The 57,671-nt window shown below is 43.4% G+C and carries 52 protein-coding genes; 15 read left to right on the forward strand and 37 right to left on the reverse strand.

The genetic code is table 11. The annotated features are described in order from the left end of the window. A partial coding sequence (locus AACT23_RS17300; RefSeq protein WP_303396284.1) for a transketolase-like TK C-terminal-containing protein occupies positions 1-354 on the forward strand: 354 nt, incomplete at its 5' end. A 113-nt stretch (positions 355-467) separates the two neighbouring features. On the opposite strand, the gene AACT23_RS17305 is transcribed toward AACT23_RS17300, so the two are convergent. Further along, the gene (locus AACT23_RS17305) at positions 468-1,085 is read right to left on the reverse strand and encodes an OmpA family protein (protein ID WP_013867846.1); all 618 of its coding nucleotides are present in this window, start codon (positions 1,083-1,085) and stop codon (positions 468-470) included. Positions 1,086-1,239: 154 nt separating this feature from the next. Between AACT23_RS17305 and AACT23_RS17310 the strand changes: the two genes are divergently transcribed. Both AACT23_RS17310 and AACT23_RS17315 read left to right on the forward strand, forming a co-directional pair. Beyond that, a complete protein-coding gene (locus AACT23_RS17310) occupies positions 1,240-1,866 on the forward strand; it encodes a thiol:disulfide interchange protein DsbA/DsbL (protein WP_094130126.1) in 627 nt (208 codons plus the stop codon). Between the two features lie 19 nt (positions 1,867-1,885). Further along, positions 1,886-2,359, forward strand: a complete 474-nt coding sequence (locus AACT23_RS17315) for an FKBP-type peptidyl-prolyl cis-trans isomerase (protein ID WP_017046439.1) — start codon at positions 1,886-1,888, stop codon at positions 2,357-2,359. Positions 2,360-2,386: 27 nt separating this feature from the next. Here AACT23_RS17315 and AACT23_RS17320 read toward each other — a convergent pair whose 3' ends face one another. After that, a complete protein-coding gene (locus tag AACT23_RS17320; protein WP_017046438.1) occupies positions 2,387-2,992 on the reverse strand; it encodes a beta-phosphoglucomutase family hydrolase in 606 nt (201 codons plus the stop codon). A gap of 194 nt (positions 2,993-3,186) precedes the next feature. On the opposite strand from AACT23_RS17320, the gene AACT23_RS17325 reads away from it, so the two are divergent. After that, positions 3,187-4,959: a methyl-accepting chemotaxis protein gene (locus tag AACT23_RS17325; protein ID WP_176428697.1), complete on the forward strand. Its 1,773-nt coding sequence runs from the start codon at positions 3,187-3,189 to the stop codon at positions 4,957-4,959. A 96-nt stretch (positions 4,960-5,055) separates the two neighbouring features. Here AACT23_RS17325 and AACT23_RS17330 read toward each other — a convergent pair whose 3' ends face one another. After that, positions 5,056-5,625, reverse strand: a complete 570-nt coding sequence (locus tag AACT23_RS17330; protein WP_013867851.1) for a YceI family protein — start codon at positions 5,623-5,625, stop codon at positions 5,056-5,058. Continuing rightward, positions 5,622-6,161 carry a cytochrome b gene (locus AACT23_RS17335; protein WP_013867852.1) on the reverse strand — a complete coding sequence of 180 codons (540 nt, stop codon included), beginning with the start codon at positions 6,159-6,161 and terminating at the stop codon, positions 5,622-5,624. The genes AACT23_RS17330 and AACT23_RS17335 overlap by 4 nt, the downstream gene beginning before the upstream one ends. 341 nt (positions 6,162-6,502) lie before the next feature. Between AACT23_RS17335 and AACT23_RS17340 the strand changes: the two genes are divergently transcribed. Next, positions 6,503-7,138 (forward strand): hypothetical protein, encoded by a 636-nt coding sequence (locus AACT23_RS17340; RefSeq protein ID WP_026027861.1) that lies wholly within the window; start codon positions 6,503-6,505, stop codon positions 7,136-7,138. Between the two features lie 281 nt (positions 7,139-7,419). Next, positions 7,420-8,211 carry an EAL domain-containing protein gene (locus tag AACT23_RS17345; protein WP_013867855.1) on the forward strand — a complete coding sequence of 264 codons (792 nt, stop codon included), beginning with the start codon at positions 7,420-7,422 and terminating at the stop codon, positions 8,209-8,211. Between the two features lie 116 nt (positions 8,212-8,327). Here AACT23_RS17345 and AACT23_RS17350 read toward each other — a convergent pair whose 3' ends face one another. From AACT23_RS17350 to AACT23_RS17420, 15 genes are all read right to left on the reverse strand, one after another. Continuing rightward, positions 8,328-9,920, reverse strand: coding sequence for an ABC transporter ATP-binding protein (locus AACT23_RS17350; protein ID WP_094130131.1), 1,593 nt, complete (start codon positions 9,918-9,920; stop codon positions 8,328-8,330). Continuing rightward, positions 9,917-10,960: an ABC transporter permease gene (locus tag AACT23_RS17355; RefSeq protein WP_017046433.1), complete on the reverse strand. Its 1,044-nt coding sequence runs from the start codon at positions 10,958-10,960 to the stop codon at positions 9,917-9,919. The genes AACT23_RS17350 and AACT23_RS17355 overlap by 4 nt, the downstream gene beginning before the upstream one ends. Then, the gene (locus AACT23_RS17360; protein WP_013867858.1) at positions 10,957-12,042 is read right to left on the reverse strand and encodes a microcin C ABC transporter permease YejB; all 1,086 of its coding nucleotides are present in this window, start codon (positions 12,040-12,042) and stop codon (positions 10,957-10,959) included. The genes AACT23_RS17355 and AACT23_RS17360 overlap by 4 nt, the downstream gene beginning before the upstream one ends. A 9-nt stretch (positions 12,043-12,051) precedes the next feature. After that, complete coding sequence (locus AACT23_RS17365) at positions 12,052-13,869, reverse strand: extracellular solute-binding protein (RefSeq protein WP_255211897.1); 1,818 nt, start codon at positions 13,867-13,869, stop codon at positions 12,052-12,054. A gap of 251 nt (positions 13,870-14,120) precedes the next feature. After that, positions 14,121-15,068: an exopolyphosphatase gene (locus AACT23_RS17370; RefSeq protein ID WP_038148427.1), complete on the reverse strand. Its 948-nt coding sequence runs from the start codon at positions 15,066-15,068 to the stop codon at positions 14,121-14,123. A 315-nt stretch (positions 15,069-15,383) separates the two neighbouring features. Then, a complete protein-coding gene (locus tag AACT23_RS17375) occupies positions 15,384-16,007 on the reverse strand; it encodes an ATP-dependent zinc protease family protein (protein ID WP_094130137.1) in 624 nt (207 codons plus the stop codon). Positions 16,008-16,035: 28 nt separating this feature from the next. After that, on the reverse strand, positions 16,036-17,217 hold the full coding sequence (locus AACT23_RS17380) for an amino acid aminotransferase (protein WP_094130140.1): 1,182 nt from the start codon (positions 17,215-17,217) through the stop codon (positions 16,036-16,038). 62 nt (positions 17,218-17,279) lie between these two features. After that, on the reverse strand, positions 17,280-17,747 hold the full coding sequence (nrdG, locus tag AACT23_RS17385) for an anaerobic ribonucleoside-triphosphate reductase-activating protein (RefSeq protein WP_017047206.1): 468 nt from the start codon (positions 17,745-17,747) through the stop codon (positions 17,280-17,282). A gap of 23 nt (positions 17,748-17,770) precedes the next feature. Further along, positions 17,771-19,891 (reverse strand): anaerobic ribonucleoside-triphosphate reductase, encoded by a 2,121-nt coding sequence (gene nrdD, locus AACT23_RS17390; protein ID WP_026028505.1) that lies wholly within the window; start codon positions 19,889-19,891, stop codon positions 17,771-17,773. 544 nt (positions 19,892-20,435) lie between these two features. After that, complete coding sequence (locus AACT23_RS17395; RefSeq protein WP_094130143.1) at positions 20,436-21,866, reverse strand: transporter substrate-binding domain-containing diguanylate cyclase; 1,431 nt, start codon at positions 21,864-21,866, stop codon at positions 20,436-20,438. A gap of 190 nt (positions 21,867-22,056) precedes the next feature. After that, positions 22,057-25,203: an efflux RND transporter permease subunit gene (locus AACT23_RS17400; RefSeq protein ID WP_094130146.1), complete on the reverse strand. Its 3,147-nt coding sequence runs from the start codon at positions 25,201-25,203 to the stop codon at positions 22,057-22,059. Between the two features lies 1 nt (position 25,204). After that, positions 25,205-26,224 carry an efflux RND transporter periplasmic adaptor subunit gene (locus AACT23_RS17405; RefSeq protein ID WP_445286085.1) on the reverse strand — a complete coding sequence of 340 codons (1,020 nt, stop codon included), beginning with the start codon at positions 26,222-26,224 and terminating at the stop codon, positions 25,205-25,207. A gap of 56 nt (positions 26,225-26,280) precedes the next feature. After that, positions 26,281-26,739 (reverse strand): YeeE/YedE family protein, encoded by a 459-nt coding sequence (locus tag AACT23_RS17410; protein ID WP_047689716.1) that lies wholly within the window; start codon positions 26,737-26,739, stop codon positions 26,281-26,283. 10 nt (positions 26,740-26,749) lie between these two features. Further along, positions 26,750-27,169, reverse strand: coding sequence for a YeeE/YedE family protein (locus AACT23_RS17415; protein ID WP_094130151.1), 420 nt, complete (start codon positions 27,167-27,169; stop codon positions 26,750-26,752). 30 nt (positions 27,170-27,199) lie between these two features. After that, positions 27,200-27,529 carry an ArsR/SmtB family transcription factor gene (locus AACT23_RS17420; protein ID WP_013867870.1) on the reverse strand — a complete coding sequence of 110 codons (330 nt, stop codon included), beginning with the start codon at positions 27,527-27,529 and terminating at the stop codon, positions 27,200-27,202. A 132-nt stretch (positions 27,530-27,661) separates the two neighbouring features. Here AACT23_RS17420 and AACT23_RS17425 point away from each other — a divergent pair, with 132 nt between their 5' ends. Further along, positions 27,662-27,847, forward strand: coding sequence for a YgaP family membrane protein (locus AACT23_RS17425; RefSeq protein ID WP_094130154.1), 186 nt, complete (start codon positions 27,662-27,664; stop codon positions 27,845-27,847). 52 nt (positions 27,848-27,899) lie between these two features. Further along, the gene (locus AACT23_RS17430; RefSeq protein WP_019280889.1) at positions 27,900-29,603 is read left to right on the forward strand and encodes an FAD-dependent oxidoreductase; all 1,704 of its coding nucleotides are present in this window, start codon (positions 27,900-27,902) and stop codon (positions 29,601-29,603) included. Between the two features lie 41 nt (positions 29,604-29,644). On the opposite strand, the gene AACT23_RS17435 is transcribed toward AACT23_RS17430, so the two are convergent. The 9 genes from AACT23_RS17435 to AACT23_RS17475 form a co-directional block, all read right to left on the reverse strand. Further along, positions 29,645-31,000: an HD domain-containing phosphohydrolase gene (locus AACT23_RS17435; RefSeq protein WP_013867873.1), complete on the reverse strand. Its 1,356-nt coding sequence runs from the start codon at positions 30,998-31,000 to the stop codon at positions 29,645-29,647. Beyond that, positions 30,976-32,634 (reverse strand): EAL domain-containing protein, encoded by a 1,659-nt coding sequence (locus AACT23_RS17440; protein WP_013867874.1) that lies wholly within the window; start codon positions 32,632-32,634, stop codon positions 30,976-30,978. The genes AACT23_RS17435 and AACT23_RS17440 overlap by 25 nt, the downstream gene beginning before the upstream one ends. A 4-nt stretch (positions 32,635-32,638) precedes the next feature. Then, positions 32,639-33,970 (reverse strand): sensor histidine kinase, encoded by a 1,332-nt coding sequence (locus tag AACT23_RS17445; protein ID WP_094130157.1) that lies wholly within the window; start codon positions 33,968-33,970, stop codon positions 32,639-32,641. A 26-nt stretch (positions 33,971-33,996) separates the two neighbouring features. Then, positions 33,997-35,304 carry a sensor histidine kinase gene (locus AACT23_RS17450; RefSeq protein ID WP_017047214.1) on the reverse strand — a complete coding sequence of 436 codons (1,308 nt, stop codon included), beginning with the start codon at positions 35,302-35,304 and terminating at the stop codon, positions 33,997-33,999. 9 nt (positions 35,305-35,313) lie between these two features. Next, positions 35,314-35,895 carry a chemotaxis protein CheC gene (locus AACT23_RS17455; protein WP_013867877.1) on the reverse strand — a complete coding sequence of 194 codons (582 nt, stop codon included), beginning with the start codon at positions 35,893-35,895 and terminating at the stop codon, positions 35,314-35,316. After that, positions 35,892-36,257 (reverse strand): response regulator, encoded by a 366-nt coding sequence (locus AACT23_RS17460; protein WP_013867878.1) that lies wholly within the window; start codon positions 36,255-36,257, stop codon positions 35,892-35,894. Before AACT23_RS17460 ends, AACT23_RS17455 begins: the two co-directional genes overlap by 4 nt. A gap of 36 nt (positions 36,258-36,293) precedes the next feature. Beyond that, positions 36,294-37,469: an HDOD domain-containing protein gene (locus AACT23_RS17465; protein ID WP_094130160.1), complete on the reverse strand. Its 1,176-nt coding sequence runs from the start codon at positions 37,467-37,469 to the stop codon at positions 36,294-36,296. Positions 37,470-37,473: 4 nt separating this feature from the next. Continuing rightward, positions 37,474-37,779 (reverse strand): Hpt domain-containing protein, encoded by a 306-nt coding sequence (locus AACT23_RS17470; protein WP_017048759.1) that lies wholly within the window; start codon positions 37,777-37,779, stop codon positions 37,474-37,476. 164 nt (positions 37,780-37,943) lie between these two features. After that, positions 37,944-38,918, reverse strand: coding sequence for a diguanylate cyclase domain-containing protein (locus tag AACT23_RS17475; RefSeq protein ID WP_094130163.1), 975 nt, complete (start codon positions 38,916-38,918; stop codon positions 37,944-37,946). Positions 38,919-39,056: 138 nt separating this feature from the next. On the opposite strand from AACT23_RS17475, the gene AACT23_RS17480 reads away from it, so the two are divergent. Then, positions 39,057-39,494 (forward strand): DUF3069 domain-containing protein, encoded by a 438-nt coding sequence (locus AACT23_RS17480; protein ID WP_017046416.1) that lies wholly within the window; start codon positions 39,057-39,059, stop codon positions 39,492-39,494. A gap of 117 nt (positions 39,495-39,611) precedes the next feature. On the opposite strand, the gene modC is transcribed toward AACT23_RS17480, so the two are convergent. The 4 genes from modC to AACT23_RS17500 are packed head-to-tail and all read right to left on the reverse strand — an operon-like array spanning position 39,612 to position 43,647. Then, complete coding sequence (modC, locus tag AACT23_RS17485; RefSeq protein WP_176428704.1) at positions 39,612-40,718, reverse strand: molybdenum ABC transporter ATP-binding protein ModC; 1,107 nt, start codon at positions 40,716-40,718, stop codon at positions 39,612-39,614. Then, positions 40,718-41,407: a molybdate ABC transporter permease subunit gene (modB, locus tag AACT23_RS17490; RefSeq protein WP_017046414.1), complete on the reverse strand. Its 690-nt coding sequence runs from the start codon at positions 41,405-41,407 to the stop codon at positions 40,718-40,720. The genes modC and modB overlap by 1 nt, the downstream gene beginning before the upstream one ends. Next, positions 41,397-42,170, reverse strand: a complete 774-nt coding sequence (modA, locus tag AACT23_RS17495) for a molybdate ABC transporter substrate-binding protein (protein ID WP_017048761.1) — start codon at positions 42,168-42,170, stop codon at positions 41,397-41,399. Before modA ends, modB begins: the two co-directional genes overlap by 11 nt. Before the next feature lies 1 nt (position 42,171). Continuing rightward, a complete protein-coding gene (locus tag AACT23_RS17500) occupies positions 42,172-43,647 on the reverse strand; it encodes a cobyric acid synthase (protein WP_094130171.1) in 1,476 nt (491 codons plus the stop codon). A gap of 157 nt (positions 43,648-43,804) precedes the next feature. On the opposite strand from AACT23_RS17500, the gene AACT23_RS17505 reads away from it, so the two are divergent. From AACT23_RS17505 to glgC, 4 genes are all read left to right on the forward strand, one after another. Continuing rightward, the gene (locus tag AACT23_RS17505; RefSeq protein ID WP_026029118.1) at positions 43,805-44,176 is read left to right on the forward strand and encodes a YgiW/YdeI family stress tolerance OB fold protein; all 372 of its coding nucleotides are present in this window, start codon (positions 43,805-43,807) and stop codon (positions 44,174-44,176) included. A 136-nt stretch (positions 44,177-44,312) separates the two neighbouring features. Continuing rightward, the gene (locus tag AACT23_RS17510) at positions 44,313-44,837 is read left to right on the forward strand and encodes a hypothetical protein (protein WP_017046411.1); all 525 of its coding nucleotides are present in this window, start codon (positions 44,313-44,315) and stop codon (positions 44,835-44,837) included. Positions 44,838-45,020: 183 nt separating this feature from the next. Then, positions 45,021-46,931 carry a sensor domain-containing diguanylate cyclase gene (locus AACT23_RS17515; protein ID WP_094130174.1) on the forward strand — a complete coding sequence of 637 codons (1,911 nt, stop codon included), beginning with the start codon at positions 45,021-45,023 and terminating at the stop codon, positions 46,929-46,931. Positions 46,932-47,099: 168 nt separating this feature from the next. Next, entirely contained in the window at positions 47,100-48,314 is a 1,215-nt protein-coding gene (gene glgC / locus AACT23_RS17520; protein WP_017047223.1) for a glucose-1-phosphate adenylyltransferase, read from the forward strand. A 112-nt stretch (positions 48,315-48,426) separates the two neighbouring features. Here the strand turns inward: glgC and AACT23_RS17525 are convergent, their stop codons facing one another. Together AACT23_RS17525 and AACT23_RS17530 are read right to left on the reverse strand one after the other, a co-directional pair. Next, complete coding sequence (locus AACT23_RS17525; RefSeq protein WP_094130177.1) at positions 48,427-51,582, reverse strand: chitinase C-terminal domain-containing protein; 3,156 nt, start codon at positions 51,580-51,582, stop codon at positions 48,427-48,429. 356 nt (positions 51,583-51,938) lie between these two features. Continuing rightward, positions 51,939-52,820 (reverse strand): AraC family transcriptional regulator, encoded by an 882-nt coding sequence (locus AACT23_RS17530; protein ID WP_017047225.1) that lies wholly within the window; start codon positions 52,818-52,820, stop codon positions 51,939-51,941. A gap of 165 nt (positions 52,821-52,985) precedes the next feature. On the opposite strand from AACT23_RS17530, the gene AACT23_RS17535 reads away from it, so the two are divergent. Then, a complete protein-coding gene (locus AACT23_RS17535) occupies positions 52,986-54,134 on the forward strand; it encodes an iron-containing alcohol dehydrogenase (RefSeq protein WP_029189759.1) in 1,149 nt (382 codons plus the stop codon). Positions 54,135-54,479: 345 nt separating this feature from the next. Here AACT23_RS17535 and AACT23_RS17540 read toward each other — a convergent pair whose 3' ends face one another. The 3 genes from AACT23_RS17540 to AACT23_RS17550 are packed head-to-tail and all read right to left on the reverse strand — an operon-like array spanning position 54,480 to position 57,104. Beyond that, positions 54,480-55,406 (reverse strand): hypothetical protein, encoded by a 927-nt coding sequence (locus AACT23_RS17540; RefSeq protein ID WP_094130181.1) that lies wholly within the window; start codon positions 55,404-55,406, stop codon positions 54,480-54,482. Then, positions 55,406-56,560 carry a phage tail-collar fiber domain-containing protein gene (locus AACT23_RS17545; RefSeq protein WP_176428699.1) on the reverse strand — a complete coding sequence of 385 codons (1,155 nt, stop codon included), beginning with the start codon at positions 56,558-56,560 and terminating at the stop codon, positions 55,406-55,408. The genes AACT23_RS17540 and AACT23_RS17545 overlap by 1 nt, the downstream gene beginning before the upstream one ends. Position 56,561: 1 nt before the next feature. Next, a complete protein-coding gene (locus AACT23_RS17550) occupies positions 56,562-57,104 on the reverse strand; it encodes a phage tail protein I (protein WP_255211898.1) in 543 nt (180 codons plus the stop codon). A gap of 124 nt (positions 57,105-57,228) precedes the next feature. Between AACT23_RS17550 and AACT23_RS17555 the strand changes: the two genes are divergently transcribed. After that, positions 57,229-57,657: a hypothetical protein gene (locus AACT23_RS17555; protein WP_255211899.1), complete on the forward strand. Its 429-nt coding sequence runs from the start codon at positions 57,229-57,231 to the stop codon at positions 57,655-57,657. The last annotated feature ends 14 nt before the right edge of the window (positions 57,658-57,671 follow it).

Genomic DNA, 57,671 nt, shown 5'->3' on the forward strand with positions numbered 1-57,671 from the left:
GGTCAGCCTGAGCTTATCCTGATTGCCACTGGCTCTGAAGTTGAACTGGCGGTAAAAGCCGCAGAGCAACTTACAGCAGAAGGTAAGAAAGTGCGCGTAGTTTCGATGCCATCGACCGATGCGTTTGATAAACAAGACGCAGCCTACCGCGAAGCCGTACTACCAGCCGCCGTGACTAAGCGTATTGCAATTGAAGCAGGCATTGCCGACTTCTGGTACAAGTACGTTGGTTTTGGCGGCAAGATCATTGGTATGACCACTTTCGGTGAGTCAGCACCAGCGGATCAACTGTTCAAAATGTTCGGCTTTACAACTGAAAACGTGGTGAAACAAGCACAAGAGTTGCTTGCTTAAGTCTTCTTATTTTTAATGCAAAAGCCCAGCGATTCATCCGCTGGGCTTTTTTGATCTTGTCGCGTGTGAAAAGAGATACATCACTTAAAAGGCACGCCACCAAAAGGCATAACTTAATTATTGGAAACAATAAATAACACTTCCACACGACGGTTACATGCTTTACCTGCATTGGTTTTATTCGTACAAGCCGGAACGTATTCACCATATCCACGGGTAAAAATAGAGTCCATCGCCACATTACTTTTCACTAAAGTGTTCTTTACCGCTTTCGCTCGACGTTCAGACAAACCATCATTAAAAGTTGGCGCTCCACTACTGTCCGTATGGCCATCAATCACAATATCAATACCGGGTTCTGAGGCTAAATAACGTCCCATCATAGTAAGCCAATCACCAGAGCCAGAGGAGACGGTGGACGAGCCCGTTTCAAATTTCACCGTATCTTTCAATTTAACCATAATGTGGTTACCTGGGAGAACCTCGTAATCAACGCCATTCTTCAATAAAAAACTTTGCAAAGAATCATAGCTACTCACGCGCTGCTGTCCCATCGGGCCTTGAACACCTGTTGAAGCAATCTTCGGCGCATAGCCCCATTCGGGATAGAGCACGTCAAAATCACCTTTTGGCGCTGCATCCAATAGATTGTCGCTAAACATCCGATCTGCGGTGGCTAATGTTCCACACCCCGTTAACAACATCAATAACGGTAAGGCTAAATACTTCATTCAAGCATCACTCCATTCTCTTACTACCTAAACTGTATCGGCCAAGACTGTAAAACTTTATATATATTTGGTAGCAATTTCGTGGTTGTTTCTGTTTTCCTTGTCACGGTAAGCCGTTAGAATTCAAGTATTCTTTTTTAACTCAATACTCGTTATGAAAAAAAACACACGCTATTGGTTGACTCTCATCACAACACTACTGATTCTAGCAGGCTGCGGTGACAACACTACGCCACAAAAAGGGAAACAATATGATGAGCTTCCCGTAAGTCTTGCAACATACCGCCTGCCAGCCGTCACGGAAGTGTTTTCGCTGACTTGCGGACACTGTCGTTCAATGGAAAAGGTCATCCCAGAGCTAGAGAAAATAACAGGCGAAAAATTTGGTAAACTGCATGTCACCTTTAACGAAGGCGCACAGATTGGAGCCATGATTTACTATTCAGCCGTGATGCAACTGGGAGCAATTCCCGATCATGCCATGATGGAACAGCTATTTTCGGTCGTGCAAATGGATGAAGAAGTAACGTTAAGTGAGCGTAAAGAAGCGATTGATTTGGCCTTCAGCCAGCGAGGGCTAATCAGCCCGTATTCGTTAGATGATGAGCAGCAAAAACAGTTATTCCAAGAGATTCAGCTCGCTGATGATATTTCAGTAAAAGGCCAAATCAATGCCGTTCCAACCTTTATTGTGAAAGGCAAATATTTAGTCATCACCTCCGGTCATAAAGATGTAGCAGATATCGCGAATACCATCTCATATTTATTGACTCACCCCTAATCCACAAGGCTTTAAAAATATGTCTAAATTTGTATTTCCAATTATTATTTTTTTACTGGCTGGCTTTTTTATCTATCGTACGTGGAATAACCACAAAATTGCCGATGAAAATTTTGCTAAAGGCCAAGCGTTTTTGGCTGAAAATACTCAGCAAGATGGCGTGATAACAACCGAAAGTGGCCTACAATATCTCGTACTCCAACAAGGTACTGGCACCGTTCATCCGAAAGCCAACAGTCGTGTAAAAGTGCATTACCACGGTACTTTACTTGACGGTTCGGTGTTTGATAGCTCGGTTGAACGTAACGACCCGATTGTGTTTGGTTTGAAGCAGGTGATTCAAGGCTGGCAGGAAGGCCTACAACTGATGGTGGAAGGACAAAAAATGCGCCTGTTCATACCCAGTAATTTAGGTTATGGCAAAAGTGGCAGCGGCCCTATCCCACCGGCATCCGTACTAATTTTTGATGTGGAATTAATTGAAATCCAGTAAAGCGGTGTTGAGCCGCATTACGCGGCTCTATTCTTGAGAAGGGACTGGATAAAACACCAGTTTTCCTTCCTCTACCATCACACAATCCATTCCTCCAGCGTGAGCGGCTTGTTTACCCAAATGAGTATCTTCAAACACCACACAATGCTTAGGTTCGAGATCTAATAAAAAGGCTGCACGCAAAAATGTATCTGGATTCGGTTTATGGTTTTCAACATCAGACGCCGTTACTACAGCATCAAAGCGATTTAATAGCCCAGACTTTTTAAGCAATGCGAGTGCACTTTGCCTTTGGCTTCCAGTCCCAATCGCAAGCTTCTTTTTACCATAAAACTGCTCAACAACTTCATGGGTACAAGAAATTACCTCGCCACTATTTTCGATAGAAGAAAATGCCGCCATTTTAAATTGAGCGACCAGCTCTGGCACCAATTTGAGATCGTGCAGCTTATTGATTTGTGAAACGATTTTAGCACTAGGCATGCCACCTAAACTGTGCAACCACTGTTCTGAGAATGGGAAGCGAAAATGTTGCGCTGTTTTTGACCAAGCCTCTAAATGCGCTGGCATGGTGTCAAGCAACGTACCATCCATATCAAAAATAAGCCCTTGGTAATTTTCTAATTCAATCATGTTTACAGAGTGCCTCTAACAAATTCTATGGGAATCAACAAAATAAAAGTTCCAATATTGTGTCACGATAATGAATGTAATTTATATTTTTGCGTTCATTGATATACGCTTCATTTAATCCTAACATTCTAATTAAACATACTAATAATTACATTTTCATCAATTATTGTCATTTTACTTAGGTGTATAATCTCATGAGTATCAAACAAAAATTATATTCACTGGGTGCTATTGCGGTTATCGGGGTTCTGGTAATGTTAGCCACTACCACACATTTTTCCCAAACCACCGAAACGCTCAATCAAGCCATTAACTTAGTCGATAAACTTGAAATTAGACTGCTCAATTTGCGGCGCAATGAGAAAGATTTTCTTCTGCGAAGCGACGTGAAATACCTTGAAACCTTTAAAAAAAACAGCACTCTTTTTTTAGATCTGGAACAGCAACTTTCCCTCATCCTGTTAGATCGAGATCTCCCCTCTAGTAGCCAACTCCGACAAAATCTTTTGGCTTATAAACAAGGTTTTGAAAAATTGGTGCAGGCTTATAGCCTATACGGATTAAATGAAAGATCCGGCCTTTTAGCCACTTATTTACAAGCATTGGAGACCATAAAAGCTAATGCTGATGATGCATTACTTTTAGAGCTGATGGCGTTTGATCAAAGCGTGCAGGTTGGAGAGCTGCAAAACAGCGCAGTGACTAACCGTTTTCCGGCATTAGCACAGGCCGCCCAACAGCTTGTCGATCAGAAAAAAGTGATTGGTTTGAAATATAATCAAGGGCTACTTGGTGAAGTACGTAACCTTTCTCATAATGTTGAACAACAGTTTGTCACCTTTTCTGAAGTGTTAAATAAAGAGATTACAAGTATTGAGCAAGAAATTAACTATGTGAAGCAAGGGCTCAGTGCGTTAGTGATCGTGCTAATCCTTGGATTTATTCTCCAAATAGCGCGCTCCATTAACGTGCAAGTGAGTAAGTTGTTGTCAGTGATGCAAATGATTTCAAACAGCAACAACATCAGTTTGCGTGTTGAACTGACTGGCCGCAACGAGTTGGTATCGATCGCAACTTATTTTAATACCTTACTCGATAAGTTCGAAACTCTTATCGCTGGCTCTCAAACAAAGTCTCACCAGCTATCGAACAGTACATCAAGTATGCATAACGAATTAGAAGATGTGATTGAACAGTTTCACGTTCAGGCTGACCACACCACGACAATGGCAACGGCCGTTCAAGAAATGGTGTCCACCATCAGCGAAATTTCAGAAAGTACCAGTGTAGCGGTAGAAGGTGTACACAAAGCCGCGCACAATGCTCAGCAAGGGCGTTTGGTGGTGGAATCAACGGTAAAAAATGTCGATGAACTCTCACGAACATTGGAAAAAAGTCAAATCTCCATCGCCTCATTGAACAAGCATGTCGAACAAATTGGCGGTGCTGTTAACATCATTCAAGGTATCGCAGAGCAGACCAATTTACTGGCATTAAATGCCGCGATTGAAGCCGCTCGCGCCGGAGAACAAGGCAGAGGCTTTGCTGTGGTCGCCGATGAAGTCCGCGCACTTGCCAGCCGCACGCATCAGTCAACGGAAGAGATCACCAATGTCGTTTCTGCAATTCAAAGCCAAATGAGCACCGTTGTCACTGATATTGCGCAATGCAACACTCAAGGCCATGCGACGCTAACGGCTTCAGGAGAACTGGATAATAGTTTACGTCAGATTCTCTCTGACATGGAAATGATACAAAGTAACTCTGAGCGAATCGCCTCTGCAATTGAAGAACAAGGCATTGTGATGAACCAAGTCAGTGAATCGATCACCGAACTTAACTCTATCTCTGATAATAATATGCACTCAGCCAAACAGTGTTTGATTGAAGTCGATATCGTTTCCAAACAAGCAAACGACATGGACAACGCGGTCGCCGAATTCCAGACTCAGAAATCCGTCAGTTAGCCAATGTATAGAGATAAAATATAGCGAGAGTTAGTGAAAAGGGTCTAGAGTTAGACCCTTTTATTCATGTTTGCTTAAAGCATAACAAGATGTGGATTACTTTTGTATTCCTTCAACATAGAGTTCCATATCGACATAGCTTGAAGCGCCCATTACTGCAATATTGAAATCCGCGAGTTCGATACGTGTTGTCCCCGAAAAACCAGCGCGTTGGCCACCCCATGGGTCTTTACCTGCACCAATAAATTCTGCATCAATAGTAATGGGTTTGGTTTGACCATGCAGAGTAAGATCACCGAGCACTTCTAGTTTACCATTCCCTTTATCAACCACTTGAGTACTGGTAAACGTGGCTTGTGAATATTTTGATGCATCAATGAAATCAGCACTACGAATATGTTTATCACGTTCAGCATGGTTACTATCCAGGCTGCGAGTATCCACATTAACTTTCACTTTTGAGCTTGCAAGGTCGTTAGGATCGTAGGAAAACTCACCATCAAACTTGTTAAAGCGGCCCTTGGTAAAGCTATAACCAAGATGGCTGACTTTAAAGTTAATTGAAGCATGCGCACCTTTGGTATCTATAACATAGTCAGCAGCGTTTGCACCTAGCGGCATGAGTGTTGCGAAAGCCAATCCAGTAGCAAGTAACGTTTTCTTCATTTAGAAGCTCCTATCATTTTTCGTAGCGTATCGTCTTTATCAATAAAATGGTGCTTGAGTGCGGCAACAGCGTGCACGCCTGCTAAAATAATCAGCGTCCAAGCTGCGTAAAAGTGAACCGTACCAGAGAGATCGGCTTGTCCTTCAAACAACAAGCCCATACTTGGTACAGTAAACCAATTGAAAACATCAATCCCTCGGCCATCTTCTGTTGAGATCAAATAGCCTGATACAAACAGCGTCATCAATAATAAATACATTAATCCGTGCGCCGCTTTAGCCGCAATGCGCTCATAGTGGCCGCCACCAATGGCAGGAGAGACACTCACCAACTTCCATAGTATGCGGAACAGGGTGACCGCGAGCAGCAACAAACCGACAGATTTATGCCAATGTGGCGCGGTGTTATACCATTGACTGTAATAGGTTAACTCAACCATCCAGATCCCAACACCAAACATACCAATGATAACGAGTGCGGATAACCAATGGATAAGACGCGTGACTAAGTTGTAATTTTTAACTTCAGTTGTCATAAATTTTCTAAACCAGCAAGTGAAACAGCAACAAAGTGAATTGAATCTATATTCTAGCCTAAATTATTAACACAGTATTTACCATACTTTACATTGTGGACATACTTTAGTACTGATTGAGTTATTCGAAAAAACTGAAGGAACTTATTGTGGATATAGATAACCACGACTTAGGCTCAAACACCTTGAAACAACGGTAGCTTCAAATCATAAGGGTATAACACCTGTAGAATGCTCGTATTAGAAGAATAGTGTGAAAGATCAAGAACTCGCCATTTGCTGCTCGTGCTTGTTGATAACTGTGGTAATCTTGCTTGGCTTTATTAAAGGAGAACAACGAGTTGCTATTGGATATACTCACGCAAAGCGTCAACGAATTTCAAGCTGACTGTCTAAAACTTTGTGAAAAGCACTACCCCACCATACACAACCAAGGAATGAGTGAACATCACTTAGGACTGGCTTTTGCTCGCAGGTTGGCTCGTACACTCAGTGAATTTGGGCACCCATGCCACTATTCTGTTATTGAATCAATCCCTCAGCGAGACATGCCACACCATTACCGAGTGAGCAGTGATGCCGGAACGGTATGGATCCTGACTCACCATATGGTCAGTGCAGGTAAAACCTGTCGAGAAAAGTTGATGCAAGACATTGCGCAGTGGAAATATGAGTACGCTTACGCGATTCAACCGAATGATTTACTGTTATTACTGACCGATCACTGGATCAGTCGTAGCCAAAAAAGTCGCGAGTTACTTCATTGGTGGACAGGGCAATTACCCGATGAAATAGATCAATACCTCGCACAAGGTATCACGCTGTATGAAAGTGACTCATTGCTAACTCAATCTTTAGAGAACCGTTTTCAAATTAGCCCTTGTTATATTAAATTTAGCCATCCTTTAAAACGCTCTAAAAACCAGCAACTAGTCCGAAAATACGTTCAATTATATGCCGTATTACAATGGGCGTAACGTAAACAAACCGCCCTCATTTTCTTCCAAGTTCTAGATTTTACCTTATTACCCTCTTCATTGGGCTGTCTTCTGATTTAGCACACACTCAATCAATTGAGCCTGCCGCATCACATTCACTAAATAATTCAATATTTGTGACGCTGTTTTGACAACCCACAAATTTTCATCTTAGCCAAAGGTACAATTGACAAAGGTCAAGGTGAGTCAATAATATGGCATGGCATATTGGCGCTCGGATGCTTCAAGCAAAAATTAATGATTAGGATGTCGAAAATTGTATGCTTTTAACTAACAAAACTCAGTTTTCAAAATGCATGTCTCTGGATTCCGATGGCCAGTTTATTGCTCATTACCAGCATCTTGTGCTGCGAAGCGTTTTCCAGCCGATATTCTCGCGGGATAACCGTATTGTGGGCGTTGAAGCCCTAGTGAGAATAACCGCCAATGGCAGCACGACCATTCGCCCCGATTGTTTTTTCCATTCCGACACTATTAATCCCATCGACAAACTTAACGTAGAAAGACTCAGCCGAGTTATCCACATCCGAAACTATGCCCTTTCCGAATATCGTCAATGCCAATTATTTCTAAACTTATTGCCTGTCGCGGGCGAATTGTTTGCCATCAGCGACATCAACAAAGCATTGCTATGCGATCGCCTCAAAGAACTGCATATAGAACATAATCAACTGGTCATGGAATTGATTGAAATCGATTCAGAAAATGAAAGCAAGCTGCAATGCGCAACGCAAAGTCTGGCTGCAAATGGTTTTAAAATTGCCATTGATGATTTTGGTACTCAAGCCTCAACACCACAACGGGTTAATTTGGTGACGCCTGATATCATCAAATTTGATCGAAGCTTATTACTCAAATATATGCAAGGTGATTGTGACCCACTTATGGATGGCATTACCCTTGCGAAACAGAATGGTTCCAATACCGTTGTAGAAGGCATCGAAACCCAAGCGCAACTCGAAGCAATGCAAAAACTCGATATTGATATGTTTCAAGGCTATTTTTTAGCCATGCCGGAAGCGATAGTACCAGCCATTAAGATGGCCATTTAATAACGATATTCTTTACATGCGCGTAGCGCCCCAACTTTACCGCTACTTTCAATATTCACTCACTGTTTTCCTAGCGACAACATCACGTTATTTAACTGTATGACATAGCGTGATGTTTAATAAGAAAAGGAAATAAGCTCTTGGGTATAAGGGTGCTGAGGATTGAGAAACAGCTGTTGCGTTTCCCCTTGCTCAACGACTTCACCCTGTTTCATCACCATAGTGTAGTGGCATAATGATTTCACCACATGTAAATCATGGCTAATGAACAAGTACGTTAATCCATATTTTTGTTGCAGCGATTTAAGCAAATCCAACACTTGCGCTTGAATCGTACGATCTAAAGAAGAAGTTGGTTCATCAAGTAAAATGAACTCAGGTTTAAGCACCAATGCCCGAGCAATCGCGATACGTTGTCGTTGCCCACCTGAAAACTCATTGGGATAACGGTAGCGAGTGGCTGGGTCGAGTTCAACTTCTCGCATCACATCACAAATCATTCGTTCAACAGTTTGTCGATCATAACGGCTATGAACCTCTAACCCTTCACCAATAATCTGCGCCACCGACATTCTCGGATTCAGTGCTGAAAATGGATCTTGAAAAACGACTTGCATCTTGCTGCGATAAGGTAACATAGCTTTCCTATCTAACCCTTGCAGCTCATTATTGTCGTAACAAATCGAGCCTTCCGAATGGACTAATTTTAGTATCGCCATACCAGTGGTCGATTTACCCGAACCGCTCTCGCCAACAATTCCTAATGAATGTCCTCTTTTAAGCTTAAACTGCATGTCGGTGACAGCTTTAATATGCGAGACCGTGCGCTTGAATAAGCCGCCAGTGATGGGAAACCAGACTTTGAGATGCTGAAGCTGCACTAGAATTGGGTTGTCAGGGTTTACGTCAACGGGCAAACCTCGAGGATCGGATTCAATCAATTTTTTGGTATAAGAGTGAGAGGGTGATGAGAACAGCGTTTTGGCATCATTCACCTCGATCACTTGCCCATTTTGCATCACTGCAACGCGATCAGCGATACGCTTAACAATACTGAGATCATGAGTAATGAACAACATGGCCATACCCAGTTCTTGTTGCAGGTTTTTAAGTAGATCTAATATTTGCGCCTGAACAGAAACATCAAGCGCAGTGGTCGGCTCATCAGCAATCAGTAATTCAGGCTCATTGATCAAAGCCATCGCAATCATGACTCGCTGGCGTTCTCCCCCAGAAAGTTCATGTGGATAAGCATTGATCTTAATTTCTGGCGATCGAATACCCACTTTTTCTAACCATGCAATGGCCAACTGACGTGCTTTGCTGCCTCTTAGTCCTCGATGAATCTCCACAACTTCGATCAACTGTTTACCAACTTTGTGCAGAGGGTTGAGTGAGACCATTGGCTCTTGGAAAATCATACCAATCCGCCCGCCTCGTATACATCTTAATTGCCTCTCGCTACAGTTCAACGTGTTGATACCATCAAAAAAGATCTCCCCTTGCAAATAGTGGGCAGCACTTTTCGGTAACAACTTCAAAATTGCATTCGCCGTCACTGATTTACCAGAACCACTTTCCCCCACCAGCGCTAAGGTTTCTCCTGCGGAGAGAGAAAGTGACACTGCTTTAATCACAGCTTCAACATTGTCTTTTTGACCAAACCCGACCGAAAGATTTTGGATAGAGAGTACGGTTTTACTCATCATCTTCTCCCTGTCGAATGCGGGTCAAAGGCATCGCGTACTGCTTCGCCGATAAAGACCAATAATGTCAGCATTAACGAGAGCACCACAAATGCTGAAATACCTAACCATGGAGCTTGTAAATTGGCTTTCCCTTGCGCCAATAATTCGCCCAAAGAGGGCGAGCCGACTGGCAAGCCAAAACCGAGAAAATCTAAGGATGTTAAAGTCGTAACTGAGCCTGAAAGAATAAAGGGCATCATGGTTAAAGAAGCCACCATCGCGTTAGGTAGCATGTGGCGAAGCATAATGCGGCGATCACTCACACCCATCGCTTGCGCAGCCCGCACATAATCAAAATTACGACAGCGTAAAAACTCCGCTCTCACCACGCCCACTAAACTCATCCAACTAAAAAGCACCATAATACCAAGCAACCACCAAAAATTCGGTTCGACGAAACTCGATAAAATGATCAGCAGAAAAAGCGTTGGCATCCCTGACCAAACTTCAATAAAACGTTGCCCAAGTAAATCAAGCCAACCGCCATAATAACCTTGAGTGGCACCAACGATAACGCCTATCACTGACGAGACGAGTGTTAATACAAAGCCAAACAAAACCGAAATACGAAACCCGTAAATAATACGAGCCAGCACATCGCGCCCTTTATCATCAGTACCAAGCCAGTTCACTGAATCTGGCGCTGACGGCACTGCATTATTGATATTAAAGTTGATGGTGTCGTAACTAAATGGGATCAATGGCCAAACAATAAAGCCTTTTTGTTCAATCAGATCGATGACGTAAGGATCGGTATAATCCGCTTCGGTTTCAAACTCACCACCAAAACGAGTTTCTGCATATTGTTGAAAGGTCGGGAAAAACCACTGCTGATCGTACTCAACCAAAAGGGGTTTATCATTTGCAATCAGCTCAGCAAATAGGCTCACCACAAATAAAAGCGTAAACAACCATAGTGAATAAAAACCGCGCCGATTGGACTTAAAACCGTGCCAGCGCAATACGTTTAATGGGTTGGACAGCCTTTTTTTTACCATCATGAACGAGCCTCAAAGTCGATTCGAGGATCAACCCAAATATAGGTCAAATCGGAAATGATGCTGAGGACTAATCCAAGTAACGTCATGATGTATAAAGAACTAAACACTACAGGATAATCCCGTTGAATGGTCGATTCAAAACCAAGTAGCCCTATACCTTCCAGTGAAAACATCACTTCAATCAGCATCGAACCGGTGAAAAATATGCTGATAAAAGCACTCGGAAAACCGGCAATAATAATCAGCATCGCATTACGAAAAACGTGCTGATAAAGAATACGTCCTTCATCCAGTCCTTTTGCTCGAGCCGTCACCACATACTGTTTGTTGATCTCATCAAGAAATGAGTTTTTCGTTAGCATACTCAAAGTGGCAAACCCACCGATCACCATTGCAAAGATGGGCAAAGCCAAATGCCAAAAATAGTCGCCAATTTGTTGATACCAAGTCAGATCAGCAAAATTATTTGATACTAAACCACGCAGTGGGAACCAGCTGAAATAATTTCCACTGGCAAAAATAATGATCAAAATAATCGCAAACAAGAAGCCCGGAATAGCGTAACCGATGATAACCACTGCGCTTGACCATACATCAAACCTTGAGCCATGGTGAATGGCTTTTAAAATTCCGAGAGGAATGGAGATAAGGTAGATGATCAGCGTACTCCACAGCCCTAAAGAGATCGAAACGGGTAAACGCTCAGTGATCAAATCAATAACATTGCCTCCTTTGAATAAGCTGTCACCAAAATTAAAGGTTGCGTAATTTTTTAGCATTTCAAAATAACGGACATGAAGAGGCTTATCGAAACCAAACTGTTTTTTTATCGCTTCGACTACCTCGGGGTCTAAACCTCGGGAACCTTTATATCCTCCAGTGTTAGCCGACAGCGACATATCCACCTCTTGGCCGCCTCCAGTAAATCGCTCCATAATTCCGTCACCATGCCCTTCCATTTGTGCAATCGCTTGCTCAACTGGGCCTCCGGGGGCAATTTGGATGATAAAAAAATTAATGGTAATAATCGCCCACAGCGTGGGCACAACGAGCAGCAATCGGCGGAAAATATAAGCAGTCATTGCATCCTCTTAACGGCGTTTTTCTGGTAGCAATTGCGCTTTCTGCTCCGAAACCCACCAAGTATCAAGACCAATATCATATTTTGGCATCACACTAGGGCGCTCGAATTTGTCCCAAGTTGCGATACGATATTGGCTCAGATACCACTGTGGGATCAGATAAAAATTCCATTGTAGAACGCGATCTAATGCTCGGCCTAAAGGCAATAATTTTTCTGGATGCTCTTGATTGGCGGCAATTCGTTCAGTGAGGAAGTCGACAACAGGGTCTGACACTCCAGCACGATTGTACGTGGAATCGATGTAGTTTGAATTCCAGATAATCAACAAGTTAGGACTTGGGTAAGGATTAGCGGCATAGGCCGACGAAAGCATGTCAAAATCTCTATCGCGCAAACGCTTAAGATATTGTGTGGTATCCACTGAGCGAATCTTCATCTCGATACCAAGCTGTTTTAGATTTTTTTGCAAAGGAATAGCAATACGTTCCGTGGTCGGACTGTAGATCAATAACTCAAACTCAAACGCTTTACCCGTTTCTTTATGGGTCATCACTTTATCTTTCAGCTCCCACCCCGCCTCTTTGAGCAATTGAAAAGCGACTCGTAGTTGTTGACGAATACGACCAGACCCATCCGTCACTGGTGGTTGGTATTCTTGGGTAAAAACACGTTCTGGGATCTTATCTTTTAGTGGTGTAAGAATAGTGAGTTCATCAGTAGAGAGAAGACCTTTCGCTTCATACTCTGTGTTTTGAAAATAGCTACGCGTTCGTGAGTATTGATCGTAGAACATATTTTTGTTCATCCATTCAAAATCCATCGCATAAGTCAAAGCCTCGCGCACTTTCGGATCACTAAACACTTCTCGTTGAATATTAAATACAAAACCTTGGGTTGACGCTGGGCTATTATGCGCGATCGCTTCTTTCTTGATGAATCCTTTATCAAAGTTCAATCCAGTGTATGAGCTGGCCCAAAACTTCGCCGAACTCTCTTGGCGAATATCAAATTCCCCAGCTTTAAATGCCTCAAGCATTACGGTATCGTCGCGGTAATAGTCGTATTGGATCTGCTTGAAATTATGTCGCCCAATGCTGACTGGTAAGTTGGCAGCCCAATAATCTTCCTGCAACTCATAAGTAACACTCTGCCCAGTTTGATAACGTACGACTTTATAAGGACCGCTGCCGACTGGCGGTTCATTTAATGGTTCTGCTAAGTTTTTATCCTGCCAATAGTGCTTAGGCAACACTTGAGTTGATTGAGCCAAACTAAAAAGCTTTTCTCTATTAGGTTCTGACATCTCAATACGAACCGTTAAAGGATGGATCGCCGTTACCGATTTAACCGCTTTGTAAAACAGTCGATATTGAGGCACCCCTTCTGTCATGAACTTGTTGAACGTAAACTCAACATCTTGCGCGGTGATCGGTTTACCGTCTTGAAAACGTGCGTTCGGGTTGATATCTAGTTCTAGCCACGAATAGTCATCAGAATAACGAACTTTAGAAGCAATCAATGGATAATAGGTATCAATTTCGTCGCTGGGCGCAAACATCAGTGAATCATAAAGCTCACCACTGCCTGCCGCCGGAGCGCCTCGGGAAGCAAAGCGGTTAAAATTGTCGTAAGTACCTACCTCGCCATAAGTTACTTTTCCGTACTTAGGTGCGCTTGGATTAACATAATCGAAATGAGAAAAATTGGCGGGATATTTGGCTTGCCCAACGCCGGATAATGTTGTGGTTTCTACAACATCCGCAGTCGCCAAAGCACTCATCAGCAGCACAGTCACACCTAACAGCGTAGGCTTAATTTTTCTCATACTAGAATCCTTCCATTGATAACTTCGCGACATTCCATCAGTGTAAACTATTAATAATTCAGTCACTTGGGTAAGTATAGAGAAAAATAAGATTTACGAAACCCCAAGCTGCAATTATAACGAAACAACTTGGCATTGCTGGTAGGTGATGAGCCGCAATAAGAATTGGTAACTTTGTGGTTTTAGGAACGAAACGTATAGAAAACGCCGCGATGAGATAAAAAGCCCTGCCATGCAGGGCTTCACCGGCTTTAACCATCTGTGGTAATTTGGCTGATCAGCTCTTTTTCTACCTGCTCGGCCATTTCAAGAGCAATTTGGCACGTTCCAGCCGCTTGATGGCCTCCACCACCATATTTGAGCATTAATCCGCCCACATTGGTTTTAGAGCCACGATCAAAAATAGATTTCCCCGTAGCAAACACGATATTTTGCTTCTGAAAGCCCCACATTTTGTGAATCGAGATATTACACTGGGGAAATAAGGCATAAATGATAAACCGATTCCCCGCGTAAATAATTTCTTCGCCCGTCAAATCAAGAATGACAAGGTTTTTATAGACTTTGGCACAACGTTGAATCTGCTGTTTAGATAGAATTTCATGCTCACGGTACAAAGTAACGCGCTCTTGAACGTCCGGCAGAGCAAGAATCTCGGCAATGGAGTGGTTCGCACAGTAGTCGATAAGATCCATCATTAACTGATAATTGGAGATACGAAATTCATGGAAGCGCCCTAAACCTGTTCTTGCATCCATCAGGAAATTCAGTAAATTCCATCCCGCAGAATCAAGCACTTCATCCCGAGTAAACTGCGCGGAGTCACCTTTGTCGACAGCAATCAGCATCTCTTGCCACTGAGAGGGAAACGTATCTAGTCCGCCATAATATTGCCATACTACATGCGCGGCAGACGGCGCGTTTGGATCAATAATATGATTCGGCCTTTCACCTTGATTGCGAATAGTTTCCGATAAGTGATGATCAAAAATTAAGTGAGCATTAGCGACGTAAGGCAGGTTAGTGACAATGTCACGCTCAGTTGTCGTCACCTTCCCATCTTGCATATCCTTTGGGTGAACAAACACGATCTCGTCAATTAGGTTGAGTTTTTTGAGCAACACGGCACAAACCAGCCCATCAAAATCGCTGCGTGTCACTAATCTAAATTTACTTTCAGCTTGTTGATGCTCAGACATAGACAATTTCCTTATTAGCAGTCATATCACTGCTCGGCGTGGGTTTAAGCAGTGTTTTGTATATCAGATCCTGAGTTAACACCTTTTCGGTTTACCAATGCAGGTGGTATGTTTTCATTTTAGACGCCATCGTCTTTTTAACAAACTTAACACAATGGTTTTTAAACATTATTCAACACAGCGCATCATTTTATTGAGCAAATATCGAATAAAGTAATGAGGAATAAAGACTGCTGTTACAACTAGGGAATTGGAGGTAAGAAAAAGCCAGCAACAAGTGCTGGCTGTTAGGTTGAGCTAAGAAGTGAGGTATCTCTATTTACGTTTATCCTGCACGTACTTTCGGCTCACATCAACAAGCGCTACATCTTTAAAGAAACTACGACCAAGTAACAGTGGATAAGTCAGATGTGTACGATCGGCAAGCGTAAATTCGGTTCTCTCTTTGAGATCACCAATTTCAATCCAAGCGACAACGACCGCACGTCTTTGTGTACCCTCTGCACTGGATTGCCGAATTCTGACCCAGCGTTCAACAGGTAAACTTATCTCATCACTTTTGATGTCATCGTGTTCAATCCTGAACTTGACCCAATCATTTCCATCGCGTTCAAAAGCAACAACATCCACGGCACTAATTGAAGAGGTGGCCGCCCCGGTATCGATACGCGCTTTGAAGCTTTCGTTCAAACTCGGCACATAAACCCACTCTTTTTCGCCCAAAATAAGCTTACCATCAGAGGTTTTTTTGGCCTTCACCACAACCACTGGCTCTTTCGAGGGTTTTTCAACCGGTTTTTGTGCCTCAGTATTTTGTTGTTTTGGCTCTTCAACTTTTGGCTTTTGCTCTGGTTGTGTTGAGGTTTGGTTTAGCGTACTGCATGCCATCAAACCAGTACTCAACATTAAAAGAGCAATAAGTTTCAAGTGTTGTTTCATTGACCCACCTAATCAAACTGATAAATATTTAAGAGACATTCACTATGGCTTGAGCAACATACGGAATATGTTGTTCTGATAAGCCTGCAATGTTAATTCGGCCATCACCTACCCCATAGATTCCATATTGATCACGTAGCTGAGCCATCTGTTCTGGAGTAAAGCCTAGCACAGTAAACATCCCTTTGTGACTTTCGATAAAATCGAATTGTGAAGTATTGTGCTGATTTCTCAAATGATTACACAAGGTTTGACGCAGGTTTAACAAACGCTGTTGCATTTCACTTAACTCTTGCTTCCAAATCGCGGTTAATGCTTGATTTTGTAAAATAGTTTTCACCAGTGCAGCACCATGATCGGGCGGCATAGTGTAGGTCGAACGGGCTAACGTTAGTAATTTACCTTTTGCATTCGCTACATCTTGTGCGTTTTTACCGACAACAATCGCGGCGCCAGTTCGTTCTCGGTAGAGACCAAAGTTCTTTGAACAAGAGGTGGTGATCAACATCTCTTCGACGTTGTTTGCCATAAAACGCAGCCCTTTCACATCCTCTTCAAGACCTTCACCAAACCCTTGGTAGGCAACATCAACAAAAGGGATGAAGCCATTTTTCTGCGCAAGACTGGTGATCGCTTGCCATGCGGCGAAATCAATATCCGCGCCGGTTGGGTTATGGCAGCAACCATGGATAAGCACCACATCTTTTGGCCCTGCTTGCGATAAATCATCAAGCATCCGTGCAATATCGACTTGCTTAGTCTCGCGACAGAAGTAAGAATAATATTTCACTTTTAAACCCGCAGCTTCCATCACAGGTTTATGATTGACGTAACTTGGGTCCGTAATCCACACCGTCGTTTCTGGTTGTGCTACGTGCATTAAGTCACCGAGCATACGCAGCGCACCACTTGCTCCGGGCGTTTGAATCGCAGCCACACGATCAAGCACTGAAGTGCCAGACAATAATAAGTTCACCATGCTTTGGTTAAACTCTTCACACCCAGCAAGCCCAACATACGATTTAGTGGTTTGTGTGGCAATCACGTGCTCTTGCGCTTTGGCAATGGCGCGCATAATCGGCGTCTCTCCTTGGCTATTACGATAAACGCCAATGCCTAGGTCAACTTTTTCGCTGCGAGGATCGTTGCGGTATGCAACCGATAATGAAAGTATTGGATCGAGTGTTGGTGTTGGTAAATGTGAAAACATGAAGGTCACAACCCTTTGAAATTCAAGTAATGACCTTCAAGTTAGCACTAGATACATAATTTTTACAGTTTAAATTGATGGATTATTTGATTGGCACTGCCTCGCCATTCTAAGCTTGGATCGGCTTTATCCTGTTCAAATTTTCCATCAATCAAGACATCAACATATTCAATGACTTGTCTTTGAGCATCACTGAGTTCGTTTAGGGTATATCCCGTCCATAACCAGATATCTTTCCCCACACATTCAGTCTTTACTCGTTTAACCAACTGCAAAATAGAAGCAAGGTTTTGCGGGTGTAAGGGATCGCCACCCGACAAGGATAATCCTCGGCGCTTGATGCGCGTGTCGTTCAAATCGGTGATGATCTGCTGCTCTAGTTGCTCATTGTAAGTGTGGCCAGAATGCAGCGACCAAGTCCCTTTGTTGTAACATCCTTTGCACTGATGTTCACAGCCGGAGACGAACAGCGTACAACGCGTCCCCGGGCCATTCACAACATCAATCGGATGATATTGGTGATAATTCATGCCAACAGGTTACTCACTATCACTTACAAGTGTTTAACGCGACGTTTAACTTCTTCTTGTTTACCGAAGTTAAACGGACGAGCATCTGGGCTACCAAGGTAGCCACACACGCGGCGGGTTACGGAGACTTTGGATGAGTCGTGATTACCACATTTAGGACAGGTAAACCCTTTACTCGTACACTCAAATTCGCCAGTAAAACCGCATTCATAGCACTCATCAATTGGCGTATTGGTCCCATAATAAGGAACACGGCTGTAACTGTAATCCCAAACGTTTTCAAGCGCTTCTATGTTTTTCTGCATATTCGGAAACTCTCCATAACAGATAAAGCCACCACTTGAAACCTCTGGGTATGGCATCTCAAAATCAATTTTATCGTATGGATTAACTTTCTTTTGCACATCCAAATGGAAGCTATTAGTGTAATAACCTTTATCCGTTACGCCTTCAATCACACCAAATTCTTTGGTGTCGATACGGCAGAAACGGCTGCAGAGGTTCTCACTTGGCGTACCGTACAAACTGAACGCGTAACCGGTTTCTTCCGCCCATTGGTTAACGGCCCCTTTCAGGTATTTAATGATATCTAACGCGCGATCTCGCAGTTCGCTATCATCATAAACATGTGTATCACTGCCATAGAGCGCGGTAATGGTTTCATGCACACCGATATAGCCCAAAGAGATAGATGCTCGGCCATTTTTGAATATATCGGCAATAGAATCATCGGCTTTTAAACGAACACCACATGCCCCTTCCATATACAAAATAGGTGCGACGCGTGCTTTGACTTTTTCAAGGCGGCTGATGCGAGTTTCTAAAGCACGGCGAGCCAGTTTTAATTTTTTATCGAGTAATGTGTAGAACTGTTCAATATTTCGGCCCGCTTTCAGCGCGATACGAGGTAAATTGAGACTGACTACCCCCAAATTATTCCGCCCTTCGTGAATCAGCTCACCACCTTCTTCATATGTATTTAAGAAGCTGCGGCAACCCATTGGGGTTTTGAATGAACCCGTCACTTCAACTACTTTGTCGTAGTTGAGAATATCCGGGTACATGCGTTTGGTCGCACACTCTAATGCGAGTTGTTTAATGTCATAATTTGGATCTTCCGCTTTATGATTTAAGCCATCTTTGATGGCAAATACCAATTTAGGGAATACAGCCGTTTTACGATTTTTGCCTAAGCCAGCAATGCGATTTTTCAAAATTGACTGTTGAATCAATTTAGAGGCCCAACTGGTCCCTAGACCAAAGCCGAAAGTGACAAACGGAGTTTGCCCATTCGCGGTATGCAAAGTGTTGACTTCATATTCAAGTGACTGGAATGCGTCGTAGCACTCTTTTTCTGTACGAGACATAGCAAAGGCTTCGGGATGATGAATATCCCACTCTTTTGCTATTTCTAGATGCTTGTCGTAACTGGCTGTCACATAAGGTTCAAGCACTTCATCGATACGATTGATGGTGGTGCCGCCGTAAATATGGCTCGCAACCTGAGCGATAATTTGCGCGGTCACTGCAGTGGCGGTTGAAATTGATTTTGGCGTATCAATTTCCGCATTACCCATTTTAAAGCCATGAGTGAGCATGCCTTTTAAATCAATCAGCATGCAGTTAAACATTGGGAAAAAGGGAGCGTAATCCAAGTCATGATAGTGGATATCACCCTCTTCATGCGCTTGCACAATATCACGCGGTAAAATGCGGGTTTTAGCGTAGTGTTTCGCCACAATACCAGCCAGTAAGTCACGCTGCGTTGGGATCACTTTGCCGTCTTTATTCGCATTTTCATTGAGCAGATCAGCATTACTTTCTTCGATAAGGCCTTCAATCTCTTGCGTCAAGGCACTTTGCTTTTCACGCGCGATATCACGATCGTGTCGGTACTCGATGTATGAACGAGCTAATGCTTTATAGGGCCCTTGCATTAGCTCGTTCTCTACTAAGGTTTGAATCTCGGCGATATGGACTTCATCGTAATCTTTGAGCTTCAGTTCTACCGCCAACGCCACATTGAGTGCGTAAATAGCGATCTCTTTATCAATATGTTCAGCTGCACTTTCCACGGCAGATTGAATGCGATCACGGTTGAACGGGGCTCTCGATCCGTCACGTTTGATTACGATAGGTTTCACCATTTCTCCTTACCCCTAGCATACTCACAGAGTTATCCACAAATACACTATATAGAGCAGTTTATTATCCGACTGACACAATATATTGTGGTGCATTTAACGAAAACTCCCAACTCAGGGTATTGATTTGGATCAATAAAAACCGAGCATTGAACAAGATCAATGCGATCTTGGAGTAGCAGATCTCACTTAGAAAAGAAACGATGAAAATTGCAAATTTTTGATTTTTCCTCTTGAAATTTCACCGAACCTGATAGGCTAAGCCTTCGGATTCGATCAGTGAGGTATTGCGATGTTAAAATCAAAATGTGTATGTCGATTAGCGGCAGCAATACTCTTTATTCCCTCTTTCGCGACTAGGGCACAAAGTCTCACATTAGCGACATGGAATGTCGAATTCCAGCACACTATTTCATGATTAATCGAGGTCATTTCGTTGCCAAAAAACATCATCCATACTTTTCTTGGAATGGCTTTTCTTGAAATACTGCCCTCGGGCGAGCCAAGTGATAATAGATGGCCGAAATGAAGTTAATTGGAATGATCAATCCGCACATTGATCAACTTTAACAACTACAGCACGATTTTTACCCGCCGACTTGGCTTGGTACATTAAACTGTCCGCAACAGTAAGTGAGACTTTATCAGGAACAAGATCGTAATAGGCGCCACCCAAACTGATACTGAGCGTGATGGTATCATTGGCTACTCGCATTGGATTTTCATAGACAGATTGACAGATATATTGAGCTTTCAATTTGACCTCTTCAAAGGTATAGAGAGTAAGAATAATGGCGAACTCTTCTCCACCTAAACGAGCAATAAAGTCATTATTGGATAACTTTCTCTGTACATGTCTAACCACATGAATAATGGCTTGATCACCCACTTCATGACCAAACTGATCATTGATTAGCTTAAAGTTATCAATGTCAAACACCAATAAGGTGAAGGAGACGGGAGTTCCTTGCAATTCTGCTATCTTTGATTGGAAGTGTCGGCGATTACTGATTTTTGTTAGCTCATCAGTTTGCGCCAATTTCTCTAGCAAGTGATTTGCTCTCTCTAAATCGATGGTTTTATGTATGACTGCGCGTCTTAACATCAAGATGTAAATACAGAGAACCATCAGAGCTACGCTAATGATGATCGGGATAAAATATTTTGGGTAAACCGTCTCCATGTAGATCCAGCGACTAAATAACTGCATTTTAGAGGCATCAGATACCTTATCTGTCGCATTTGCGAGCTTCTGCCAAAGAACGTCATTGCCCTCTTTCACCCCAAAGCGCAACGGCTCAGAATAGAGAAACTTAACTGGCACATATTTTTTCGGGCTATTTTCTGTAAACATAAAGAGATTAGCGACTTGATAATCGCTAATAAACCCTTCTAATTTTGCACTGGAAGCGGCATACAACATATCTTCATTCGTGGCAAAGTAGACCAAGTTTAATTTAGGTAAATATTGAGCTGCGTAATACGCCTCATAGCCACCCAATACAACGCCAACCTTAATATCGATTTCACCTGAAAATATTTTGTCAAAATCCGTACCGAGTAAGTGTTGATCTAAGAATACGTGCGTCTCGATCGCCATAATTTCAGGTCCAAAATCGAGGAACAGATCTCGCTCAGGTGATTGAATTAGACCCGCATGAACGTCGGCTTGCCCATGTTTAACCAGCTCTAGTGATTCGTTCCAGCTTACTAGTTTAAATTCAACATCGAACCCGCTTTGCTCAGCAACGACTTTCCAATAATCGACTAAGATCCCGGCAGGCTCTCCTTGCTTATTAATATACGAATACGGTTTCCACTTGGCTGAGCTTGTAATAAGCAGAGGTTGAGAAAGATCATGCTCGCTGGAGAGCGGTTCACCGACTTCTGCCGTAGAAGCGATGACTGGAAGCTGCAGCGCCAATACAGCCATCACTCGAGAAAATATCATCAATAACGCAGATTTCAGTTTCATGTTTTCCTAACTGGGGAGTTTAGTTGACTCAAACACGATTAAGCTTGCACCGCTTTTCTTGTTATGAAACACCTTTAGTTATAATCATAGCGAATTTATCCGTAATCTACCTATTTAAAACTGCATTTTTAATATCCATTGCCTGCTGACATTTTATAGTTAGAGCAAGGGAATAGTTAGAACAGAAAGATCAATGACGCATAACCGTATAATACAAAACAGGAATAACTAATAAAGTTAAGACGGTAGAAACAAAGATGCCGAAAATCAGGCTAATGGCTAAGCCATTAAAAATGGGATCATCTAAAATAAATACCGCCCCGATCATGGCCGCTAAAGCGGTAAGCATGATGGGTTTAGCACGAACAGCCGCAGACTGAATAACCGCTTCGGAAAATGCCACACCTTCTTCAACCTGCTGATTAATGAAATCAACCAGCAAGATGGAGTTACGCACAATAATCCCCGCGAGTGCTATCATCCCAATCATCGACGTGGCGGTGAACTGAGCACCAAGTAACGCATGTCCGGGCATGACGCCAATAATCGTCAGTGGAATTGGAGCCATAATGATCAATGGAACAAGGTAGGACTTAAACTGCGCGACAACCAGTAAGTAAATAAGGATCATCCCAACCGCGTAGGCAATGCCCATGTCGCGGAATGTTTCATAAGTGATCGTCCATTCACCATCCCAGAAGATTTCGACACCATTTAACCCTGTAGGTTGGTGGATATAATACTGTTCCACAGGTAGACCAAGTGCATTGATGTTGAACACCATTTCAAACATACCGTATAAGGGGCTGTCTATTTCACCCGTCATATCCGCCACCACCATCACCATTGGTAACAGGTTTTTATGCACAATGTAGTCATCCATTTGAGTTTGGCGAATAGTGACTAAATCAGACAATGGATATGCACTGCCCGCAGTGCTCGCTACTTTCATGTTCAACACTTGATCTAATCGGACTTTGGCATTTTCACTAGCTTGCACTTGAATGGGGATTGGGTACTTGCTGTGTTCACTGTGTAAATAGGTGATCGGCTTTCCACCGACGGCCGTCGCCAAAGCATCGACTATCGAAGCATAAGGTACTTGATAGTGTGACGCTTTGCTGCGATCAATCACTACTTGCCATTTTTGATGCACTTCCGGTAGATACATATCGATATCGACAATATCCGCTGTTTCGTGGAAGATCCCGCGTAGCATCCTTGCCGCTTGTGCCCGAATGTCATGTGTCGGACCATAAACTTCCGCTAAAATAGGTGACCAAACGGGTGGCCCCGGTGGAACTTCAACGACTTTGACTTTACCGCCAAATCGGCTGGCAACCTCATTAAGCTTGGGGCGTACTTCACTTGCAATCGTATGACTATCTTTATCGCGCTCTTTTCGCCCTAACAGGTTCACCTGAATATCACCTTGGTTGGCTTGATTGCGCATAAAATAATGACGCACAAGGCCATTGAAGTTGATCGGTGCGGCTGTACCTGCGTAAATCTGATACCCACTGACTTCAGGCACGCTATTTAACACCGCGCCAAGTTCAAATAAAACGCGTTGCGTTTTCTCAAGCGACGCCCCTTCAGGCATATCCAATACCACTTGAAACTCTGATTTATTATCGAAAGGCAGCATTTTTAAAACCACGGCCTTCGTGATTGGCAATAATAGGGAGCCAGCAATAAGCGCAAATACCGCAAGCATCAAGAAAAGCCGGTTACGTCTTTGTGCAGCCGAGACTACGAAAGGATTCATGATTCGGTGAAAGATGCCTTGAGTTGATTGAGATTGTGCTTGATGCGATGAAGGCTTAAGAAACTTGGCCGCTAACCAAGGTGAAAAGACAAATGCAACCGCCAATGAAATCAGCATTCCCATCGAAGCATTGATGGGAATTGGGCTCATATACGGGCCCATAAGCCCAGAGACAAAGGCCATTGGCAACAGTGCGGCAATCACGGTTAAGGTGGCAAGGATTGTGGGTCCACCCACTTCATCAACCGCCGTAGGAATGAGATCCGCCAGTTTGCGCTTACCTAACGCCATATGACGGTGGATATTTTCCACAACAACAATGGCATCGTCCACTAAAATGCCAATAGAGAAAATTAACGCAAAAAGCGAGACCCGGTTGAGTGTAAAACCCCATGCCCATGATGCAAACAGTGTCATCATCAAGGTGACAACAATAGCCATACCGACCACGATAGCCTCGCGCCATCCCATCGCAATAACCACCAAAATAACGACTGCAGTGGTTGCAAAAATCAATTTACCGATCAATGTATTGCTTTTATCGGCGGCGGTTTTCCCGTAGTCACGCGTGATTTCAACACTGATTCCGTGTGGAATTAACTGATTTTCAAGTTCTGCAACTCGAGCTTCAACCATCTCAGCCACACGAACGGCGTTTTCGCCTCCTTTTTTAGCGATGGCTAAGGTAACTGCTGGATAAATACCTTGCTTATCACTGGTCCAAACTTGTTGGGTTGATGTATCAACACCCAATTGAACCGTAGCGACATCCGCTAAATATATCGGTGTCTGGTTATGCAGCCCAATCACCAATTGCTTTACTTCTTCAACTTTTGTTAAAAACTGACCAATTTGGACGGGAAACTGCTGATTTTCATGCGTTAGTTTCAACATTGGAGAGCTGTGGTTCGCCGCAGGAAGATGCTGATTCAGTTGATCTAACGTGATGCCAAAGCTGTTCATTTTAACGGGGTCTAAACGTACATCAACAATAGTAGGGTGGCGACCTATCGTATAAATATCTCGTGTACCATTAATGCGTTTGAGCTCTGTTTCTAAACCATGGGCCACTTGCGTTAACTGCTGGTTGTCCAAAGTACCCGTTTTATCGGATAACGTAATGCTGACGATAGGCACATCTTCAATGCCTTTAGGTTTGATGATCGGCTCGCCCACCCCAACGCCTTTTGGCATCCAATCTTTATTGGAATAGAGTTTATTATAAATACGAACCACGGCGTCGTTTCTAGGAACGCCGACATCAAAGATAGCCACAATCATCGCACCATCGGGTTGTGAAAAAGAGTAAATTTTATCAATTCCCTCAATTTCAGAGATGATCTGCTCTGCTGGGTTCGTCACTAAACTTTCCACTTCCGCCGGAGAAGCTCCGGGAAAAGGAATATACACATCGGCAAAGGTCACATCGATTTGCGGCTCTTCTTCTTTAGGAGTAACCATTACCGCAAAAACGCCCATCAGTAACCCAACAATCGCGAGCAACGGCGTCATCGCTGAAGTCTGAAAAGCTTTGGCAATACGTCCTGAGACGCCTAAACGATTATCCATATCACTCACCTACTTGTGTAAATACACGGCTTGCGACCGTATCGCCTTGTTCCAAGCCAGATAATACTTCCACATATTCACCATAGGTTTGCCCTAATCGCACTGGATTTAGCAGTCGTTTATCATCAACGATGCGATATACGGCACTCAGTTCTGCTCGGCGAATCACAGCGGCAACAGGAATGAGCATCACCTCACGTTGACCATAATTAAACTCTGTCTTGACCCACATTCCTGGCATCACTTGCCCGAGCTTGTTAGTTTGATCTACACGAGGCAGTTCAAGACGGATTTTGAATGTATGTGATTGAGGGTCGGCATAACTGAATAAGCTGTAATCGATTGGGGTTATTTTATCGCCCGTAGGCATAATGACTTGGAATTGAGCAACATTGGTGACTGCAGGCTGATAGCGCTGCGGAATGGCCGTTTCAACACGCAACTCATTGAATGAGAAACCACTGAGCAGCGCAGTACCCGGAGCCACCGTTTCACCCAGCTCTACATGTCGCTCCGTCACGACACCATCATAAGGGGCGGTAATATTGGTGTATCCAAGTGACTCCTTCGCCTGCACTACCGCGGCTTTTGCCGCCTTGACGGCCGCAGCAGCACTTCGAGCTTGAGCTTCAGCGCCATCCATTTGGTCTTGTGAAATCGCACCTTTAGGAAACAGCAGTCGATAACGCTTTAGTTGAGCTTGAGCTTCACGATTTCGAGCCTCTGCACTGGTTAACTGAGCTTGAGATGCGTCTAAAGAAGCCGATTGCTGAATAGCGCTGATTTCTAATAGCACGTCGCCCTTTTTAACAAAATCGTTAACGTCGACATACACACCAACGACTCGACCAGAGGTTTGAGCCGCAACTGTCCCTCTGTTAACTGGCTGGACAACACCTTCAAATGCAATCTGCTGTGGTATCTGCTCATAGGTCACGATATAACGATCATCAGCATAGCCAACGGCCCAATAGCCGCTCGTGATTAAGGCAATACACGCAATCCAAATTCGCCTTTTCATACCCATCCCTCATGTTGATCGTTACGATTCCACTTGCTTATTGAATTCTAGTTAGATTAAACCGTTTGCGTTTGCTGTTGTTTATTATTCTTAATGCAGATCAACAAATTAGTTGCACCAAGCCCAACCATCATTGAGATAAAGAATAGCCATACCTCAATATTACCCAGTGCAAGGCTTGATAGTGCTGGCCCTGGACAGATGCCCACTAATCCCCAACCTAACCCAAAAATCGCAGCACCAGAGATAAGCCGGGTATCAACACTGCGAGTCGTCGCTAAACAGAATTTTTCTGCGTTTATAGGCTGCTGTCTTGCTTTAATAACGATGAAATAGGTCGGCATAAAAACGGCCAATGCACCTCCCATCACAAACATTAAGCTTGGATCCCAAGCACCAGCCACATCCAAAAAACCTACGACTTTGGCTGGATTGGCCATTCCTGAGATAACCATACCCGCACCAAACAAAATACCTGCCACTAACGAGGTTAATCTAAACAACATCTGATTCATTTTAACTCACTTATAGAAGATGAAGGCGTACAAACACAGTAATGGCAGCAACGCCCATGAAGGTCCCTGTCGCCGCAATAGAGCGAGTGGATAGTCGGCCAACACCACAGATACCATGGCCACTGGTGCAACCATTTCCTAATCGAGTGCCTACCCCAACTAATAGACCAGCAAGCGCCAAAACACCGTTATTAAAGTTAAAAGTTTGCGGCACTTGTGCATTTAAAAACCAAACGGCAATAGCACCACCAGTTACCATGCCAAGTGCAAATAACAAACGCCATGCAAAATCACGCGTTTGAGGCGTCATCAATCCCGTTAACACCCCACTTATCCCAGCAATTTTGCCGTTAAACAGCAACATGAATGACGTTGATATCCCTAGTAAAACACCACCTAACAACGATTCCCAAGGAATAGAAAACAACATTATTTATCCTTTTAACCTATGACAAATGAACTAATTACAAAAAACGGTCTGCAAACTTTGAATAAGCTGTACAACCCGCGGATCCGATAGCGAATAGAAGACTTGCTGCGACTCCTTTCTTGCTTTGATCATATTTTGCTTACGAAGCACGGTTAAATGTTGCGAAAAGGCTGATTGACTTAACATCGAGCTTTGCTGCAATTCTCCAACGCCCACCTCACCATTAATTAACTGGCAAAGCACCATCAAACGCTCAGGGTGGGCCATCGTTTTAAGCAACTCTGAAACCTCTATCGCATTTGTTTTCATTTGCTCCACATTGACTGATGTGATCTCCATCATTCCCCCTTCGCATTGCATTTAATTAGATAATACTAATGAATGAGATTTAGTCAACGCTTATTTAGCTTATTCAAAATTAGACAAATTAACATTAGACATTGCTAATTAATAAATTTATAGTGACTTTAATTTACAACGGAGGGTAACAACATGACGATTGAAAATGGGGTAAGAATATTGGCGGGTAGCATGGTACTGCTGTCGATCGTTTTAACTGTGTTTGTCCATTCAAACTTTATTTGGCTAACGGCATTTGTTGGAGTGAACTTAATTCAAAGCGCTTTCACCGGGATTTGTCCAGCGGCCTTTTTCTTGAAAAAGCTTGGCCTGCACTGAGGATTTACTTACCTTACCATGCCGCTTTTGTTTAATTTTACTGGAGTAATTTATGACTAAGATTGTGATTATTGGTGGTGTCGCGGGTGGTGCATCCGCAGCGGCTCGTGCTCGTCGACTCAGCGAAGAAGCTGAAATCATTATGTTTGAGCGGGGCCCCTTCGTTTCATTTGCTAACTGTGGCTTGCCATATCACATCGGCGGTGACATCAAAGAGCGCAGCAATTTGCTGCTACAAACACCGGAAAGCTTTTTAGCGCGTTTTAATGTAGATGTGCGCACTATGAATGAAGTGCTGCGCATTAATCGTGCAGCGAAAACCATCACTGTACGCAATCTGCTGGATCAGTCAGAGTACCAAGAAAGTTATGATTTTTTGCTGCTTTCCCCTGGAGCGGGTCCTATTGTCCCGTCGATTCCTGGGATTCAAAACCCACTGACCCATTCGCTGCGCAACATTCCAGATATGGATAAAATCATCCAGACGCTGCAAATGAATAAACCTGAGCATGCAACTGTCGTCGGCGGTGGTTTTATCGGTTTGGAAATGATGGAAGCGTTCCATCACCTCGGTATCAAAACCACGCTGATCGAAATGGCTGATCAGGTAATGACACCTGTCGATAGTGAAATGGCGGGCTTTGCTCATGCGGAGATTCGCGCTAAAGGCATCGATTTACGTTTAGGTGTTGCCTTAAAATCGGTCGAATATAAACCAGCGGCGACGTTACCTAGCACAGAATCGGGTGAAACTCTGGAGCACAAACACATCGAAGGTGAACTGGATCTTGTGCTCAGCAATGGTGAAATACTCACCACTGACATCCTGATTATGGCGATTGGTGTGCGTCCAGAAACCAAACTGGCTGCTGAAGCGGGCTTACAACTCGGTGAACTTGGTGGCATTTGGGTGAACGAACAGATGCAGACCAGCGATCCAGCGATTTACGCCGTCGGCGATGCGATCGAAGAAAAGGATTTTGTTACAGGCAAACAAACGCTGGTTCCACTCGCAGGCCCTGCCAATCGCCAAGGTCGCATGGCAGCTGATAACATGCTTGGTCGTAACGAAACCTATCAAGGAACACAAGGAACCGCAATCTGTAAAATATTCGACTTAGCCGTGGCATCCACAGGCAAAAATGAGAAGCAACTAAAACGTGACGGCGTTGATTACGAAAAAGTGTACGTTCACACAGCCAGCCATGCGAGCTACTATCCGGGCGCTGAAGTGGTGTCGTTCAAAATGCTGTTCGATCCAAAATCAGGCAAAATCTTCGGGGCACAAGCGGTTGGTAAAGATGGCATCGACAAGCGTATCGACGTGATGGCTGTCGCTCAACGTGCAGGTATGACAGTAGAACAACTACAACACTTAGAGCTGACTTACGCGCCACCATACGGCAGCGCGAAAGATGTGATTAACCAAGCAGCTTTTGTCGCGACAAATATAATGAAAGGCGATGCAAAAGCCATCCATTTTGATCAAATCGATTCGCTAAGTGACACGCATATTATTTTGGATGTACGTAATCCAAGTGAACGTGAAAATGGTAATCATCTCAAAGGCGACATCAATATTCCGGTTGACCAACTTCGTCAACGTATGGATGAACTGCCTAAAGACAAAGAGATCATCATTTATTGCCAAGTCGGGTTGCGCGGTAATGTAGCCTACCGCCAACTGGCCAATAATGGCTTTAAAGCACGTAACTTGATTGGTGGGTTCCGTACTTATCTGTTTGCAAAACAATAAAAGATTCAATTGAGTGCTGCTGATGCGGCACTCTTTTTAAGTTAACCGATGTAAACCGCGATTGGCATATTAGTCTGTTCTTCAAGCTCTTTTAATTTCGCCAACAAAGCTGAGTTAATTTGATTGCCAGCGGTCAACATTAAGTTTCCATTGGGTAAGTACAAATCACGCTTAATTTTCATACCCGGTTTCACTTCACTCAAACCAATGCACAATTCTAGGCCATCCTCCAAGTGTTTTAACGAAGTTACTACCATTAAAAAAGCATCCACGACTGTAGGATCATATAAGGTTCCAGCCTGCTCTTTTATATAACTCTGCGCACTTTTGGTATGCATACGACGTGGATTATTTGGTGATGCAATATAGTAGTCATAATCTTTAACCACTTTAATAATACGTGAACACAAAGGTATTTCTTCACCATGTAAATGTCCTGGCTTACCAGTACCGTCATACAACTCATCTTGGTGGCGAATGATCTCAACTAGTGGTTCAAAGCGCTTAATTCGGCCTAAAATCTCGGCACCTAATACAGAATTGGCATTAGGACTCTGAGGAATTGAGGTTTCTGGATCAACAATCAACTTTTCAAGTTCTTTATCTTTCGCGCCGATTAATCCTATTTGGTGCATCAAACCACACAAATAGACATGACTCACTTGGCTTTCAGGCAGTTTTAACCGCTGCGCTACTACCTTCGCTTGGTTAGCAATACGCTCTGCGTGATCGGCTGGGTGTCCCGTTCGATATTGAATGATCGCAGTAACCATACCCAATATGTCTTTAAACGTCTTGTTACGACTTATCAATAAATGTTCTAACTTTTTATTAGATGATTGCAGCTCTAACGTTCTCTCTTTTACCTTCTGCTCTAAATCTTGATTAAATTCAGCCAGCTTACGATTATTGTCTTCCAAGGCTAGATTCACCACTTCGAGCTCGCTATTGCGTTTTTCTAACTCGATAGCCAAATGTTCTCGCTCTTTTGTCAGACGATAAAACTCCGCTGCTTTTGAAACGATCAATTTTAGGTTTTCGTTATCCCATGGTTTGCCAATATAGGTATGAATTCCACCGGAATTTACTGCCCTGACGGTTGACTGAATATCACTATATCCAGTAAGCAGGATACGAATCGTCTCAGGATATAATTCTTTTGATTTTGCGAGAAAATCGGCACCATCCATCTCTGGCATCCGCATATCAGAGATAATAATAGAGACCTCATGTTGCTCTAAATATTCCAAGGCTTCCTTTCCGCTATTAAAAGAAACTATGTCATAATCTGTACGCAAAACCCTCGTTAGTGATTTTAGAATTTCGCTCTCATCATCTAGCAGCAGAAGGCTAAGTCTATCACCACCAATCGCTATTTTTTGTGCGACATTTTCCATCGTTCCTCCTCCATTCTAGACAAATAACTGACCACGTCGTCTGATGATAATGCCTGACTCACCAAATGCCCCTGGATAATGGAACAGCCCAAGGTTTTCAATTTATCCGCTTGCTCCTGAGTATCAACCCATTCGGCGATCACTCCCATTTCAAGTGATTCAGCACTGTCTATCATTGCCCTCAGAATAACTTCATTGGACGCTGATTTGCCAATTGCTTGAACAAATCGTCCATCAATTTTAAGTACATCGAAAGGCATTTCGCACAGATATTCATAGCCCGCATATCCAGTTCCAAAATCATCCAGTGCACAGCTCAATCCCAACCCTTTCAGTTTACTGAGTTCTTGTTTCGCCTGAATAAAATCCTCAATAAAGTCATGCTCCGTTATCTCTATTGACAAGTTATTCAAACCGCAACTGAGCTTTGTAGTTAGCTTAGTCAATAATTCGTAAAATTGCCCATTTATCAACATGTTCCCAGGCACATTAACACTGATATTTCGATCTTTAATTAGTTTCTGATGTTGTTTGATGAACATCAGTACGTCTTCCAATATTTTTTCGGTCAACACTTTAGTTAAACCATACTGCTCAATTATGGGTAAGAAACTGGCTGGATATTGCCACTCATTCTCAACTGTTTTGCGCCTAGCTAATGCTTCAAATCCACAAACATCACCAGTTACCGTCGATAGTTGCGGCTGATAAAACGCGCAGAAATAGCGTCTATCGATATCGTTTAATACAGAAAATAGCGCCAATAACTCTCGGGATTGAGGATCATTATCGAGCCAGTAAATCGGCAGTTGATGATGCAAACGCACTCGCGAGCGTTCATTAAGGTCAGCAATAGATATATCATCGACTTGATGCAACGATTTAACATCACAGAGCAAAACCGTGTATCTGGTTTTAATAAGATGTGTGTCGACTTCAACAGGCTGAGAGAGCCGCGAACATAGGCGCATCACAACTTGATAACCTTTGGGGCTGTATGGAATGCACATAAACAGCTTATCTTTGTAGCGATATATGGTTTCCGGCTCTGTATTACCATCACTCAGATGCCACGCCAGCGTTTTAATAAATTGATTACCAAGCGCTCCGCCGTATTGATGGTTAATTTCGTCTAAATTAGCAATATTCACCATGACCAAAGCGTATGAGGAGTCACCATGTTTTTTCAATTCGATAATCTGTTCATCTAACGTACGCCGGTTTTTTAAGTTCGTCAGCACATCACTACCTAGCAATGCTTCACGCTCCAATAAACTCAAACGTATGGTTTCAATCAGCTCCTCTCTATCCCATGGTTTTTGGAGAAAACGATGCAATTTCCCTTCGTTCAAAGCACGAGACAAACCTTTGATGTCAGCTTGACCAGATAGAATAATGGTTACAACATGAGGATACTTATTGCGAATATTGACGACCAGCTCTGTCCCATCCATATTAGGCATTCGATAATCAGAAATCACAATTTCGATAGGGTGCCGCTCTAAAATAGTCAGAGCCTCAAGGCCGCTACTCGCACAATGAACCACAGAAAAATGCGGTTTGAATTCACGAGTTAAAGCTTTAAGTACCGCTGGCTCATCATCTACAAGCAGAATTTCTTTATATCGAAACATACAATTACCCCAATCCTTTCATCGAATGATGAGGTGCAACATAAAGCGGTAAACGAATATAGACGCAGGTTCCTTGACCTATCGTCGACTGAATTTCAATTTTCCCGAGGTGCTCTTCTATGATTTCTTTCGCAACAGATAATCCAAGTCCTGCACCATCACCGATACGCTTGGTGGTAAAAAAAGGATCAAAAACGTACACTAAATCTTCCGGACAAATGCCTTTACCGTTATCGCATACCGATAGACAGACACTCGATTTATTCTCGATTAATAAGCTGTTTTCCATATACAAGGCGACATTGACTTCACCATCAGTATGAGAGAATGACTGTAACGCATTGACTAACAAATTAATCAGTACTTGTTGGAGCTTATGGGGTTGCCCTAGAACATAAAATGGTATTTGAGGAGGTTCATAATTTAAGCGTGCTTTCAGCTTCATTTCACCCAACACCATATTAGTTGCAGAGCTAACCACGTCTCTTAAATCGACCATTCCAACTGATAATTTGGACTCGTGATAATACACATTCAAGCTCGCTACAATGTTTTTAATACGCGAAAGCCCCTCTAAACTTTCCACAATGATAGACTCGCTATCATCAAGTATTTCTGCCAACTGACAGTCGTTGATCTGCTGGATCTCTGGGTGTGCCTTCACTTGGGCAAGATAGGAACTTAACGTGTTGAAATTACTCATCACAAAGCCGAGTGGATTATTGATTTCATGCGCAACACCGGCGGCCAATTTACCTAAAGAAACCCTTTTTGCATCTTGCTCATTTCGTTGAAGATCACTACTACTCTCCCGCATAGACGACAGTAATTTTAAGGCCATCTCAACCAGTAACATGCCTTCTTGGATTTTTTCTAATTCACTTAAGTCAAAAGCATTCAGCGTTGTTCGCGCAAGAAACAGGCTATAGCGCCGCGTCAGTGAGGAGACGGAAAAGGTAACGCCACTTTTCCAAGCAGGAAAGTCATTGTGATAGTCTGAGAATTTCCCCGCATCATTGGCTAAATCAGGGAAGTAACTAAACTCCGTATCGGCTAAGGCCGGGTATGTGCCTAACTTCATTGCATCGGTGATTGGAAAACTAGAACGCAGTATCTTGAGCCTCTGCTCAGAATTGTAAGAAAATAGCACGATATGTGTATTAGGGAATAAAGGCTGAACATGAGTAATAAACTGATCTAACTTGTCTTCTTGTGATTGATTTGAAAACATAACTCCTAGCAAAGAAAGTACGACGTAGTGAAATGTTGAGTCCAAGCTGTGTTCTTCTTGAAAGCGTCTATTTTCTTCCTGTTGCTGGGTTTTACTCACATGCATACTCCCTAATCAAATAACGATAATTTTCACTCTATTGCTAGTGTAGCCAATTCGATTGCATCTATCGGCAACGTAATGATGAATTCAGTACCTTTATTCACTTCGCTATGAACTGCAATGGTGCCTTTATGACCATTGATGATCCCGTACGAAACTGATAAACCTAATCCTGTGCCGGACCCAACCGCTTTGGTGGTAAAGAAGGGTTCAAAGATGCGATCTTTAATCGCATCAGGAATACCACTTCCCGTATCTTTAATGCGAATTTCAACCTGTTTCTCATTTAACTTAGCTAATGAGATGGTGATGGTGCCTTCTCCGACAATCGCCTGACTTGCATTGACAAGAATATTAAGAAGAACTTGGTTAATCTGCATTGGCTGGCAATACACGTCAGGCACGTTTTCTTGATATATCTTCTCTAAAGTAATGTTGTATTTGATTTCGTTATTGATGATTTTCAGCGTTGATTCGATACAGTTTTCCAAATTTGCATAGCTCCATTCAGAACCATCAACGTGTGAAAACTCTTTCAAATTTTTCACAATGGCCATTACTCGAGATGAACCTTCTAGTGATTCTGAAATCAAATCTGCCGTATCTTCTAAAATAAAATCAATCTGTTTCTCTTGTAGTAATGACTCACACTTTGCCGCTAGAGCGGTATCATTTGCTTGTGAAACCTGCTGTTTTATCCCTTCTAAAACGGCGGCTAGCGTTTGAAAATAGTCACTCAGTGTTTGAATATTGGATGTGATAAACCCCACTGGATTATTGATCTCATGGGCGATGCCTGCTGAAAGCTGCCCAATAGAGGCCATTTTCTCTGATTGCAGTAGTTGTCCTTGTGCATCTTCGAGTTTTTTAATCAATACTTTTTGCGCTTGATGCTCTTGCTCTAATTGATGCGAAATGCGCTTAAGTTCCTGCTGCTGACTAGCTTGAATTGTTACGTCATAGACACATATACAGACATGCTCGATAGTCCCATCTTCACTATGAATAGGGATGATCTCCAAATCTTGATACATCTGTTCTTCTTCACCCGATACAGGGCGGGAACTTTTAAAGGGCAATAGGTGAGGCTTCTGCTCCCAACTACTAAAGCTTGAAGTTTCAATCACCAATGCCGTATCAATTTTTCGTTTAAGGTAGTCTGCGGAATGAGGAAATAGTTCAAGTATGTTCTTTCCTTGCATCACATCACCATCAAAAATGACTCGGGATTGGAAATAGTCATTAGCTTTCACGATAATGTAATCCTGCCGTACTATGCACAACGCAAAAGAGAGTTGATCCAGCAGATCAGAAAGCAGTAAGCGGCTTTTTCCCATTCCAAACTCCTACATCAACTCATCGAGGTGAATGAGTACCTTATCCAATTCGTTGTCTGCAAAACAGATGATGGTTTTAGCAGAGAATGACGCTTTTTCGACTAAAAAAGAGATTTCCATAATTAAAGATAGCTTCCACTGAGAAATGGGAAGCGGCTGTGTTGACGGATAAAACAGCACTGGAGACTGAATTTTAGTTTTTATGTCTATTTGCTGACATAGACCCTTTAGACTTGCACCAGATAAAATATTCGAGATATCTAAAATGCTCTCCTCTAGGCTCACGACATCTTGAGCATCACCTGTTGATTGTTTTAGATCGCTCACTATCTGTTCACAGCCTTTTCTGCTCATTAAGGTCACTAACTCACCATCCATGCCACCAAAAAAAGACTGCCGAGTGTAGTAATAATCGGTTTCATAAGATTGCAGTTGCGCTAAATCCTCATCCGTTGCCACTCCAATACTGGGTACAGATATAGTGACGTGCAAATTAAGCAAGGTAGCCAGTTTATTTGCTGCTCTGCCCATTGAGATATTCATAAATTCTTGCAGGGCGTCTTTATGGTCTTCTGAAAGTGCCATTGTCATAATAGTCCTACCTCGTGCAATGTTTGTTTTAGCTGTGCTGGGTCAAGTGGTTTTTGCAAAAAGGTGACTGCACCGAGTTCTCTTACGCGCTGCTGAGCAAAAGGTTGAATATCGGCACTAATGACAATGACAATGCTTTTAGCATCAACGCTGTGCAGATATTCTAGGACTTGGAAGCCATCCATTTCTGGCATGGTCAAATCTAAAAACATCACTTCAGCGCACCCATTTTGGTAATTGACTAGGGCTTCTTTGCCATTTTGGGCTTCGCTGATTTCTACATCCCACTCTTCAGGAATCGCCCTCATTACCGCTTTTCTCGACATCTTTGAATCGTCTGCTATTGTAATTTTAATTGCCATGCTCGCTCCCTCTAATCAAAAAAAGTAATTATATAATTACTCAATAAATATGGGTTTTAGCTCAACTAATACGCTTGCAATGGAACTTGGTACACCGTCAATCAGTGTTTGGTAGCTCTCATTTTCCCTACATGCTTCTATGCGATTTGCAAGCCCCACAATACTTCCAAGTACAACAGATTTGTCATCTGAAAAAAAATCACTCTTACTTTGATTAAGAACGATCTCTCCAATCTCTGAACCGTATCCCCATATCATCAGCATGTATGCCGTTACTATGTAGTAATCAGCATATTCTTGTTGAAGCTCTAAGAAAGAATCAACATTATGGATATCAGCGCCTTCCTCCATCAAAATCAATTTTCCGATTGCGGTAAGCAAGCTTGAGACAAACACCCGATCTTTATCTTGTAAGGAGTACCCCAAGTTTTTAGCCAGTAAACGGGATATATAGCTCACCCTCAGCGCCTGTTCTGAAATATCTTGGTGGGCCTTTTTTGAAACTAAGCTGTTAGCGTGATGGCTCAATAACGATATGGCGATGCTCTCCACTAAAGTCGCACCTAAACGTCCAACAGCTTCCGATAATGAATCTGTGGTTCGACGAAAACCCAAGTAAGAAGAATTGGCAATTTGAAACACTCGTGCGACTAATACAGGCTCATGGCTAATGGTGTCTGCGATTGATTGAAGATCACAAGTAGGAGAGGCAATAGTTTGTTGTAAACGGTGTATCGAATTGGGTAATACCGGAAGATCTTTCAAACTTCCGAGTTTAGTTCGGCACTCATTGTTAAACGGCATTTGATAAAGACGTTCGGTACATTCAAATAAGCGTTCAAAGTCCTCTTGTGTGAATGGCTTAGGCAGAACGAAGTGGGAATACGCATGCGCTTTTTGAGGCAAATTCTCCTGCGTATTACCAGTTAAAAGAGCTCTCACTACTTGCGGGTAAGTCTGCTTTACCTCTTCTAACAGCTCATCGCCACATTTATGCGGCATGAGTAAATCTGAAATGATAATGGCTGGCGGTTGGCAATTATACTTATTCCATTCTGACAACCAATTTAGTGGCTCTGAAACGAGTATAATTTCCCATTCTGGACGAATACGCCTGATCAAACGAGCAATGGCTTTAAGCATAAAAACATCATCATCTATGCACATGACCTTCAAATGTACTTTTTCCATTTGATTCTCACTTAGCTTCATTGTTTTATTTATTCATATATTGGTTGATTTCGTCCAACAACAACTTACTTTGATCATTGATCGAACTGATTGAAAACTCGGTGTCTTGAGTAACATTGGTTAGATTATCAGTTGCGGCTTCAAGTTTCTGGAATTCAAATGCTAATACATCCGCTCCGACAAACCGAGATGACGATTTCATGGTGTGTGAAATGTGATGAATCACCTCAACTTGGTTGCCACAAAACGCATTGCTAAGTTTATTCAAAGCTTCCAATAGGCTTGTTCGATAGCCGCACAGCATCTCATTCACATTCTCTTCACCCACCATGTCCGCCACCCTATCTGGTGAAAAATACTGCAATCCGTCCATAAAGTGCACCCATAAGCCAAAAAAGTTGATATATGCATCCTGACTTCTAATCCAAAGCGTTAGTACTAGTGTAGACCATATTGCTTATGTACTAACAAAAAAGAGCGAGTGCAGTGTGTGTATTAGCTTAATGCTGCATTGGTAACATCGTAAGAAATAAAGCAATTTCTACCTTGATGCTTTGCTTGGTACAAGGCTTCGTCGGCCAGATTGTAAATATTAGCGATAGACTCAGTGCCATTCGGCGTTAACGAGATGACACCTTGAGATAAGGTGACATGATCGGCAATTTCGCTGTATTGATGAGGATAATGTGCTTTAATCATTGATTGTTGGATTCGCTCAGCGGCAATCAGTGCTTGTTCATAATTGGCATTGCCCAGCAGCACTAAAAACTCTTCACCGCCATATCGCCCTACATACTCACCAGTACGCACAAATAACTGATTCACCGTTTGCGCAATGGTAATCAAGCAGTTATCTCCTTCTATATGGCCGTAGTTATCGTTAAATCGTTTGAAATAGTCCACATCGATTAAAATGAGGCTCATTGGAAATTTGTGCCGCCCATGCCAACTGATCATCTCTTTAAGCTTGTCATCTATAAATCGACGATTAAAGACTTGCGTTAAGCCATCTTCATTTGCTTGCTGCTGCAAAACACCATTTAGCTCTTCAAGTTTAACCGTTGCGCGTTTAAGCTCTCGACGCATAATTGCAATACGCTGCATGGCTAATAATTTGGAGTTGAGTACCAGTTTATCGACTGGCTTGGTTAAGTAATCATCACCGCCTGCCTCTATCGCTTGCGCGATCATCGACGGTTCATCATGCCCACTTAAAAAGATAATAGGCACCCATTCATGGTATTGCTGACGTATTTTTTTCGACAATTCAAAACCATTCATGCCGGGCATCGAAATATCCATCAGAATCAGTTCTGGATCAAATTGGCAATAACTATCCAATGCCGCTTGTCCACTGGCAACCGCCTCCACGTGATGACCGAGCTGTTTAAGACGAATGGTGAGTTGCATTCGATCCAGTTGTACGTCATCGACCAGTAAGATCCTCATAGAAGAGCCCGAACTTACCATCTGTAACCCCTTTAAATTTCAATCATATGCTTACGTATAACATAGATTTATTCACTTTCTTTGTTTAATTTTGCGCACAATATTGACTTTTCGCTATAAATTTTTAGCATGTAGCTTTTCCCCTAAAGAGATATCTTCATGTCTGAAGTAAAGCAAACCGAACAACCTGTAGTGGACTTAGACGCCATCTCGCCAGAATTGCGCCAAGTAATTGAATTTGATCAAGTGCCACAAGAGATGTACTACATGGTCGTGTCTATACATGAAGTCTCTGAAGAAGCGGTACGCGAGTCTTGGAACTCTCTACCAGCCAGTGCGCAAAATGTGTTGGATAATTTTGAACAGTTTCATGCGTTGATCTCTGTCAGCCAAGCTTTTGCTGGTGTCAATGTCATGGAGGAGTTTCCAACATTGAATTTACCGAAAGAGATGACAGACCAAGATAAAGAAGAGTACCGAGCAGAGCTTCTTGATCAAGTGCTGCATAACTGTGTGAAAGATATGGTTAAACAGATCAAAAAAGCACGCCGCGACCCGATTCTAAAACGCGATTTTAAAGACGTGTTTGCAAAATAAAACGCACATCATTGAGCATAAAGCCGTCAATTTTATATGACGGCTTTTTCTATTGAACCTGAACTCGGGATAAGAGAGGCTTAGGTTATTGAATCAATACATTAATAATGAAAAATATTAATGCGTTAAGACGATATCACGCTGCGACACGCTCACCCCTTTAATTTGCACATACAGCGAATCACCAACATCCAGTTGTAGCTCATCGGCCGCCCATTTGGTTACCGTAGCCCACAGGTAACACCCTTCGCCTAACTTGAGTTTTATCCCCACACTCTGTTTATCAGTACCTTGAGGCTGCTTTTCAAGCTGGCAAATCTGCGCAGACAGAATATTACGAATTGACGTCCGGTTTGGCTTATCAAGCGCCACCGAAACATCATTTGCACGGATCTGTAATCGCAGTGCAGAGCCTACCTCGCCTTCCACATATTGCACCCAAAGTTTGACATCATCTGCAAGCGAGACCTGTGTGAGCGCATAATCTTTGTTGTGCTGGCAGATGTGGGCAGAAAACAGACTACTTTGGTCGGCAAATGATTGCCAAGGACGCATATAATTTGAAGACCACACTTGCTCTAGCTCACCGCTTATCAGCACAGCGCCCTGTTCTAACACAACTAAATGATTAGCCAGACGCAAAATTTCATTCATGCTGTGCGTCACATAGAGAATTGGAATATGTACGCTATGAGCCAGCTCTTCCAAAAAAGGCATCACTTCACGTTTGCGCGGCATATCGAGCGATGCCAACGGCTCATCCATCAATAAAATATCTGGCTTGGATAGTAAGGCTCGGCCAATCGCTACTCGCTGTTTCTCCCCACCCGATAAATCATGCGGATAACGTGTAAGTAATGGCGCTAAAGCCAATAATTTTACGATAGCGGCGAAGTGGTCGGCATCCTTTTTTTTGACACCATAGTTTAAATTGCCATGAACGGTGTAATGTGGAAACAATCGAGCATCTTGAAAAACGTAACCAACATTGCGCTTTTCAACAGGCAAGTTAATCTTTTTTTGTTGACTAAATAGGATGCGGCCATTGATCTCGATTTCACCAAGTTCAGGCTTCACCAGTCCACTGATAATATTGATGAAGGAGGTTTTCCCCGCCCCTGAACGCCCGAAAACAGCACAAATACCACGGCTTGGTAAAACCAAATCCGCATTAAGCTTGATATCACCTAACTGTTTTTCAAATTGAATCTTTAACCCACTCATCATTGAGTCCCTAAGCGCCGAGTCATTCGGCGGCTAATCACTTCAGAAATGAATAACGAAGCCAAGGCAATCGCGATGGAGATAATACACAAACGCATCGCTTCCATTTCGGCTCCTGGCGTTTCTAAAAAGTTATACATCGCAAGAGGAAGCGTTTGTGTTTCACCGGGAATATTGGACACAAAGCTAATGGTGGCTCCAAACTCACCTAGGCTGCGAGCAAAAGAGAGCATCGCGCCAGTGATCAGCCCGGGTATCGTTAAGGGTAATGTAATGGTCAAAAAAACTTTGAGTGGTGAAGCGCCTAAGGTTCGAGCTGCTTGCTCTAACTTAGGATCGACGCTTTCAAGGCTTAAGCGAATCGCACGAACCATCAAGGGCAGTGCAATGATGACACACGCCAACACGGCTCCACGCCAACTGAAGCTGAAACGCAAGCCAAACATATTATCAAGCCACTGCCCAATTACGCCTTGTTTACCCATGGTGATCAACAGAAGATACCCCACAACCACTGGCGGTAAAACGAGCGGCAAATGCACTAGGCTATCCAGTATACTTTTACCCCAAAACTGCTTTCTGGCGAGTAGCCACGCAAAAAACATTCCCAGCGGTAAGAGCCAAAGCACGGTATAAATCGCGACTTTTAAACTCAGTTGCAGTGCAACCCATTCATATTCAGAAAGCAAAGGAATCCGTTCCTGTCATCACGCTAAAACCGTAGTTCTGTAAGATACTTTTTGCTTGATCGCTGCGTAAAAAAAGCATGAATTGATTCACCGTATCACGCTCAGTTAGCTGCACTAAAGGATAATGGATGGCGCTGTGTAGGCTTGAATCAAATTCGTGTACCACTTTGACCTTATTGCTCATCAATGCATCCGTCTTATATACAATACCAAGTGCGGCTTCTTGACGTTCCACTAGCGCAAGCGCTAAACGTACGTTATTGGTTTGAGCCAGCATAGGGGCGAGCGACGACCACACTTTTAACTTTTCTAGTGCCTCTTTGGCATACATTCCCACAGGCACCGCCATTGTGTTACCTATCGCTAAACGTGAACCGTTCAAGGCGTCAAGCCATGCCGCAACATCATTTACTACCAGCGAATTGAGCTTCGACGATTGAGGGGCGATAAGCACCAGCTGATTTCCAGCCAACAATGTGACCTTATCGCTCGTCACAATGTTCTTGTTAAGCAAGTGAGTAACCCAGTTATCATTGGCTGAAATGAAAATATCCGCTGGTGCGCCTTGCTCAATTTGACGAGCAAGCGCGGATGAACCCGCGTAAACGGGCACAATATCTAACGGTTGTTTCGGCTGGTAAGCCGCAATCAATTCATTAACCGCATTCGTCATGGATGACGCTGCATAAACAGTGATTTTCTCTTGTGCATAAACCGCCGTACAGCACAGCATGGCGACGATAGAGAGCAGTATTTTTCTCATGTTAACGCTCCGTTAATTCTGGCCATAATAAGGCCAAGTTCAAATGCTCTTCAATCGCATCCGCAATGCGGTTAATGGCTTGTTCTTTTTGCGCCACATGATCGTAATAACTTATATCAGCGGCACCAGCCCAGCGACAGATAAGCTCAGTTGCAGGAAAACTATCAAAAATTCCGTGCATGTAAGTCCCCAACACTTGCTGGCAATCACTTAATAAACCGTCACGGTTGCCATTGTCTAACGTGATGATTGCTGAGGATGATGCATCATCGAGCGTTGTGCGTCCAACGTGGATCTCGTAGCCTGAGACCTTCGCTTTACCTTGCGGTAAAATAAGCTCGCCTTGAACATTCCTGAGCGTTTTTTCAGCGGTGAGTTCTGTACTGACGTTCAACAACCCCAGTCCTTCACTTTCGCCCGCTCCACCTTCAACGCCGAGTGGATCGCGAATTACCCGACCTAACATTTGGTAACCACCACAAATGCCCATCACTTTGCCTCCGAAACGCAAGTGACGTTTGATATCCTGATCCCAATCTTGCGAGCGAAGATACGCAAGATCGTCCCTAACAGATTTACTGCCCGGAAGCAGAATCAGATCCGCATTTTCGATCCGTTCACCCTTTCCCACATAACGTAAGTCAACATCAGGATTTAAACGCAACGCATCAAAATCAGTATGGTTACTAATGCGAGTTAACACTGGCACCACAATATTCAATTTACTGTTGCTGCTGAGGGTTTGCGCTTGAGTGATCGCATCTTCAGCTTCTAAATCAAAGCCATGTAAATAAGGCAGCACACCAATGACGGGTTTACCCGTTTTTGCTTCTAACCAATCAAGGCCAGATTGCAGTAACGCAATATCACCTCGAAAGCGGTTAATCACAAACCCTTTTACACGCAACTGTTCCGATTCAGAAAGCAGTGCTAACGTGCCATACAAATGAGCAAATACACCGCCTCTATCAATATCGGCAATGATAATTACAGGTACATCGGCCGCTTCAGCAAACCCCATGTTAGCAATGTCGTTTTCGCGTAGGTTGATTTCAGCCGGGCTTCCCGCCCCTTCAATCATGACACTTTGATACTCGGCTTGTAACCGAGCGTAGGAATCAAGCACAGTATTCATCGCGACTTTCTTATAATCGTGATAACCCGTTGCTTCCATATTAGAGAGCGCTCTGCCTTGTAGGATAACCTGCGCACCCGTGTCTGAATTTGGCTTGAGTAATACAGGGTTCATGTGTACCGATGGCTCAACGCCACACGCTTGAGCCTGAACAGCTTGCGCTCTCCCGATTTCGCCACCATCGGCCGTCACCGCACTATTGAGCGCCATGTTTTGCGGCTTAAAAGGGGCTACTTTTATTCCTCGACGTGCTAACACTCGGCATAAGCCTGCAACTAGCACACTTTTTCCAGCGTCGGAAGTGGTGCCCTGCACCATCAATGACCTTAATGTTGATTCCATATTAACTCTACGATAGGCGTTTGCTGGTAATCATACCGTCACAGCTGCTACTCACTCAATAAAATGAATGGAATATTAATGTTCCGCTCAGAGTGTGTTCAACATCTTAGTGTTTAAATCGCTTCATCAAAACAACAAACCCATAGAGGAATTAAAAATGAAACGTACAACACTAGCCCTAGCAGCTTCGATGATTATTGCTCCTGTTTTCGCTTTTGCAGGTAACCATAACCAAAACAGTAATACCATCAATTACAATGGTCCTATCGAACTTACGTCTGTGGAATCGTTGCTAAAAGACACCAATATGTTTACAGAAAAGCATGTTGTGGTTGAAGGAAAGTTGATTCGTCAAATCAGAAAAGACACATTCGTATTCAGTGATGGCAACGGTGAGATTCAAGTAGAACTGGATGATGATATCCACTTCACAGCGCCACTCAATGCCGAGACTAAGGTTCGCCTTTATGGCGAATATGAAGGAGGGCTGACACCTGAAATCGAAGTGGATCAGATCCAAGTTCTATAATCATTACTGTTTATTGCTCTCTTGATGGTAAAACACAAAAAATAAGATGGATTTTTTTGTGAAAATGGCCTGTAATTTGCAGGCCATTGCTGTATCTTATTCAGCTTAATTTTCATCTTTTCAGGACGAAGCGTACATGTATAAAAAAGCGTACTCACTAGGCCTAGTCGGTTTGTCATGCGTTCTTTCTTTCTCTGCGCAAGCTAACAATTTTAATTATAACTTCTTTGAAGTCAGAACCGCTATCAGCCCTGAATCCTCAGGTGCAGAATTTAGTACTTATTTAACCGATAATACACACCTGGTCGCTCGTTACGATTCGAGATTTGACGGAGATTGGGATGCCGCTGGCGGAATTGGCTTTAACGGTCCAATAAACCAATTTGCCGATGTCTACGGACAAATGCTTGTTCACCACATTAGACCTACCGATGAACAGGGTGGCAAAAGCGAAACCCAGTTGGAGTTTAATATTGGCAGCCGGATCTGGTTATCGAGCCAAATTGAAGCCAATATTAAACTGGGTAAGAACGATGAACACTCGGTATTTTGCGCTGGATTACGTTTTCACTCTACCGAACAATTATCGTTAGGAGCTGAAACCAAAAACAACGGCGTTTACGGCCCACAGATCGTCATGAATGTTCGTTTTCAGTTCTAAAACGTAAAGTGGCCTTCAGGCTTAAGCGCATGATGCTTCTTCGCTACTTGTGCGCTTCTTTTTACTCTTTGTATCAACAGAATTACCCCACAAATTTGATGTACTCCACGATATCAGATATTTGGAAGCGACTTCTCATATATCAGCGATATACTATGCACTCAATAACTTATATGTGCCGCTATGTTTCGCTCTTTCTATAAATACTTAGCTCAATGGCTATTTGTTAGTGTCGTGCTTGGGGTTGTGCCCTTTCTTTATTTCGTCAAAGAATTCGACAAAGCTCATGAACAAACTGTGCAAATGATCGAACAAAAAAGCCATTCTCAACTCGAATACAATAAGCACGAACTGCTTACTGCGTTTAATGACGTTTACAATTCCACTCAAATATTGTCAAACAACACCATGTTGTACAGCGCGTTACGTCTTCCCTCCACCGAAAATATCGAAGCGGTACAGGCGTTTTGGTTATTAGCAGCTCGTATTCAAATCCTTTATTCTCGGCTCAGGCTTTTTGATATAGCGGGTAACGAATTAATTCGCGTGAATCAGAGTAATGGATCAACAGAAGCAGTACCAAGATCACAACTAAAAAACAAATTGCACCGAGACTATTTTCAGTATGCGCAAAACCTTTCCCCAAACCAAATTGGGATCTTCGGTGTTGATAGTGAAAGAGAAGAAGAAAATTATGGTGCTACTTCCCAGATAACCGCAGTATTTAGGATTATTGCACCAATAGATTTTGATGGAAAAAGGCAAGGCTATTTTGTAGCAAATCTTAATTTAACCCAGTTGTACAAAAAATTTAACCAGAGGTTAAATTCACTGAGTCGCCCAGACATCATCAGTTTCAAGGGGCAGTATATTCATCATGAAAATGAGATCTTATCTCAGCAAGAAAACCCGTCGAAATACCACCTGCTGAATATTAACAGTGTCGCCCCTATACTCTGGAAAAGTATGCAAGAGCAAGCTTCTGGCACGGTATGGGATAACAACTGCTGGTATAGTTTTACTCAAGTTCCTTTGCAATCCATATTCCCTGAAATGGAGCCAATTTACCTAATTCAGTCATTAAATGGTGATGCGCTCAATAAATTGCTTTCTGCCACAGAGCTAAAAATTAGCTTTCAAGCGGTTGGCATAGCGCTATTAGTAATGACGATTGCGGCCGGTTTTATTCGTTGGAACGCAAACCACGATAAAAACAGTATTGAGAGCAAACTGGCTAGGGCGGCGATGAATGGTATGTCCGCTATGGTGATTACCGATCGTAATAACCGCATTATCAAAGTAAACAATGAGTTTACCCGGATCAGCGGCTACACCTTAGCCGAGGTAAGAGGTAAACAACCTTCCGTTTTTTCCTCCGGTAAGCACAATCAAGCTTTTTACATGAATATGTGGAAAGTGCTGCAAGACGAAGGGTTATGGGAAGGTGAAGTCATTAATAAGCGTAAAGATGGCTCAATGCAAACCGAGATCTTACGTATTCAAACCATCCGTGATTCAGACGGAATTATTCAGTTTTATGTGGCCTCCTTTGTTGATATTAGTCATCGCAAAGAGCTAGAAAATCGCCTGCGTGAGCTCAGCGAGAAAGATGCGCTCACCAACATTTGGAACCGCAGGAAATTTGATCAAGAAATGCGTTCAGAATGCTTACGCGTAAAACGTTACCAAGCTCAAGTACAGTCGTGCTTAGCGATTATTGATATCGACCATTTTAAACGTATTAATGATAAATTAGGCCATGCAGAAGGCGATAAAATCATTCGTTCTGTCGCAACACAATTAAGTGAGCACCTAAGAGAAACGGACTTTTTAGCTCGCATCGGAGGCGAAGAGTTTGCCATCATTATGCCTCATACACCACTGGCAGAAGCTGAGTTGGTCATGCACCGTTTACGAGTAGCCGTTCACTTAAATCATCGTTTAGAAGTGTCGATCAGCGGTGGCATCACTGACATTACAGAAAAACCAGAAGAAGTGTATAAACGGGCCGATATTGCATTGTATGAGTCAAAAGCTTCGGGGCGTAATCTTGTCTCGGTATTGACCAGTGTCGAGATGGAAGAGTTTGCTTAACAATTAGCACCATTTAAGTGCATCGAGAAATAAAATGGGTTTATTTTCGTGCAATTATCGCAAACTTAGTTTGTAACGTATTGTTCGCTATCATTTTTACTTTTGGCTTAAAACTTGTACTACTCTCTAATATGGTAAACAGATTGCACATATTTAGGGAGAAATAAGATGCAAGAAACACTAACCGTTGTGTTAGCAGGTGGTGTCGGTTCGCGGCTATCTCCGCTAACCGATGACAGAGCAAAACCGGCTGTACCCTTTGGTGGAAAATATCGAATCATTGATTTTACACTCACCAACTGCCTACACTCAGGGCTGCGAAAGATTTTGGTCCTGACTCAATATAAATCTCATTCATTACAAAAACATTTACGTGATGGCTGGTCTATTTTCAATCCAGAACTCGGCGAATTCATTTCTGTGATCCCCCCGCAGATGAGAAAAGGCGGAAAATGGTACGAAGGAACGGCGGACGCTATCTATCACAATATGTGGCTACTTTCACGCAGTGATGCCAAACACGTCGTTGTTTTATCTGGTGATCATATCTACCGGATGGACTATGCCTCTATGCTCGAAGCTCATAAGCAAAAAAATGCTGCACTGACTATCGCCTGCATGGATGTCCCAAGAGAACAAGCTTCTGCCTTTGGCGTGATGAATGTGGATAATGACTTCAAGATCACCTCATTCATCGAAAAACCAAGTGACCCACCCTCCATGCCCAATAATCCTCATCGCAGCTTAGTTTCTATGGGGATCTACATTTTTGATATGGAAGTATTAAAAAGTGCTTTGATTAATGATGCTGAACTGGAAAACTCGAGTCACGATTTTGGCAATGACATCATTCCCAAATTGATTGAAAGCCATGCTGCTTATGCGTATGAGTTTTGCGGTGACCGGGGGCGAGTCGCTAAAGATTGTTACTGGCGAGATGTCGGAACACTTGATTCTTTTTATAACGCTAACATGGATTTACTCGAACCCGTTCCACCAATGAACTTATACCAAAAAAACTGGGCCATTCGAACATACGAAGCGCAATACCCACCTGCGCGCACGGTTTCTTCTGCAACAGGTAACGAAGGTATATTCATTAATTCGATTATTTCAAACGGTGTGATTAACTCTGGAGGTTCTGTACAACACTCCATTATTTCTTCAAACGTCAGAATTGATGATGGTGCAACAGTGGTCGATAGCATTTTATTTGATGATGTTGAAGTCGGCGCAGGGTGTCAGCTCATGAGATGTATTATTGATAAACATGTAAAAATCCCTCCACATACTCAAATTGGCTTAAACCCAGTTGAAGATGCCCAGCGTTTCCGTATTTCAGAAAATGGCATTGTTGTGGTACCCGAAAGTTATCAATTCTAAACCTATATTTTTTTGCCCACTCAATTTATCCCTCATTAAAATGAAGCCTTAGCACACGCTAAGGCTTCTTACTTTACACTGAGTTCAAAACATACCGATTAATCACGCTCGGTTATGGGCACGTTGTTGCATCCCAAAACCAATTTGACTGAGTCGGTGACTCCCAAACGCCGGGGTTGTTTTTGGCAATAAAACATTTCCCGTTGTAAATCACAACATCGCCAGTTTTCACCTGTGTGGATCCGGGAACCCAAGTAATGACATTGCTAGGATTCGTGGTACCACCGGTATCGCCACCGCCAGTATCTCCACCGTCACTGCCACCAGAAGATAGGTCAGCAAGTGGAAGATCCGGTTGTTCAAACTTGAAGGCGTAATCGACACCATTAATGTTTACGCTGTAATTTGCAGGCCCAGAAATAGGGAGGTAGTAAACCATATCCAACTCATACACGCCGCCTGCGGGCAGAGCTTTCCAATTAGGTAAGCTAAACGCTACGCGGTGCATGACGCCGTCTAAACCACCGACGTTGTTGGCGCGAGTATGGCCAGAAGCAATCACCTTCAAACCACCACCAGATTGGTCTTTAGCATTATCAGGTGCAGATACGGGGATATCAAACTGGAACTCAGTACCACCTGGGATCTCTTGACCTGTGTTGTTAGTAAAGCTGATTTTCGGATTGATTGGGTAGTTTTGATCACCCACCTTAAATCCACCAACGGAGACCGCGATATCTACGGTTTCACTGGCAATCGTTCCTGTTGCAAGCGTGTTACCATAAGGCGTTGCCGACTTAAACTTGTCATAAATTGCTTTCGTCATGGTATTACCCATGTGGTATTCGCCATTTCCGCTTGCACAAGCTTGCTCTGTTGAATCCACTTGAGTGCGTTGACCATTAGCGTCCAAGACATAACAGTTATAATCGCCCGCTAACTCCCAAAACATGATGCCGCCGATCTCTTTATCGATGACATAATCGGCTTTGGTGTTGATAGACTCTTTATCTTCAGTTGATAAGAACACCCCTTTATCGGCATTCCACAGCCAAGGCGCGACGGCAACGCTGTCATAGTGACGTTGGTAAAGACCGACAAGTTGATCGGCTGGCTCATTCACTGGATCAAGGTTATAAGCTTGGGCGTAAGAGCCCCAAATCCCCTTCTCTAGGTTTTTGGCATGCCACATTGGGTTTGAACCTGCGCCCATCTCGTTTCCTTTCGGATCGGTGTCGTGCCACATGTTGTCAATACCCACCGCGCCGTGGCCACAGTTGTTTTTCTCACCCTCACCAGTGCCCGGAGCACATTCAGCTTGGTTAGGTAATGCCGCTCGCCCCCATAAACCATTCTCTCCACCCGTGACACCTTGCCAGCCGCGCGTGTAGTAAGGAACGCCGATATTGATACGCCCTGCGGGCATAGAACCGCGGAAATAATGATAAGCCCAGTCAGTGTTGAGGTAACCAATACCACCGTATTGAGCCGTACCATACACGTTCCACTGTGCTAACTCTGAATCTTTACCAGTGTCATACAAAGCCGCGTTGTGACCCACGTGATCATTCCATGCACCGTGTAAGTCATAAGACATGATGTTCACATAATCAAGATACTGAGTGACATCAAACGTCTCCATACCACGCAATAGATAACCAGAAGACGGTGCTGCAATCGTCAGCATGTAATGGTGGCCATCTTGTGCCGATGCTTGATCAAGCTTCTGACGTAGTACCTTCATTAACTCTTGGTACGACGCCCATAAATAAGCACGGCGAGGTTCCATAATCGCTTTATCATCTGGATTACCTGCGCCCGCCATTGAGGTTGGATATTCATAGTCGATATCGACACCATCGAATTGATATTTACGAATCATTTCAACAGCCGATGTTGCAAATTTTTCAATACCAGCGTGGTTGATAGAGCCATCAGCGTTGGTTGTCATCGTATAAAAACCACCATCGGCGACACGGTTGCCAGCCGTATCAAAGTGCCCGCCAGTTTCAGCCCAGCCTCCGATAGAAATTAAGGTCTTAACATCAAATTTTTTCTTCGCTGTTGCCAACGCACCAAAATGACCTTTAAAGCCTAATGCAGGATCAATCTCAACCCCAGGCCACTCTTTGCCCACTGCCGCATTATTGGGATCGTTCACATCGCCCACATTCACTTTGCCATCAGAACCTATGCTGACGAAGGCATAGTTAATGTGCGTGAGCTGCTCCCACGGGATGTCTTTTACAAGGTAAGCCGATTGCGGATCATCACCCGCACGCCAACTGGTGAAATAACCGATCACACGACGTGGATGATCCGCCCCCATGATCTCACGACCTTCCGCATCATAAACGGTGCAATAAGGTACATTCACACCTTCGGTTTGATATAAACCATCAGGACGACAATTATTAGCTATTGGCGCGCCATTGACTGTTAAAGTCGCTAACGTGGAATCTGTCGTCGCACCAAGGTTATCAGTGGCGCGTGCAAACACCGCCAAGTTACCCGCTTTTGTCGCGGTGTATTCTAAGGTATACGGAGCACTAACAGCCGTTCCAACCAGCGTTCCCGCAACGAAGAAATCAACTTTATCGACGCTTCCATCAGTATCAGCAGCGTTTGCGGTTAAGGTGACTAAAGCCCCCACGTCAACGGAAACCGCAGAAAGCGTAATATCAACAGTTGGAGCCTGGTTGCCTGGTTGTTGTGCTTCTTTCACCGTTAAGGTCGTTGCACTTTTCACGCTAGCATCACCTTTATCATCGATGGCTACAACACTGAATTCATGCTGACCAGCGGTTGCGACCCACGTGGCTTTATAAGGTGCCGTGGTGACTATACCCACAATTGCACCATCGACAGAAAACTCGACTCGAGCAACGCTGCCGTCACTATCGGTTGCGTTCGCACTTAATATTACGGTATCACCGACAGCAATCACATCTGCTGCGGAAGGTGAAGAGAGATTCGCGGTCGGTAGCTGGTTCTCACCACCGGAAGTGGCGCAAACATCCAACACTTTCCACTGGGCATAATCACCGGAAAAGTTGGCTGGATCGTTACCTTGAGTCCAATAGTTGGCTTGGTAGGCGGTACCACTGTGCTGAACCTTGTTACCGCCAGTATAAACTTTTGACGATTCCCAAGGGCTTAGTGTCGTGCAATCAACGGCTGCATAGCTGTTAAAAGCCATCAAGCAAGAGGCCGTTAAAGTGCTCAGTGTAAAAACACCCTTTGCCACTGTCCTGTTGTTTAAATGCATAGCTGCTCATTCCTTAAGTTATTGTTTCACTGTAAAAAGCCTCGTATCAAGAAGAAACCAGACTTTAATTCTCACGTGAAACAACTGTAGAACAGAGCGATAAATAAGCACCTCAATTTGTTCAAATATCAAAAATCACTCGCAACAAGTTGCACTATTTCTGCAAAAGAGGCATCGTTATTTTGCATCAACAACTAATTATTGGTTAATTTTCCGATTCTAAAAAAAGCGCCGAAATCAGAACAATGTACGGACTGCCTGCCGGTTATTTAACTTACACACTATCAAAAAGAGCAAAAAATATGCAACAACACTAATTGTTACAAAAATGTAGAGTTTAACTTTATGCGCTATTTCTAACGCTGTACTCCTCTTGGGGTTTCATTAAAATGTCGCTTATATTCTCGACTAAACTGAGATGCGCTGGCATAACCAACTAAACGAGCGGCATCGTTCACACGCTTGCCTTCCACACGAATCAGCTCTTTCGCTCTGTTAAGCCTGACTTTTTTTAAATATTGTAAAGGAGATTCTAACGTCACCAGCCTAAAGGCGTGGTGAAACGCCGAAACACTCATATTGGCTTCTTCGGCGAGCAACTGAACGGTAATGGACTGATCATATTCTTGATGTACTTTACTCAACGCTTTGGCTATCCGGGCGTAGTGCCCTTCTTGATGAGCGAGATCAAAAAGCACATAACCGTGCTCGCTGGTTAATGCCCGAAACACAATCTCCTCGACTAAGCTTTCGCCAAGCACTTTAGCTTCAAGATCATCAACCAATGCCGACATCAAACGAATCGCACTTGCTTGCATCTTTGCGCCCATTTCTACTGATTTCAGCCCGCATTTTGATTTGTCTATGCAATCAGATAAAAAACCAGAAGCCTCAAGTCGATCAACCTGTTTAAGGAGAAGTGAGTGATCGATATTAATAGTCAAGCCCAATAACGGTTCACTTTCTGACGCAAAAGCTTCGCACTCAAGTGGTAAAGGTACCCCAACAACCAAGTAATCATTGGGGCCATAATTTACGGGTTGGCTACCAATATGAATGCGTTTATGTCCTTGCCCCAACAATATGATACCGGATTGATACACAAGGGGTTGTCTACCATTACCGCGGCTGCTGCGATAAAACAATACGCCCGGCACTGCCGTTTGGTGAATACCTTCCAAATGATCTAAAGATTGTTTTTCAATGTATTGCTGCATCAGTTGCGCCAGTTTACTCATAATGCCCCCTTATCAAAACTGAAGGAAGAATACGACAATTAGAGAATTAGGCAATTAATTTCGAGAAATTGGTCTATATTGACTGGATAATTAATACTAATATGCACATCGTAAAACACTGACTTGGAGGCGCCGCCTCCTTTTCTATAAGCAAAGGTGAGAATAATGAAATTTACTTATGTTAACCCTACTCTAATTCACTTCGGCCAAGGCCAAATCTCGGCGATCAGTCAGGCGATTCCAAATGACCAAAAAGTACTGGTGATCTACGGTGGCGGTTCGATCAAAAAAAATGGTGTTTATGACCAAGTCGTGAGTGCACTCACTGACCACCAATGGGTCGAGTTTTCAGGTGTAGAAGCAAACCCAACCAAAGAAACCTTAGATAAAGCGGTTGCTATCGTCAAAGAACAGGACATCGACTTTATTCTTGCCGTGGGTGGTGGTTCGGTTATCGATGGTTCAAAATACGTTGCCGCGGCGGCTAAGTATGATGGGGATGGCTGGGACATCATGGTGGGTAAACATCAAGTTACTGAAGCTACGCCTATCGGTGCAATTCTGACTCTGCCAGCAACCGGTTCTGAATCCAACATGGGCGCGGTCATTACCAAAGCACAAACACAAGACAAACTGGCCTTTATGGCTCCAGCGGTACAGCCTAAGTTCGCAGTGCTTGATCCAGATGTAATGAAATCACTGCCTGAGCGCCAGTTGATCAACGGTATTGTTGATGCTTGGGTACACGTCTGTGAGCAATATTTAACCTTGCCAACCAATGCAATGGTTCAAGACGGCTATGCCGAAACTTTACTTAAAAACTTGCTGGTATTGGGTCAACAATATGACCAGCGTGATAATGATGGATGGCGAGCAAACCTGATGTGGACAGCGAACCAAGCACTAAATGGCCTGATCGGTACTGGCGTTCCACAAGATTGGGCGACTCATATGATTGGTCACGAGTTCACCGCATTATGGCATGTTGATCACGCCCGTTCGCTAGCGATTGTGCAGCCTTCCCTACTGCGCAATCAACTTGAGAACAAACGCGCTAAACTTGAGCAAATGGGCAAAAATGTCTTTGGGCTCAATCAAACTAGCGATCTTGCCTTACGCACAATCGATGCGATTGAAGCCTTCTACCACAGCTTGAATGTTCCAACTCAATTTGCGGATCATAACAGTAGCAAACAAGCGGCCATAGACGCAGTTATCGCTCAACTGAACGCACATGGAATGCTTGTTTTGGGTGAACAGCAAGCCATCACGCTTGAAAAATCACGGGAAATTTTGGAACAAGCTATCATTTAGCCTCATTTTTTAGACGAGTGAATAGTGATTTCCACATTCCAATAGCATAGATTCAGCTACATCAAGCAGCGCAATTGAGCGCTGCTTTTTTTGTACTTTTTTTGTATTGGATACTTTATGTAGCGGCCTTTCATTTGACAACGGCGTGCAGACATTAAAACATTATCACTTTTATCGTTAAAACGTTTTTGAATGCGAAATTACCCGAAATAAAGCGAGATTTAGCGAAACAAAGACACCGTAACTAATTAAAGTTAGTGCATAACAGAAATGAAGCGGCGTGATAACATAGCAGCTGTTGCTTGATGAATGACATAAAAAACCCAGCGCGTGGCTGGGTTCAATTTATCGGGTTAAACCTGAAAGAAGAGGACGGGGCCCGAACGGGAAGTGCTCTGACTCAGGATAATCACTCAGAGCTTTTCTATCTTGTAACAGCCTCATATAGTCGTCTTCACTTTGAATGGGTGAGGTTCTTAACTCAAGTGGATATCTTTGGTCTTTCTCGTACTGGTCAATGCGATTAAGCACCTTGATGAGTTCAGCATCGCGCCATGATTTCTCTTCTGCCACTTTAAACGGTCGATGACGCTCAATATCATACTGCCAGCCACCATTGACCCACGACTCAAAAGCCTTCGGCTCTAAAAGAGTATGGGTATCAGGTAGCTCTTCCAAGTCTCTAATCTGATAGTCTTTGTCGTTATCACGATTTTTGGCAAAAGCAATTTGACCTCGGTGGTCTAAAAGTTGCTGCCATTCACCGTTAACAAGCTTTACGACATATTTGTCCGAGCGTAGTGAAGGCGGCTTGGTAAATGTATAATTCTCAGGCAGCTCAAAGTTGTAATCTGAAACAACAAACTCATCACCATACTCACCATAAAACGTTTCTCCTATCTGAATAGAATAGACTTTCCATTTCCCGTCTTTGTATAAAACAGTTTGCGTCTCACCATCGTACTCCGGCGGAACTTCCAAAATGGCCCCCTGCGGATATTCACTCGCGGGGTTAGCTAAATAGTGTTTACCGCCATTCTTGTCGAAGTAGGGTTTCTTCGTCATATCTTCGATTTCAACCGACCAAGTATCGCAGCTCCGGTCATAGCGAGCGGTCATACCATCGACTGAAGGCGTATAGATGTTGACAGTAAAGTCACTCCCCAGAGCTGTTCCTTTTGCTACATGCTCTGTTGTATTTTCAATCCACCATCCATCATTGGTCAGGCGAGAGACATTGACAGTTTGGGACGTAGTAAAAAATGTTGTCATTATGCGAGCCTCACAATCCAGTTTACTTTGATGTTATCTACGGTGTTTCTTGAACCGCCATTGGCATTAATCGCTAACCCATGACCATGAGCACCGATGGCGACGGTGTGGTTGTGTGCTTCAGAATCTATGGAATTTCTCGCATTGGCATATTGAGTCGCAATGTTACCAATGGCTCCTTTAAACCCTTGCATCAGCCAGTTGTTGTCTCCAATCCAAGAAGCGGCGAACGCATCACCCCAAGGGTTTGTGTTGGTTTTTAAATTATGGTCATGCCAGTTTGTGCTCGTGGTTTTCGTGCCAAGGTCAGTAGACGTTACAGAGCCAGAATGGTTATGAGATTTAATTTCCCCTTGCTCGAATGCACCTACCGTCTCACCGTCAAATTTGCCCACAGCGGCACGACCACGCATATCAGGCAGAACACCAGTAGGGAAAACGGCCGCTAATTGTGGATAGGTTGCTTTATTGAACGCTTGTCCTTTCATCATGGCAAAGCCACTAGGAGCCGTGTCGGTATACCAAGGAATCGCTGCACCGACAGGAAAGATTCTAGCGGCCAGTTTTAGCCAGAGATTATTCACCAGCTTATCGATGACCTGAGTGACATCGAGGGCATAGAGAAACTTCTTCACGGTGAGAAAGGCGCTGTCATTGGTACCCGTTTCAACCTGCTCACTGGTCGCTACTTTAGCAATACCCATCTCAAGCTCCGTGGCCTGAGGGTAAATGGGAGTTACTTCAAGCGTGACAGCAGAGGCATTGTATAAATTTACTGAGCATTCAATTTCAAGCTGTATGTAATTGGGGCCAATGTCGGGAACTAGGCTTGGTGTGTATGAGCTGTATACGATAAGATCACCATCGCTATCATATAGTCCAAATTCTAGTACTGACTTGTTCGCAAATTGTGTGCTATCCACATAGACGAGAGCATTAATCCAACTATCCGTGGTATTACCATCATTGATCGTCTGACGTCCAAACTCATTCACCAATTCAATGAACGAGGAGTTAGGTTCGACATACACAAGGTTTGAATCACCGAGTGCCATTTCACTGATGACCACCTTTTCCCCTGCTAGATAGGCAGCCTCTAGCTTTGCCATGCCTATGTCTGTAACGACTGCTGCTTTTAAAGGTTCATTTGCCATATTAATCCATGAGAGTAACAGTAATGCGCTTGCGGCTGCGAACGCGAACACCGGCATATAAGCCACCTTGACTCACTGGGTTACGAACAATCATGTTCCAGTGCTGAGAGCCTTGCTTGTTACTCTCAACCAGTGTGACCACATTCTCGTAATCCTTTTGAGTCAAACCACCTTGCTCTTGAGTTGCCTCAATTAAAAAGGTGCCTTTGGATCCTTGAGGGTTCATCTGATGCCACACGGTAAGCTTTGGGCCGAATCCGGTAAGCTTCAGTGCTCGCTCTACAGCCCAAATGGTTCCTTTGTACTTGTAGAGTGTCAGAGCCTCTTTAACGATTATCCGTTTTCTTTCAACGCTCCAATCATCATCCCAAGTATCAACACGAAACCACCAAGCTAACCACGGTAGATATGACTCGTGCACATGGTCAATATCAAGCACCTGTAACCCTTTAATGGCAGAGCGAAGCTCGTTCATTTCCTCGGTAGTCAGACGGCTTAATGTTCTTAGTCGAATATCTTGCTTTAAGATTTTGGGAAGCATCATTACATCTCGTTTATCCAGTGATGACAGGATATCGAGCATCTAAATCTTAATTTCCGTTCGGCAGATGGCAGGGTTATATAAAGACACAATGCAGACTCTGAATAACTCACATCGAGACTGCGCCATGAGCACTGAAAATAAAACTAAAAACACCGTTGAAACCGCCTTGAAACCGGAAGCTAAGGTTTTTACGTTGGAAGACATTGCACGAGCAATGATGGAATTTGAACTCTGTATTTTGAATACCCCAATCCACTTTGGCGGCATGGAACTCAATTGTGCGAAACGGGTTCGTAAAGCGCTGGTGAAAGACCGAATTGAAGCAGTACGCTTCACCAAAGAGCAATACGGGTTTGAGTCAAACGATGCCATCACCGCGCACATTGCATCGAGCATTTTGGTGTTTGGTGAGCGTACTGATGAGAAGCGAGATGAACACGGAAAGTTTACGAACCTCAGCATGAAAGGTGAAGTGGTCGTTCCTGTCGATATGCTCATTAACCTGCCGTACGAAGAGTACATCAATCTGGCTCACTTAATGGGAAAGAGCTAAACCTCGCTCGAATC

This window comes from Vibrio sp. V09_P4A23P171, from assembly GCF_963875615.1.
Classification (GTDB): Bacteria; Pseudomonadota; Gammaproteobacteria; order Enterobacterales; family Vibrionaceae; genus Vibrio; species Vibrio anguillarum.

What these genes read in the sequence shown, in the direction of transcription:
- glgC (WP_017047223.1), top strand. Translation starts at nt 47,100, where the DNA reads ATGCAAGAAACACTAACCGTTGTGTTAGCAGGTGGTGTCGGTTCGCGG.
- AACT23_RS17505 (WP_026029118.1), top strand. Translation starts at nt 43,805, where the DNA reads ATGAAACGTACAACACTAGCCCTAGCAGCTTCGATGATTATTGCTCCT.
- AACT23_RS17345 (WP_013867855.1), top strand. Translation starts at nt 7,420, where the DNA reads ATGCTTTTAACTAACAAAACTCAGTTTTCAAAATGCATGTCTCTGGAT.
- AACT23_RS17305 (WP_013867846.1), bottom strand. Translation starts at nt 1,085, where the DNA reads ATGAAGTATTTAGCCTTACCGTTATTGATGTTGTTAACGGGGTGTGGA.
- AACT23_RS17545 (WP_176428699.1), bottom strand. Translation starts at nt 56,560, where the DNA reads ATGGCAAATGAACCTTTAAAAGCAGCAGTCGTTACAGACATAGGCATG.
- AACT23_RS17410 (WP_047689716.1), bottom strand. Translation starts at nt 26,739, where the DNA reads ATGAATCAGATGTTGTTTAGATTAACCTCGTTAGTGGCAGGTATTTTG.
- modC (WP_176428704.1), bottom strand. Translation starts at nt 40,718, where the DNA reads ATGAGTGGGTTAAAGATTCAATTTGAAAAACAGTTAGGTGATATCAAG.
- AACT23_RS17350 (WP_094130131.1), bottom strand. Translation starts at nt 9,920, where the DNA reads ATGATGAGTAAAACCGTACTCTCTATCCAAAATCTTTCGGTCGGGTTT.
- AACT23_RS17530 (WP_017047225.1), bottom strand. Translation starts at nt 52,820, where the DNA reads ATGAGTAAACTGGCGCAACTGATGCAGCAATACATTGAAAAACAATCT.
- AACT23_RS17515 (WP_094130174.1), top strand. Translation starts at nt 45,021, where the DNA reads ATGTTTCGCTCTTTCTATAAATACTTAGCTCAATGGCTATTTGTTAGT.
- AACT23_RS17330 (WP_013867851.1), bottom strand. Translation starts at nt 5,625, where the DNA reads ATGAAGAAAACGTTACTTGCTACTGGATTGGCTTTCGCAACACTCATG.
- AACT23_RS17555 (WP_255211899.1), top strand. Translation starts at nt 57,229, where the DNA reads ATGAGCACTGAAAATAAAACTAAAAACACCGTTGAAACCGCCTTGAAA.
- AACT23_RS17445 (WP_094130157.1), bottom strand. Translation starts at nt 33,970, where the DNA reads ATGCATGTGAGTAAAACCCAGCAACAGGAAGAAAATAGACGCTTTCAA.
- AACT23_RS17365 (WP_255211897.1), bottom strand. Translation starts at nt 13,869, where the DNA reads ATGAGAAAAATTAAGCCTACGCTGTTAGGTGTGACTGTGCTGCTGATG.
- AACT23_RS17540 (WP_094130181.1), bottom strand. Translation starts at nt 55,406, where the DNA reads ATGACAACATTTTTTACTACGTCCCAAACTGTCAATGTCTCTCGCCTG.
- AACT23_RS17360 (WP_013867858.1), bottom strand. Translation starts at nt 12,042, where the DNA reads ATGACTGCTTATATTTTCCGCCGATTGCTGCTCGTTGTGCCCACGCTG.
- AACT23_RS17435 (WP_013867873.1), bottom strand. Translation starts at nt 31,000, where the DNA reads ATGGAAAATGTCGCACAAAAAATAGCGATTGGTGGTGATAGACTTAGC.
- AACT23_RS17310 (WP_094130126.1), top strand. Translation starts at nt 1,240, where the DNA reads ATGAAAAAAAACACACGCTATTGGTTGACTCTCATCACAACACTACTG.
- AACT23_RS17415 (WP_094130151.1), bottom strand. Translation starts at nt 27,169, where the DNA reads ATGTTGTTTTCTATTCCTTGGGAATCGTTGTTAGGTGGTGTTTTACTA.
- AACT23_RS17320 (WP_017046438.1), bottom strand. Translation starts at nt 2,992, where the DNA reads ATGATTGAATTAGAAAATTACCAAGGGCTTATTTTTGATATGGATGGT.
- AACT23_RS17400 (WP_094130146.1), bottom strand. Translation starts at nt 25,203, where the DNA reads ATGGATAATCGTTTAGGCGTCTCAGGACGTATTGCCAAAGCTTTTCAG.
- AACT23_RS17525 (WP_094130177.1), bottom strand. Translation starts at nt 51,582, where the DNA reads ATGCATTTAAACAACAGGACAGTGGCAAAGGGTGTTTTTACACTGAGC.
- AACT23_RS17380 (WP_094130140.1), bottom strand. Translation starts at nt 17,217, where the DNA reads ATGTTTTCACATTTACCAACACCAACACTCGATCCAATACTTTCATTA.
- AACT23_RS17315 (WP_017046439.1), top strand. Translation starts at nt 1,886, where the DNA reads ATGTCTAAATTTGTATTTCCAATTATTATTTTTTTACTGGCTGGCTTT.
- AACT23_RS17370 (WP_038148427.1), bottom strand. Translation starts at nt 15,068, where the DNA reads ATGTCTGAGCATCAACAAGCTGAAAGTAAATTTAGATTAGTGACACGC.
- AACT23_RS17355 (WP_017046433.1), bottom strand. Translation starts at nt 10,960, where the DNA reads ATGATGGTAAAAAAAAGGCTGTCCAACCCATTAAACGTATTGCGCTGG.
- AACT23_RS17440 (WP_013867874.1), bottom strand. Translation starts at nt 32,634, where the DNA reads ATGTTTCGATATAAAGAAATTCTGCTTGTAGATGATGAGCCAGCGGTA.
- AACT23_RS17395 (WP_094130143.1), bottom strand. Translation starts at nt 21,866, where the DNA reads ATGAAACTGAAATCTGCGTTATTGATGATATTTTCTCGAGTGATGGCT.
- AACT23_RS17465 (WP_094130160.1), bottom strand. Translation starts at nt 37,469, where the DNA reads ATGAAGCTAAGTGAGAATCAAATGGAAAAAGTACATTTGAAGGTCATG.
- AACT23_RS17420 (WP_013867870.1), bottom strand. Translation starts at nt 27,529, where the DNA reads ATGCAATGCGAAGGGGGAATGATGGAGATCACATCAGTCAATGTGGAG.
- AACT23_RS17335 (WP_013867852.1), bottom strand. Translation starts at nt 6,161, where the DNA reads ATGACAACTGAAGTTAAAAATTACAACTTAGTCACGCGTCTTATCCAT.
- AACT23_RS17430 (WP_019280889.1), top strand. Translation starts at nt 27,900, where the DNA reads ATGACTAAGATTGTGATTATTGGTGGTGTCGCGGGTGGTGCATCCGCA.
- AACT23_RS17460 (WP_013867878.1), bottom strand. Translation starts at nt 36,257, where the DNA reads ATGGCAATTAAAATTACAATAGCAGACGATTCAAAGATGTCGAGAAAA.
- AACT23_RS17480 (WP_017046416.1), top strand. Translation starts at nt 39,057, where the DNA reads ATGTCTGAAGTAAAGCAAACCGAACAACCTGTAGTGGACTTAGACGCC.
- AACT23_RS17510 (WP_017046411.1), top strand. Translation starts at nt 44,313, where the DNA reads ATGTATAAAAAAGCGTACTCACTAGGCCTAGTCGGTTTGTCATGCGTT.
- nrdG (WP_017047206.1), bottom strand. Translation starts at nt 17,747, where the DNA reads ATGAATTATCACCAATATCATCCGATTGATGTTGTGAATGGCCCGGGG.
- AACT23_RS17500 (WP_094130171.1), bottom strand. Translation starts at nt 43,647, where the DNA reads ATGGAATCAACATTAAGGTCATTGATGGTGCAGGGCACCACTTCCGAC.
- AACT23_RS17405 (WP_445286085.1), bottom strand. Translation starts at nt 26,224, where the DNA reads ATGAAAAGGCGAATTTGGATTGCGTGTATTGCCTTAATCACGAGCGGC.
- AACT23_RS17475 (WP_094130163.1), bottom strand. Translation starts at nt 38,918, where the DNA reads ATGGTAAGTTCGGGCTCTTCTATGAGGATCTTACTGGTCGATGACGTA.
- AACT23_RS17425 (WP_094130154.1), top strand. Translation starts at nt 27,662, where the DNA reads ATGACGATTGAAAATGGGGTAAGAATATTGGCGGGTAGCATGGTACTG.
- AACT23_RS17325 (WP_176428697.1), top strand. Translation starts at nt 3,187, where the DNA reads ATGAGTATCAAACAAAAATTATATTCACTGGGTGCTATTGCGGTTATC.
- modA (WP_017048761.1), bottom strand. Translation starts at nt 42,170, where the DNA reads ATGAGAAAAATACTGCTCTCTATCGTCGCCATGCTGTGCTGTACGGCG.
- AACT23_RS17450 (WP_017047214.1), bottom strand. Translation starts at nt 35,304, where the DNA reads ATGGGAAAAAGCCGCTTACTGCTTTCTGATCTGCTGGATCAACTCTCT.
- AACT23_RS17375 (WP_094130137.1), bottom strand. Translation starts at nt 16,007, where the DNA reads ATGAAACAACACTTGAAACTTATTGCTCTTTTAATGTTGAGTACTGGT.
- AACT23_RS17550 (WP_255211898.1), bottom strand. Translation starts at nt 57,104, where the DNA reads ATGATGCTTCCCAAAATCTTAAAGCAAGATATTCGACTAAGAACATTA.
- AACT23_RS17470 (WP_017048759.1), bottom strand. Translation starts at nt 37,779, where the DNA reads ATGGTGGGTGAAGAGAATGTGAATGAGATGCTGTGCGGCTATCGAACA.
- AACT23_RS17535 (WP_029189759.1), top strand. Translation starts at nt 52,986, where the DNA reads ATGAAATTTACTTATGTTAACCCTACTCTAATTCACTTCGGCCAAGGC.
- AACT23_RS17455 (WP_013867877.1), bottom strand. Translation starts at nt 35,895, where the DNA reads ATGACAATGGCACTTTCAGAAGACCATAAAGACGCCCTGCAAGAATTT.